General features: G+C 72.7%; 41 protein-coding genes and 1 pseudogene (1 of these 42 running past the window's edge). 17 read left to right on the forward strand and 25 right to left on the reverse strand.

Annotated elements, in window-relative coordinates:
- Positions 1 to 169 precede the first annotated feature (169 nt).
- Positions 170 to 1,162: a GlxA family transcriptional regulator gene (locus tag ACZ6JY_RS25160; RefSeq protein WP_469199060.1), complete on the forward strand. Its 993-nt coding sequence runs from the start codon at positions 170 to 172 to the stop codon at positions 1,160 to 1,162.
- Between the two features lie 109 nt (positions 1,163 to 1,271).
- Positions 1,272 to 1,895 (forward strand): isochorismatase family protein, encoded by a 624-nt coding sequence (locus ACZ6JY_RS25165; RefSeq protein WP_469199062.1) that lies wholly within the window; start codon positions 1,272 to 1,274, stop codon positions 1,893 to 1,895.
- A 19-nt stretch (positions 1,896 to 1,914) separates the two neighbouring features.
- Here the strand turns inward: ACZ6JY_RS25165 and ACZ6JY_RS25170 are convergent, their stop codons facing one another.
- The 3 genes from ACZ6JY_RS25170 to ACZ6JY_RS25180 are packed head-to-tail and all read right to left on the reverse strand — an operon-like array spanning position 1,915 to position 4,573.
- A complete protein-coding gene (locus tag ACZ6JY_RS25170; RefSeq protein ID WP_469199064.1) occupies positions 1,915 to 2,667 on the reverse strand; it encodes an SDR family oxidoreductase in 753 nt (250 codons plus the stop codon).
- On the reverse strand, positions 2,664 to 3,884 hold the full coding sequence (locus tag ACZ6JY_RS25175) for an acyl-CoA dehydrogenase family protein (RefSeq protein ID WP_469199066.1): 1,221 nt from the start codon (positions 3,882 to 3,884) through the stop codon (positions 2,664 to 2,666). The genes ACZ6JY_RS25170 and ACZ6JY_RS25175 overlap by 4 nt, the downstream gene beginning before the upstream one ends.
- 20 nt (positions 3,885 to 3,904) lie before the next feature.
- Complete coding sequence (locus ACZ6JY_RS25180; protein WP_469199068.1) at positions 3,905 to 4,573, reverse strand: HAD family hydrolase; 669 nt, start codon at positions 4,571 to 4,573, stop codon at positions 3,905 to 3,907.
- Positions 4,574 to 4,758: 185 nt separating this feature from the next.
- On the opposite strand from ACZ6JY_RS25180, the gene ACZ6JY_RS25185 reads away from it, so the two are divergent.
- A complete protein-coding gene (locus tag ACZ6JY_RS25185) occupies positions 4,759 to 5,700 on the forward strand; it encodes an alpha/beta fold hydrolase (protein WP_469199070.1) in 942 nt (313 codons plus the stop codon).
- A gap of 49 nt (positions 5,701 to 5,749) precedes the next feature.
- Complete coding sequence (locus ACZ6JY_RS25190) at positions 5,750 to 6,415, forward strand: TetR/AcrR family transcriptional regulator (protein WP_469199072.1); 666 nt, start codon at positions 5,750 to 5,752, stop codon at positions 6,413 to 6,415.
- A gap of 6 nt (positions 6,416 to 6,421) precedes the next feature.
- On the opposite strand, the gene ACZ6JY_RS25195 is transcribed toward ACZ6JY_RS25190, so the two are convergent.
- The 3 genes and pseudogenes from ACZ6JY_RS25195 to ACZ6JY_RS25205 all read right to left on the reverse strand — a co-directional run.
- The gene (locus ACZ6JY_RS25195) at positions 6,422 to 7,378 is read right to left on the reverse strand and encodes a LysR family transcriptional regulator (RefSeq protein WP_469199074.1); all 957 of its coding nucleotides are present in this window, start codon (positions 7,376 to 7,378) and stop codon (positions 6,422 to 6,424) included.
- Positions 7,379 to 7,428: 50 nt separating this feature from the next.
- The gene (locus ACZ6JY_RS25200; RefSeq protein WP_469199076.1) at positions 7,429 to 8,304 is read right to left on the reverse strand and encodes an LLM class flavin-dependent oxidoreductase; all 876 of its coding nucleotides are present in this window, start codon (positions 8,302 to 8,304) and stop codon (positions 7,429 to 7,431) included.
- 65 nt (positions 8,305 to 8,369) lie between these two features.
- Positions 8,370 to 8,595, reverse strand: a pseudogene (locus tag ACZ6JY_RS25205) (CGNR zinc finger domain-containing protein); the annotation flags it as partial.
- On the opposite strand from ACZ6JY_RS25205, the gene ACZ6JY_RS25210 reads away from it, so the two are divergent.
- The 4 genes from ACZ6JY_RS25210 to menC all read left to right on the forward strand — a co-directional run bounded on the left by ACZ6JY_RS25210 (position 8,498) and on the right by menC (position 12,257).
- Positions 8,498 to 8,974: a GNAT family N-acetyltransferase gene (locus tag ACZ6JY_RS25210; RefSeq protein ID WP_469199078.1), complete on the forward strand. Its 477-nt coding sequence runs from the start codon at positions 8,498 to 8,500 to the stop codon at positions 8,972 to 8,974. The pseudogene ACZ6JY_RS25205 and the gene ACZ6JY_RS25210 sit on opposite strands and share 98 nt — an antisense overlap.
- 175 nt (positions 8,975 to 9,149) lie before the next feature.
- On the forward strand, positions 9,150 to 10,241 hold the full coding sequence (locus ACZ6JY_RS25215) for a M20 family metallopeptidase (RefSeq protein ID WP_469199419.1): 1,092 nt from the start codon (positions 9,150 to 9,152) through the stop codon (positions 10,239 to 10,241).
- Between the two features lie 40 nt (positions 10,242 to 10,281).
- Entirely contained in the window at positions 10,282 to 11,067 is a 786-nt protein-coding gene (locus tag ACZ6JY_RS25220) for a GNAT family N-acetyltransferase (protein ID WP_469199080.1), read from the forward strand.
- Positions 11,068 to 11,156: 89 nt separating this feature from the next.
- Positions 11,157 to 12,257, forward strand: coding sequence for an o-succinylbenzoate synthase (gene menC / locus ACZ6JY_RS25225; protein WP_469199082.1), 1,101 nt, complete (start codon positions 11,157 to 11,159; stop codon positions 12,255 to 12,257).
- Between the two features lie 72 nt (positions 12,258 to 12,329).
- On the opposite strand, the gene ACZ6JY_RS25230 is transcribed toward menC, so the two are convergent.
- The 6 genes from ACZ6JY_RS25230 to ACZ6JY_RS25255 form a co-directional block, all read right to left on the reverse strand.
- Positions 12,330 to 13,658, reverse strand: a complete 1,329-nt coding sequence (locus tag ACZ6JY_RS25230; protein WP_469199084.1) for an MFS transporter — start codon at positions 13,656 to 13,658, stop codon at positions 12,330 to 12,332.
- Positions 13,655 to 14,287 carry an ArsR/SmtB family transcription factor gene (locus tag ACZ6JY_RS25235; protein WP_469199086.1) on the reverse strand — a complete coding sequence of 211 codons (633 nt, stop codon included), beginning with the start codon at positions 14,285 to 14,287 and terminating at the stop codon, positions 13,655 to 13,657. Before ACZ6JY_RS25235 ends, ACZ6JY_RS25230 begins: the two co-directional genes overlap by 4 nt.
- 95 nt (positions 14,288 to 14,382) lie before the next feature.
- Entirely contained in the window at positions 14,383 to 15,423 is a 1,041-nt protein-coding gene (locus ACZ6JY_RS25240) for an NAD(P)-dependent alcohol dehydrogenase (protein WP_469199421.1), read from the reverse strand.
- A 47-nt stretch (positions 15,424 to 15,470) separates the two neighbouring features.
- Positions 15,471 to 16,259 carry an SDR family NAD(P)-dependent oxidoreductase gene (locus ACZ6JY_RS25245; RefSeq protein WP_469199088.1) on the reverse strand — a complete coding sequence of 263 codons (789 nt, stop codon included), beginning with the start codon at positions 16,257 to 16,259 and terminating at the stop codon, positions 15,471 to 15,473.
- 14 nt (positions 16,260 to 16,273) lie between these two features.
- Positions 16,274 to 16,906 (reverse strand): TetR family transcriptional regulator, encoded by a 633-nt coding sequence (locus ACZ6JY_RS25250; protein WP_469199090.1) that lies wholly within the window; start codon positions 16,904 to 16,906, stop codon positions 16,274 to 16,276.
- Between the two features lie 95 nt (positions 16,907 to 17,001).
- Positions 17,002 to 18,198 carry a serine hydrolase domain-containing protein gene (locus ACZ6JY_RS25255; RefSeq protein ID WP_469199092.1) on the reverse strand — a complete coding sequence of 399 codons (1,197 nt, stop codon included), beginning with the start codon at positions 18,196 to 18,198 and terminating at the stop codon, positions 17,002 to 17,004.
- 268 nt (positions 18,199 to 18,466) lie between these two features.
- Here ACZ6JY_RS25255 and ACZ6JY_RS25260 point away from each other — a divergent pair, with 268 nt between their 5' ends.
- A complete protein-coding gene (locus ACZ6JY_RS25260; protein ID WP_469199094.1) occupies positions 18,467 to 20,602 on the forward strand; it encodes an FG-GAP repeat domain-containing protein in 2,136 nt (711 codons plus the stop codon).
- Positions 20,603 to 20,610: 8 nt separating this feature from the next.
- Here ACZ6JY_RS25260 and ACZ6JY_RS25265 read toward each other — a convergent pair whose 3' ends face one another.
- From ACZ6JY_RS25265 to ACZ6JY_RS25275, 3 genes are all read right to left on the reverse strand, one after another.
- A complete protein-coding gene (locus ACZ6JY_RS25265) occupies positions 20,611 to 22,032 on the reverse strand; it encodes a M1 family metallopeptidase (RefSeq protein WP_469199096.1) in 1,422 nt (473 codons plus the stop codon).
- 121 nt (positions 22,033 to 22,153) lie between these two features.
- The gene (locus ACZ6JY_RS25270) at positions 22,154 to 23,959 is read right to left on the reverse strand and encodes a coagulation factor 5/8 type domain-containing protein (protein ID WP_469199097.1); all 1,806 of its coding nucleotides are present in this window, start codon (positions 23,957 to 23,959) and stop codon (positions 22,154 to 22,156) included.
- 175 nt (positions 23,960 to 24,134) lie between these two features.
- Complete coding sequence (locus tag ACZ6JY_RS25275; protein ID WP_469199099.1) at positions 24,135 to 25,568, reverse strand: MFS transporter; 1,434 nt, start codon at positions 25,566 to 25,568, stop codon at positions 24,135 to 24,137.
- A 188-nt stretch (positions 25,569 to 25,756) separates the two neighbouring features.
- On the opposite strand from ACZ6JY_RS25275, the gene ACZ6JY_RS25280 reads away from it, so the two are divergent.
- On the forward strand, positions 25,757 to 26,794 hold the full coding sequence (locus ACZ6JY_RS25280) for a LysR family transcriptional regulator (protein WP_469199101.1): 1,038 nt from the start codon (positions 25,757 to 25,759) through the stop codon (positions 26,792 to 26,794).
- Here the strand turns inward: ACZ6JY_RS25280 and ACZ6JY_RS25285 are convergent.
- The gene (locus tag ACZ6JY_RS25285) at positions 26,675 to 27,769 is read right to left on the reverse strand and encodes a carboxylate-amine ligase (protein ID WP_469199103.1); all 1,095 of its coding nucleotides are present in this window, start codon (positions 27,767 to 27,769) and stop codon (positions 26,675 to 26,677) included. The two genes, ACZ6JY_RS25280 and ACZ6JY_RS25285, sit on opposite strands and share 120 nt — an antisense overlap.
- 108 nt (positions 27,770 to 27,877) lie before the next feature.
- Here ACZ6JY_RS25285 and ACZ6JY_RS25290 point away from each other — a divergent pair, with 108 nt between their 5' ends.
- Entirely contained in the window at positions 27,878 to 29,344 is a 1,467-nt protein-coding gene (locus ACZ6JY_RS25290; protein ID WP_469199105.1) for an aminotransferase class I/II-fold pyridoxal phosphate-dependent enzyme, read from the forward strand.
- A gap of 16 nt (positions 29,345 to 29,360) precedes the next feature.
- Here the strand turns inward: ACZ6JY_RS25290 and ACZ6JY_RS25295 are convergent, their stop codons facing one another.
- Positions 29,361 to 30,590, reverse strand: a complete 1,230-nt coding sequence (locus ACZ6JY_RS25295; protein WP_469199423.1) for an amidohydrolase — start codon at positions 30,588 to 30,590, stop codon at positions 29,361 to 29,363.
- Between the two features lie 204 nt (positions 30,591 to 30,794).
- On the opposite strand from ACZ6JY_RS25295, the gene ACZ6JY_RS25300 reads away from it, so the two are divergent.
- Positions 30,795 to 32,006 carry a hypothetical protein gene (locus tag ACZ6JY_RS25300; protein ID WP_469199106.1) on the forward strand — a complete coding sequence of 404 codons (1,212 nt, stop codon included), beginning with the start codon at positions 30,795 to 30,797 and terminating at the stop codon, positions 32,004 to 32,006.
- Positions 32,007 to 32,108: 102 nt separating this feature from the next.
- On the opposite strand, the gene ACZ6JY_RS25305 is transcribed toward ACZ6JY_RS25300, so the two are convergent.
- The 7 genes from ACZ6JY_RS25305 to ACZ6JY_RS25335 all read right to left on the reverse strand — a co-directional run bounded on the left by ACZ6JY_RS25305 (position 32,109) and on the right by ACZ6JY_RS25335 (position 46,779).
- Positions 32,109 to 33,398 carry a cation:proton antiporter gene (locus tag ACZ6JY_RS25305; protein WP_469199107.1) on the reverse strand — a complete coding sequence of 430 codons (1,290 nt, stop codon included), beginning with the start codon at positions 33,396 to 33,398 and terminating at the stop codon, positions 32,109 to 32,111.
- On the reverse strand, positions 33,395 to 34,186 hold the full coding sequence (locus ACZ6JY_RS25310) for a thioesterase II family protein (RefSeq protein ID WP_469199109.1): 792 nt from the start codon (positions 34,184 to 34,186) through the stop codon (positions 33,395 to 33,397). The genes ACZ6JY_RS25305 and ACZ6JY_RS25310 overlap by 4 nt, the downstream gene beginning before the upstream one ends.
- A gap of 14 nt (positions 34,187 to 34,200) precedes the next feature.
- Positions 34,201 to 35,421, reverse strand: coding sequence for a cytochrome P450 (locus tag ACZ6JY_RS25315; protein WP_469199111.1), 1,221 nt, complete (start codon positions 35,419 to 35,421; stop codon positions 34,201 to 34,203).
- The gene (locus ACZ6JY_RS25320; RefSeq protein ID WP_469199113.1) at positions 35,418 to 37,217 is read right to left on the reverse strand and encodes a non-ribosomal peptide synthetase; all 1,800 of its coding nucleotides are present in this window, start codon (positions 37,215 to 37,217) and stop codon (positions 35,418 to 35,420) included. The genes ACZ6JY_RS25315 and ACZ6JY_RS25320 overlap by 4 nt, the downstream gene beginning before the upstream one ends.
- Before the next feature lie 61 nt (positions 37,218 to 37,278).
- Complete coding sequence (locus ACZ6JY_RS25325) at positions 37,279 to 41,220, reverse strand: non-ribosomal peptide synthetase (protein ID WP_469199115.1); 3,942 nt, start codon at positions 41,218 to 41,220, stop codon at positions 37,279 to 37,281.
- A gap of 11 nt (positions 41,221 to 41,231) precedes the next feature.
- Positions 41,232 to 41,990 carry a thioesterase II family protein gene (locus ACZ6JY_RS25330; RefSeq protein WP_469199117.1) on the reverse strand — a complete coding sequence of 253 codons (759 nt, stop codon included), beginning with the start codon at positions 41,988 to 41,990 and terminating at the stop codon, positions 41,232 to 41,234.
- Positions 41,991 to 42,735: 745 nt separating this feature from the next.
- Entirely contained in the window at positions 42,736 to 46,779 is a 4,044-nt protein-coding gene (locus ACZ6JY_RS25335) for an AMP-binding protein (RefSeq protein WP_469199119.1), read from the reverse strand.
- A 461-nt stretch (positions 46,780 to 47,240) separates the two neighbouring features.
- On the opposite strand from ACZ6JY_RS25335, the gene ACZ6JY_RS25340 reads away from it, so the two are divergent.
- The 5 genes from ACZ6JY_RS25340 (at position 47,241) to gntD (ending at position 55,946) form a co-directional block, all read left to right on the forward strand.
- Entirely contained in the window at positions 47,241 to 48,503 is a 1,263-nt protein-coding gene (locus ACZ6JY_RS25340; protein WP_469199121.1) for an MFS transporter, read from the forward strand.
- Between the two features lie 200 nt (positions 48,504 to 48,703).
- On the forward strand, positions 48,704 to 49,066 hold the full coding sequence (locus ACZ6JY_RS25345) for a hypothetical protein (RefSeq protein WP_469199123.1): 363 nt from the start codon (positions 48,704 to 48,706) through the stop codon (positions 49,064 to 49,066).
- Positions 49,067 to 49,176: 110 nt separating this feature from the next.
- Entirely contained in the window at positions 49,177 to 52,923 is a 3,747-nt protein-coding gene (locus ACZ6JY_RS25350) for an amino acid adenylation domain-containing protein (protein ID WP_469199125.1), read from the forward strand.
- Positions 52,920 to 54,152: a cytochrome P450 gene (locus tag ACZ6JY_RS25355; RefSeq protein WP_469199127.1), complete on the forward strand. Its 1,233-nt coding sequence runs from the start codon at positions 52,920 to 52,922 to the stop codon at positions 54,150 to 54,152. Before ACZ6JY_RS25350 ends, ACZ6JY_RS25355 begins: the two co-directional genes overlap by 4 nt.
- A gap of 294 nt (positions 54,153 to 54,446) precedes the next feature.
- Entirely contained in the window at positions 54,447 to 55,946 is a 1,500-nt protein-coding gene (gntD, locus tag ACZ6JY_RS25360) for a guanitoxin biosynthesis L-enduracididine beta-hydroxylase GntD (protein WP_469199129.1), read from the forward strand.
- A gap of 33 nt (positions 55,947 to 55,979) precedes the next feature.
- Here gntD and ACZ6JY_RS25365 read toward each other — a convergent pair whose 3' ends face one another.
- Positions 55,980 to 57,671: the final stretch of a non-ribosomal peptide synthetase gene (locus tag ACZ6JY_RS25365; RefSeq protein ID WP_469199131.1), read on the reverse strand. Its footprint extends 2,268 nt past the window's final position; only the last 1,692 of its 3,960 coding nucleotides appear in the window; the start codon falls outside the window, past its right edge; its stop codon occupies positions 55,980 to 55,982.

Raw genomic sequence — 57,671 nt, forward strand, 5'->3', positions numbered from 1 at the left:
ACCTCCCTCTTCCGGCTCTCGGGGGGAGGAGGTCCTCTTCCCCTTCTATTTCCCCCCCCCCCCCCCCCCCCCCGCTTCCGTGTGCCCGGACACCCGGACCGGCGCCATGTCCGGATGTGACAGGGAATCGTCATTGCGGTCGTCCCGGGGCGCCCGCGAGGATGGCCGCATGCCCACCACACACCGCGTCGTCATCGCGGTCTTCCCCGATGTCGATCTGCTCGACGTCACAGGCCCTGCCGAGGTCTTCTCGCTGGCCAACCGGGAGACCGGGGGCCGCGCCGGCTACGAGGTCCTGCTCGCGGGGCCCGAGGCCGGTGCGGTCCGCACGTCGGCGGGCGTGCGGCTGCTCACCGATCTGGCGTTCGCCGAGACCGGCGGACGGGTCGACACCCTCCTGGTGCCCGGCGCGGTCGACATGACCGACGACGGGCCCGTCGCCCGCATCGACGCCGAGGTCGTGGCGTGGCTGGCGGCGACCGCCCCGCGGACCCGGCGGGTGGCCTCGGTGTGCGTGGGCGCCCACCTGCTCGCCGCGGCCGGGCTCCTGGACGGCAAGACGGCGACCACGCACTGGTCGACCGCCGCCCAGCTCGCCGCCGACCACCCGGCCGTCACGGTCGACCCCGACCCCATCTACGTACGGACGGACCACGGGCGGCTGTGGACCGGGGCCGGGATCAGCGCCTGCCTGGACCTGGCGCTCGCCCTGGTGGCCGAGGACCAAGGCGAGGAGGTCGCCCTCGCGGTGGCCCGGCAGCTCGTGATGTACCTCAAGCGCCAGGGCGGCCAGAGCCAGTTCTCCGTACCGCTCAGCCTCCCCGCGTCGGCCCGCAGGGACATCGACGCGCTCCGGGCCTTCATCGCCGACCACCTCGCGGAGGACCTGTCGGCGGCGGCGCTCGCCGCCCGGATGTGTCTGAGCGAGCGGCACTTCGCGCGGGTCTTCAAACAGGAGACGGGCACCAGCGCCGCCGACTATGTCGAGGCCGCCCGGGTGGAGGCCGCCCGCCGGCTGCTCGAAGGCACCGACCGCTCCCTGGAACAGGTCGCCGCCGCGTCCGGACTCGGCTCGGTCGAGACGCTGCACCGGGCGTTCCGCCGGCAGTTGGCCAGCACACCCGGCGCCTACCGCCGCCGCTTCCGCGTCCGGACCAGCTGACCCCACCGCCGCCCTCTCGACGACTCTCCCTCACGGCGAGCAGCCGCGGGCACTCCCGCGGCCTCACACCTGTGGGCAGACCCGTCTGCCCCTCAACGAAAGGCACCTCATGAGCACCGACCGCCCCTCCACGACCCTGCGTGACGTGATCGGTCTGGACGGCCGGCCGCCCCGCCTCGGCGAGAGCGCCCTGGTCATGATCGACTTCCAGAACACCTACCGCACCGGCGTCATGGCCCTGCCCGGCGCCGACGCGGCGCTCGCGGCGGGCGCCCGGCTGCTCGCACGGGCCCGTGCCGCGGGTACGCCGGTCGTCCACGTCGTCAACGACGGCGGCGAGAACACCCCGTACGACATCCGCGCCCACATCGGGGCCATCATCGACGAGGTGGCCCCGGTGGACGGTGAGACCGTGGTGGTCAAGCAGGTCCCCGACGCCTTCCACGGCACGGATCTGGAGAAGACGCTCAGCGGCCTGGGCTTCGCCCCGGACGGCGGCAAGGACCTCGTACTCGCCGGGTTCATGACGCACATGTGCGTCAACTACACCGCTCAGGGCGCCTTCAACCGCGGCTACCGGCCGACCGTCGTCGCCGAGGCCACCGCCACCCGGCCGCTCGCCGCCCCGGACGGCACGGTCCTGTCCGCCGACGCCCTCCAGAGCGCCGCGCTGACGGCCGTCACCGACCTGTTCGGCACGGTGGTGGCGACCGTCGACGCGCTCCCCGCCTGACCCCGGGGGGCGGCGGCGCTCAGAGGGCGCCGTTGCCCAGCAGTTGTCCTCCGTCGACGACGAGGGTCTCCCCGGTGATCCAGCGCGCCCCGTCGCCGGCGAGGAACGCCACGGCCTCCCCCAGGTCCTCGGGCTCGCCGATGCGGCCGAGCGGGGTGGCCGCGGCGATCCGCGTCTCGTTCTCCTGCCAGAGCGCCTCGGCGAGCCTGGTCCGTACGACGCCGGGCGCGATGGCGTTCACGCGTACCTTCGGGCCGAGTTCCAGCGCGAGCTGCTTGGTGAGGTGGATGAGCGCGGCCTTGGAGACGTGGTAGACGCCGACGTCGTGGGCGACCGAGAGACCGCCGATCGAGGCGGTGTTGACGATCGAGCCGCCGTGCTCGCCCATCCACGCCTTCACCGCGAGCGACGTCCACAGGATCGGCGCCCACAGGTTGACGTCCATGGTCTTGGCGAAACGGGCGTGGTCCTGGTCGATGACCGGGCCGTGGGCGGGGTTCGTACCGGCGTTGTTGACCAGGACGTCGAGCCGTCCGTACGACGCCACGACGTGCTCGACGCAGGCGCGGGCGGCCTCCTCGTCGGTGGCGTGCGCGCCGAAGCCGGTCACGCCGTCGCCGAGCCGGGCCGCCGCCTCCTTTGCCCGCTCCTCGCTGCGCGAGGTGATCACCACCTGCGCGCCGCGGTCCCGCAGGGCCGCGGCCGCCGCCAGGCCGATGCCCCGCGAGGCACCGGTGACCAGGGCGACCTTGCCCTCCAGCGGCCCGCTCACCCGGCGTTCCGCTCGGTCGCGCGGCGGCGCAGCTCCCGCAGGGCGATGCTCCGCTTGTGCACCTCGTCGGGGCCGTCGGCAAGACGCAGGGTGCGCAGGTGCGCGTACATGCTCGCGAGCGGGAAGTCGTCGGAGACTCCCCCGCCACCGTGCACCTGGATCGCGCGGTCGATGACCTTCAGGGCCGCCTGGGGCGCGGCGACCTTGATCGCGGCGATCTCGGTACGGGCCTCCTTGTTGCCGACGGTGTCCATCAGATGCGCGGCCTTGAGCGTGAGCAGCCGGGCCATCTCGATCTCGATGCGGGACTCGGCGATCCAGTCCTGGATGTTGGCCCGGTCGGCGAGGGGCGCGCCGAACGTCGTACGGGACTGGGCGCGGTCGATCATCAGGTCGAGGGCGCGCTCGGCCATGCCGATCGTGCGCATGCAGTGGTGGATGCGGCCGGGGCCGAGCCGGGCCTGGCTGATCATGAAGCCGTCGCCCTCGCCCGCGAGCAGGGCGGTGTGCGGGACGCGTACGTCCTCGAAGAGCACCTCGGCGTGGCCCTCGCGGTCCTGGTAGCCGAAGACGGGCAGGTTGCGCAGGACGGTGACGCCCGGGGTGTCCAGCGGGACGACCATCATGCTCTGCTGCCGGTGGCTCGGCCCTTCCGGGTCGGTCTTGCCCATCACGATGAGCACCCGGCAGTTCTTGTGCAGGGCGTTGGAGGTCCACCACTTGCGGCCGTTGAGGACGTAGTCGTCGCCGTCGCGCACCATGCGCATCTCGATGTTGCGGGCGTCGGAGCTGGCCACGGCGGGTTCGGTCATCGCGAACGCGGAGGCGATCTCACCCGCGAGCAGCGGCTTGAGCCACTTCTCCTTGTGCTCTTCGGTGCCGAAGAGGGTGAGGACCTCCATGTTGCCGGTGTCCGGGGCGTTGCAGTTGGTGGCCTCGGGGGCGAGGTGCGCGCTGCGGCCCATGATCTCGGCGAGCGTGGCGTACTCCAGGTTGGTCAGACCGGGGCCCCACTCCGGGTGCGGGTGGAAGAGGTTCCACAGGCCCTGCTTCTTCGCCTCGGTCTTGAGCTCTTCGAGCACCGGCGGGTGGAAGTGCGGGTCGCCGGACTCCGCCATCTGCGCCTCGTACACCGCCTCGGCCGGGTAGATGTGCTCGTCCATGAAGGCGAGCAGCCGCTCCTGGTACTCCTTGGCCCTGTCACTGACGTCGAACACGGGGTCCTCCCACGGTGCTGTTATCGGCTGTGCCTGTTGCTGTGCCCGTTGCTGTGCCTGTTGCTGTGCGTGCGCGTGGCGCCGAGGAGCCGCGCCAGTTCCGCGGTCGTCGTGGCCGCGTCACGGTGTACCACTCCCGCGATGCCGAGCCGCGCCGCCGCGTCGATGTTCTGCCGCAGATCGTCCACCATGACGGTGGCCTCGGGCGGGGCGCCGAGCCGCTCGCAGGCGATCGCGTACGCCCGGCGCGAGGGCTTGCGCACGCCGATCCGGCCGGAGACCGTGACGGCGTCGAACATCGCGGGCAGGTCGAAGCCCGCGTAGCAGTCGTCGCCCAGGGAGTTGGAGAGCAGTCCGACGCGGTGGCCGTCGGCCCGCAGCCGGGCCACGAGGGCGATCATGCCGTGGTCCGGGCGCAGCCGTGCCTGCAAGCGGCTCACCAGGCCGGGGCCCTCGACCGCCAGGCCGTGCGCCCGCAGCCGGGCCGCGAAGCCGTCCTCGAACTCCCGCTCGCCGATGCGCCCTTCCTCGTGCGCCACGAGCAGCGCGGAGCTTTCGCGGTCCCGCGAGAGGAGCCGCAGCGGTAGCCCCGGGTCGCCGCCCAGCTCCGCGCCGAGCTCGGCGAAGGCGGTGACCACGCTGGTGGTGAGCACGCCGCCGAAGTCGAAGAGCACCGCCCGGTCACTCATCGCCGTCCCCCTGCCCGAGCCGTGGTCCCGCCGTCGTCGCGTCTTACCGCGGACCGTACTTGAATCCGGGTTCATGTTCAATGGTGACCGGACGCCACCCGGCACACCCCGCACCGTCCGCGGCTCCCTGTACATTCGAATCCAACGTCAAGTTCAACACCGGCGAGGCGACAGGAGCCCTGCGCATGACGACACACATTCCGGTCGGCGACTGGCAGCGCGTCGCGACCCGCGAGGTGACCGCGGGTGACATCACGCTGCGGGTGTTCGACCACGGCGAGGCGCGGCCGGGCAGGCCGCCGGTGGTGCTGTGCCACGGCTTTCCGGAGCTGGCGTTCTCCTGGCGCCACCAGCTCTTCGCGCTCGCCGACGCGGGGTACCGGGTCCTCGTCCCCGACATGCGCGGCTACGGGGGCAGCGGGCGTCCCGCCGACGTCGGGGCGTACGACATCCTGACGCTCTGCGGCGACCTGGCGGGGCTCCTCGACGACGTGGGCGCCGACGACGCCGTCTTCGTGGGGCACGACTGGGGCGCCTCCGTGGTGTGGAACATGGCCCTGGAGCGCCCCGAGCGGGTGCGGGCCGTGGCCGGCATGAGCGTGCCGGTCACCCCGCGGGCCCCCGCCCCGCCCCTGCCGATCCTGCGTTCGCGCATGGGCGACGACTTCTACATGGCGTGGTTCCAGGAGCCGGGCGTCGCGGACCGCGCGCTGAGCCGCAACGTGCGCAGGACGATGACCGCGCGGGAGATCTACTCCGACAGGTGGGCCGCCCGCGTGGACGAGGAGGCGGTGGCGCCCCGGTGGCTGAGCGAGGAGGAACTCGCGTACTACGTCGACACGTTCACGGAGACCGGCTTCACCGGCGGGCTCAACTACTACCGCAACCTGGACCGCAACTGGGCGCTCACCGAGCACCACGAGGGCCGCACCATCGACTGCCCCTCACTGTTCGTCACCGGTTCCCAGGACGTCGTCGGGCAGTTCATGCCCGCCAAGGGGCTCGACCGGATACTGACCGACCTGCGCGGACACGTCGTCCTCGACGGCGCGGGCCACTGGATCCAGCAGGAGCGGCCGGAAGAGGTGAACGCCGCGCTCCTCGGCTTCCTCTCCACGGTCGGCTGATAACATCCGCTGCCTCCGGTTACGTACGGTTTCGAACGACAGTGAATGGATGGCGGTGGCTGCCCAGGCCCCGGCCGCGGACGGCGGCCAGAAGCAACCGATCACGCCCCGCAGCGCGCGCGGCGTCAGGACGCGCAACGCGCTGATCGCCGCCGCCCGCGAGGTCTTCGAGCGCGACGGCTACCTGGACGCCCGGATCACGGACATCTCCAAGGCGGCACAGGTCGCCTCCGGGTCCTTCTACACGTACTTCAACAGCAAGGAAGAGATCTTCCGGGCGCTCGTCGAGCAGGTGCAGGAGGAGATGCTGCACCCGCATCTGCGCGAGCGCACCGGGATCACCGATCCCCGCGAGCTGATCGACGCCTCCAACCGTGAGTACCTGCGGGCGTACAAGAAGAACGCGCGGCTCATGGCGCTCTTCGAGCAGGTCGCGCAGGTCGACGAGGAGTTCATGGCGCTGCGCATCGAGCGGGGCAACGCCTTCGCCCGGCGCAACGCCAAGCTCATCCGCACCCTCCAGGAGAACGGCGAGGCCGACACGAGCCTCGACCCGCTGGTCACCGCGCACGCCCTGTCCGTCATGGTGAGCCGCATGGCCTACCTGGTGTTCGTGCTCGGCCAGCGCATTCCGTACGAGCGGCTCGTGACGACGCTGAACAAGATCTGGGAGAACGGTCTCCGGCTCGCGCCCGCGGAGCGGCAGGACGTGTGACCCCCCTCAGTCCTGGGCGCGCACCGACGCCAGCAGGTGATCGCGGACGAGGGCCACGTGCGGGTTCTCCGACGAGCCGGGGCGCTGCACGAGGTAGCCGGTGTTGATGGGCGGGTCGTCGGGGTCGTCGAGCAGGACCAGCGCCCCCGAGGCCAGTTCGTCCAGGCACAGATAGCGGGGCAGCACGCTGAACCCCGCTCCGCCCACCACGGCGGCCTTGACCGCCCGCAGGTCGGGCATGGTGAGCGCCGGCTGGCACACCAGGCGCCTGCCGTAGACGTGCCGCCAGTAGCGCCGGACGATGGGCAGGTCCTCGGCGTAGGCCACCAGGGGCACGCGGTGCAGCACCGCGGGGCCGTCGGCGGCGATCTTTCCCCGGCCGCCGATCCGCGCCGCCCACGAAGCGCCCGCGACCAGCACGAACTCCTCGTCCGCGAGCGGCACGGAGGCGAGCGCGCGCCCGCGAGGCCGGGCCGTGGCGATGACCAGGTCGTGCCGGCCCGAGCGCAGCTCCGCCAGGAGGTCGTCGGTGAGGCCCGTCGTGATCCGCAGCCGCACCCCCTTCTCCACCAGGGGCCCGAGGCCGGGCAGCACGCTGTGGGAGAGGAACTCCGCCGGGCCCGCCACATGGACCGGCTCGGCCTTGCCGTCGCCGCCGTGGCCCGCGACCTCGGCCAGGGCGTCCAGGGGCTCGCCGATGCGGGCGGCCAGCTCGTCGGCGAACGGCGCCGGGGCCGCGCCGCGCGGCGTCCGCGCGAACAGCTCACGGTCGAGCCGGCGCTCCAGGGAACGGATCTGGGCGGTGACGGTGGGCTGCGAGAGACCCAGGAGGTGGGCGGCGGCCGTGAAGGAGCCGGAACGGTAGACCGCGAGGAAGGTCCGGAGCTGGTTCAGGTCCAGCGACGCGGCCCCGGCGGCCACCTCGTCGCCCTGGCCCTGTCTTCCGTTCTCTCCTCTGTGCATGGGGCCGAGCCTATGGTCCGCCCGCCCCGGGGGCGCGGGGTGGGCCCCGGTCAGGGCAGCAGCGGGCCGACCTGGTCGGTGACGAAGCGGACGTAGCCCTCGGGGTCCGGCTCATCGGCGGTGGGCTGGAGGACCACGGTGTCGGCGCCCGCCTCGGCCAGCCGGACGACCGCCTTCACCACGTCCTCGGCGTCGCCCGCCACGCCGAGTCCCGGCACGTCCTCGTTGCCGTCGCGGCGCAGCTCGGCGTCCAGGCGTGCGCGCGCGTCGGGTCCGGTCGCGGCGTGGAGGTAGACCACCACGGGGTGCGCCTGGTCCGTGCGGCCCGCGGCCTCCCGGCCCTCGTCGATGAGCTGCCGTGCCCGGCGCACGCCGTCCGGCGGGGTACTGGCGTCCAGGATGGTGCCGTCCGCGGCCTCTCCGGTGAGCCGCACCGAGCGGGGGCCGCGCGCACCCGCGTAGACGGCGGGCGCCGCGGCGGGCGGCCAGTCGAGGGCGACACCGTCAAGGCGTACGTACCGGCCCTCGGTGGTGACGCGCTCGCCCGCGAGCAACGCCCGCATGGCGTCCAGGTGTTCGCGCAGCAGCGTCAGCGGGGACTCGGCCCGCGCGCCCACCTGCCCCATCCAGTCCTGTACGCCATGACCCACCCCGAGCATGACCCGGCCGGGGAAGAGCCGGTGCAGGGTGGCCGCCTCCATCGTGGCCAGCGCCACGTTGCGCAGGGGTACGGGAAGCAGGCCGACCCCCACGCGCAGCCGCTCGGACCAGGCGAGCGCCGCGGCGGCACTGGCGATCCCGCTCTCCAGGAAGCAGTCCTCCCAGAGCCACAGCTCCGCGAGGCCCGCCGCCTCGGCCTCGCGCACCATGTCGCGCAGCCGCTCGGGCGGGAGTTGGGGACGGAACACCATGCCGAGAGTCGTCATCCCGCCTTCCTATCGCGGTGGCCGCGGACGATCAACCGCGTTTTCCGGCAGGCCGGCCGCCACGGTTACGGCGACGGGGTGCGCGCCCGGTGACGACGGACCGCGTCACGGTTGGCGCACCGGTGGGAGCAGTAGCGCTGCCGCCCGGTGCGGGAGGTGTCGGAGCCTCGGGTGGGCGGTGGACTCGGCGAGCATGCGGTTGGCGAGGGCGGCACGCTCCTGCTCCTCGGTGGCGTCGACGACCTTCTCCCACGCGTCGAGCACGGCCCCGACGTGGTCCAAGTCCGCGGCGGCGACTACTTCAGCCCCCGGCGACCGGCGTCACGACCTCGCCGCCGTCCTGGCGGCGAAGCTGGCCTGCGAGAACGCGCGCATCCTGGTCGTGGACGGCGATCAGGGCCTCGCCGCCTGCGCCATCGGAACCGTCGAGGAGTGGTTTCCCGGACCGCACAACCGCAACGGCCGCGTCGGCCATGTGATCGGCGTGGTCACCGACCCCGCGTACCGGCGGCGCGGCCACAGCCGCGCCATCATGCGCACCCTGCTCGACTGGTTCCGCGAACAGGGCGCCTCCCGGGTGGACCTGTACGCATCGGCCGACGGCGAGCCGCTCTACCGCGGTCTCGGCTTCGTCGACCACCCCGATCCGGCGCTGTACTGGCGCCCGTGACGGCATGGACCCGTGCACCGCGGTTGGTCCATAGGGACGAACCGAGCCGCTCACCTTGGTCCGGCACGACGAACCGTTGATCATCGGTCTCCCTTAGCATCGCCAGCATGCTTTCGAATGGGAGGTCCCTGTGAGTGACACACCGACGGCCACACCCGCCGACCAGCTCTCCGCGATGGTCGCGGACCTGCGGGAACTGGTGGTCTGCGAGTCCTTCTCCGCGGACCTGGACGCCGTGGCGCACAGCGCCGACATCGTGGCCGCGCAGGGCGCCCGGCACCTCGGCGCACCGCCCGAGCGGATCGTCGTGGACGGGGTCACCCACCTGCGGTGGACGTTCGGCACACCGAAGGTCCTGCTCCTCGGCCACCACGACACCGTGTGGCCCATGGGTTCGCTCGTCACCCATCCGTGGTCGCTCCAGGACGGCGTCGCACGCGGCCCCGGCATCTTCGACATGAAGGCCGGGCTCGTGCAGATGTTCCACGCGCTGGGTTCGCTGCCCTCCCTGGAGGGGGTGTGCGTGCTGGTGACCGGGGACGAGGAGGTCGGCTCGGACACGTCACTGGCGCTCATCGAGGAGACGGCGCGGCAGTGCGTGGCGACCTTCGTCCTGGAGGCCTCCGCGGACGGTGGCGCGGTCAAGACCGGCCGCAAGGGGACGTCCGCCTACGAACTGGTGGTGCACGGCAAGGCGGCCCACTCCGGTCTCGAACCCGACAAGGGGATCAACGCGGCGATCGGGGCCGCGCACGTCACCCTCGCCCTGGAGGAGCTGGCCGCCGAGGTCAACACCGGGGCGCCCGAGGACTGGCGGACCACCGTGACGCCGACCATGTCCTGGGCGGGCTCGACGACCAACACGGTGCCGGCCGAGGCCACCGTCTGCGTCGACGTACGCGTACCCACCCTGGACGCGCAGAAGTCGGTGGACGCCGCGATACGGCAACTGAAGGTGCCGGTTCCCGGGGCGCGTCTCGAGGTGCGCGGCGGGCCCAACAGGCCGCCGCTCGAAGCCGCCTCGTCCGCCGGCCTGTTCGAGCGGGCGAGCGCGATCGCCGCGCGTCAGGGCATCGGGCCGCTGCGCTCCGCCGCGGTCGGCGGGGCGTCCGACGGCAACTTCACCGCCGGGTTCGGCTGCCCGACGCTGGACGGCCTCGGTGCCGTGGGCGGCGGGGCGCACGCCGACCACGAGCACGTGATCGTCGCCGAGATGGTGCCCCGGGCACGGCTCCTGGCGGCCCTGGTCGAGGAGGTGGCCCGGTGAGCGCGCCCACCGTCCGGGGCCGGACCGAGGGGGTGGCCCGGTGAGTGACCTCTCCGTACGAGAACTGCACGATCTGCCCGATCTGGAGGCGGTCAACGCCCTCTTCGAGCGCATCTGGGGCTCGGGCCCCGGCGGCTCGCCCATGGGCGTCGAGCAGATGCGGGCGCTGTCGCACGCCGGCAACTACGTCGCGGGCGCGTACGCCGACGGCCGCCTGGTCGGCGCGGCCGTCGCCTTCTTCGCGGCTCCGGCAGGCCAGGCACTGCACTCGCACGTCACCGGCGCGCTGCCCGGCCACGCGGCGGGCCTCGCCCTGAAGCGGCACCAGCGCGAGTGGGCGCTGGCCCGCGGCCTCTCCAGGATCACCTGGACCTACGACCCGCTGGTGCGTCGCAACGCCCACTTCAACCTCACCAAGCTGGGCGCGCGCCCGGTGGAGTACCTCACCAGCTTCTACGGCCCCATGGACGACGCGATCAACGGCGGCGACGACACCGACCGCGCCCTGTGCGCCTGGGAGCTGTCCGACCCCGCGGTGGTCGCCGCCGCGGCCTCGGCCCCGCTCCCCGTGACCGTCCCCGCCGGCACGGTGACCGCCCTCGCGGCGCGGGACGGGCTGCCGGTCGTCGGCCGGCTCGACGCCCCCGCCCTGCTGGTCGGCGTCCCGCCCGATATCGAGGCGCTGCGCCGCGCCGACCCGGGGGCCGCCAAGGCGTGGCGGCTCGCGCTGCGCGAGGTGCTCGGCGGGCTGCTCGCCACGGGGGCCGCGGTCACCGGCTTCCACGACCGCTCCTCGTACGTGGTCGTCCGCGACACCACGGTCTGAGGCGCGCCGCCACGGCGCGCCTCCCCCTGCCCTTGCCGTACCCCTCTCCCTCCTCCCTCCTCCCGCCTCCCTTCTCAGGAGCCCGCACCATGAAGATCACCGGAATCGAACTGCGCCGGATCGCGATGCCCCTGCGGGCGCCGTTCCGTACCTCCTTCGGCGTGGAGACCGCGCGCGACGTCCTGCTCGTGCGCGTGGTCACGCCCGACAGCGAGGGCTGGGGCGAGTGCGTCGCCATGTCGGAGCCGCGCTACTGCTCCGAGTACGTCGACGGGGCGGCCGAAGTGCTGCGCCGCTTCCTCATCCCCGCCCTGCCCGCCGCGGCGGACGCGCACGCGGTGAAGCGCGCGCTGAAGCCCTTCAAGGGGCACAAGATGGCCAAGGCCGCCCTGGAGACGGCCGTGCTCGACGCGCAGTTGCGCGCCACGGGGCAGTCGTTCGGCGCCTACCTCGGCGCCGAGCGCGAGCGGGTGCCGTGCGGGGTGTCAGTCGGCATCATGGACTCGGTCCCGCAACTCCTCGACTCGGTGGGCGGGTTCATCGACGAGGGGTACGTCCGCATCAAGCTCAAGATCGAGCCGGGCTGGGACGTGGCGCCGGTGCGCGCGGTGCGCGAGCGGTTCGGTGACGATCTGCTGCTCCAGGTGGACGCCAACGCCGCCTACACCCTGGCCGACACCAGGCAGCTCGCCAAGCTGGACGACTTCGACCTGCTGCTCATCGAGCAGCCGCTGGCCGACGACGACCTCGTCCAGCACGCGGCGCTCGCGAAGCGGCTGCGTACGCCGGTCTGCCTGGACGAGTCGATCGAGTCCGCCGAGGACGCCGCCGCGGCGATCACGCTGGGCGCCGCCTCCATCATCAACGTCAAGCCGGGCCGCGTCGGCGGCTACCTGGAGGCCAAGGCCATCCACGACGTCTGTGTGGCCCACGGCGTCCCCGTGTGGTGCGGGGGGATGCTGGAGACCGGCCTCGGCCGCGCCGCCAACGTCGCCCTCGCCGCGCTGCCCGGCTTCACCCTCCCCGGCGACACCTCGGGGTCGAGCCGGTACTTCGCCACGGACGTGACCGAGCCGTTCGAACTCGCCGACGGTCACCTCGACGTGCCCACCGGGGCAGGGCTCGGCGTGGAGCCCCTCGACGAGATACTGGAGCGGGTGACGACGGCCAAGGAGTGGATCCAGCTGTAGGCACCGGCCCGGCACCGGACCCGCTCCGGCCCGAGCGCACCGGCCCGTGGCACCCCTCGGCCAGGCTTCGGCCTACCGGCTGCTCCCCGCGTCGGCCGGCAGCGGCCCCGGCTCCGGCTCCGTCGTAGGTGCGGCGCGGCGGGTCCAGAGCAGTGCGCCCACCGTGAGCGTGGCCACCCCGACCAGCCACGGCAGCGGGCCCGCGGGGAGCGCTCCGACGGCCAGGCCCGCGAGGGCGCAGGTCAGTTGGAGGGCGAGGGACTGAACCGACAGGGCCGTGGCGCGTACCGTCGGGGGCACTCGGCGGTGCAGCAGGTCGTTCTCGTTGGGGCCCGCCGCGCCGAGGCCCAGGTAGACCAGGGCGAAACCGGTCACCGCGAGGAGCATGGGCGCCGGGCCAGTGAAGGACGCCGTGGCGGCGAGCAGCAGCAGTCCGGCCGCGCCCGCCGCCATGCTCCACAGGACCGCGCGCCCGCCGTCCCCCGCGAGCCTGGCGGTGCGCGGCGCGAGGTGGCTGCCGAGCGCCGAGCAGAGGAACCCGGCGCAGGCGAGGCCCGCGAAGAGCACCGCGCCCGTCTCCGTGTCGCCGGTCAGGGCGGCGGCCCGGCCCGGCGTGAGCAGTTCGACCGCGGCGAGGGCGCCGCCCGCGGCCGCCGCGCTGAGCAGGACTCGGCGTACGAGTGTGTCGCCGCCGCCCAGTCGGAGGCCGGTCACGATGGTGGTGGGAACGCCGCGCAGCACCTCACGCAGGGTGGTGGGTTTCCTGGGCGGCTCGGGCAGCGCCGTCAGGACGTACACCACGAAGACGATGTCGAGGGCCGCGGCGAGCAAGGCGGGGACGGCGAGCGGGATCACCAGGCCGGAGGTGGTGCGCTCCAGCCATGCGCCGGGGTCGGGGCCGAGGCCGAGCAGCCAGGGCAGCGCGCCGCCCACCAGGGTGCCGACGGCGAGTGCTCCGGCGGTGGCCGCGCCGGCGCGGGCCAGGCCGGTGCGCAGGTCGGCGTCCGGGCCTGCGGAGGCGTGCACGGTGTCGACGTACCAGGCCTCGGCGGGGCCGCTGGACAGGGCGCGGCCCGCGCCCTTGACCGCCATGCCGAGCGCCAGTGCACCGGCGGTGGTGCCGAGTCCGCCCAGGGTGAAGGCGACCAGGTCGAGGAGGCCCGCGGCGACGAGGACGGCCCGGCGGCCCAGGACGTCGGAGAGCCCGCCCGTGGGGAGTTCGAGCACGGCGGCGGTCAGCGAGTGCGCGGCGAAGAAGCCCGAGATGGCGGCGAGGCTCATGCCGCGCTCGGTGAAGAGCAGCAGTTGCGGGGCGATGGCGAGGCCGAGCGGCAGCCAGAACAGGACGCTGACCGTGACGTAGCGGCGCCGCGCGGTGCGTATGTCCAGCGGTTTGGTCACCGTGAGCTCTCGGCGTCCGGCCCGGTGGCCCGGTCCTGCGCGCGGGGCGCCAGGGGCAGCCCCGCCGTGAAAACCACCGTCTGGAGGGCGCTCGGGTCCGACGCGTCGCGGGCGGTGAGCTCTGCGAGCTTCGCCTCGAACGTCTGCCACAGCTCGGTCAGGGACTCCGGGGTGAGGCGCGGCATGAGGTCGCTGATGCCCGCGGGCTCCAGCCACGGCTGATCGATCCGCCCGGCGGCGACGTCGCCCTCGTGGCGCTCGACCGTCTCCATGAGGTGCTGGATCTGGCGCCTGCGCATCACGCCGACGAAGTCACCGCTGCCGGGTGACTCCTCCATCGCCTGGTTGCTCCACGAGGTGACCTCGTGGACGGACCGCCAGCGGCGCTCCCTGCCGTCGCGCTGCTCCGCCTCGGCGACGAACGCGTACTTCGCCAGGACCCGCAGGTGGTAGCTGGTGGAGGCGGACGACTCACCGGTCACCGCCGCCAGCTCGGTCGCGGTGGCGGGTCCGTCGAAGCGCAGCAGACCGAGGAGCCTGATGCGGAGCGGATGCGTGAGCGCCTTGAGCGCCGCCGCGTCGCTCTCGGGGTCGAGTACGCGCCTCTTGTCGTCGCCGGGAGGAGTCATGGCGGGAGCGTACGGCGAACCACCCCGTTCGCAAAAGAAGTTTTGCAGAATTTCTTTTGCGGAGGGGGTGTGCGGATGGGTGGGAGTCCCGGGCGTCAGCCGTTCGGCAGGATCACCGCACGGCCGTTGACGCGTCCCGCGTGCAGGTTCTCGTACGCTTCCGGGGTGTCGTCCAGGGTGTAGGTCTCGACGTGGACGTCGATCGCGCCCGCGCGGGCCAGGTCGAGGACTTCGACCAGTTCCGCCCTGCTGCCCCAGTACGGGGAGCGGACGGCCACGTCGTACGCGGTCGTGCCGAAGCCGACGGACGCGGCTCCGCCGCCGATGCCGACGATGGAGACGTCCGCCTCGACGCCGGCGCAGGCGGCCGCCGTGGCGGCGGTGGGCGGCGCGCCGACGAAGTCGAACACCGCCTGGGCGCCGAGGCCGCCGGTCAGTTCACGCACCCGGCCCGCCGCGTGCTCGTCGGAAAGTACGGTCTCGTGGGCGCCGACCTCGCGGGCGAGACGCAGCTTCTCCTCGGTCACGTCCAGGGCGATCACCCGCGCCGGGGTCAGCGCGCGCAGGAGCTGGATGGCGACGTGGCCGAGGCCGCCGGTGCCGATGACCACGGCGGTGCTGCCGGGGGTCAGTTTCGGCAGGGCGGTCTTGATCGCGTGGTACGGGGTCAGTCCCGCGTCGGTGAGCGGCACGGCGGTCACCGGGTCGAGGTCGCCCAGGGGCACCAGGTGCCGCGGGTCGTCCACGATCATGTACTCGGCGATGGCGCCGGGCGCCCCGAGGCCGGGCGGGCGGATGCCGAGCTCGGCGGCGCGCGTGCAGTAGTTCTCCTTGCCCTGCGCGCACAGCAGACAGCTTCCGCAGCCCCAGGGCCCGTACACGGCGACGGAGTCCCCGAGTTCGAAGCCGGTGACTCCTTCGCCCAGGGCCGCGACCGTGCCCGCGCCCTCGTGGCCGAGGGTCAGCGGCAGCGGGAAGGCCAGCGCCTCGGCCGGCATGCTCATCACCGCGATGTCGGAGTGGCAGACGCCCGCCGCGGTGACCTTCAGGAGCACCTGGCCCGGCCCCGGCTCGGGGCGCGGGACGGTGACCACCTCGGGGGCGGCGCCGACGCTGCGGTACTGCACCGCCTTCATCTCTGTACGCATCTCTGTATGCCTCTCTGTACGCATCTCCGTATGCATCAGCGCGCCGCGTATCCGCCGTCGACCAGGTGGTAGCTGCCGTTGACGAACGACGCGCGGTCGGAGAGCAGGAACAGCGTCAGTTCGGCGACCTCTTCGGCCGTGCCGAGGCGGCCCTGCGGGTGCAGCGCGACGAGCTGCTCGCGCTGGGCGGTGTCGCCCTTGAGCAGCGGGGTGTCGATGAACCCGGGGGCGACCGCGTTGACCCGTACGCCCCGCGACGCGTACTCCACGGCGGCGGTCTTGGTGAGGCCGACGACCGCGTGCTTGGCGGCGGCGTAGGCGGGCGAGCCCGCGAAGCCGTTGGTGCCGAGGATGGAGGACATGTTGACGACGGCGCCGCCGCCCGCGGCGATGAGGTGCGGCAGCTCGTACCGCAGGGAGTAGAAGACGCCGTTGAGGTTGGTGTCGATGACTCGCTGCCAGTCCTCGACGGCGTACTCGCCGGTCGGGGCGGAGGCACCGGCGATCCCCGCGTTGTTCACGGCCAGGTGCAGCGCGCCGTACGTCCGGACGGCGGACTCGACGGCCTCGCGCACCGACTCGGGGTCGGTGACGTCGACCTTCACCGCGGTGGCCCGGCCGCCGGACGCGGTCAGCTCGCGGGCGACGTCCCGCGCGCCCGCTTCGTTGAAGTCGGCGACGACGACCGAGGCTCCCGCCCCGGCGAGGCGGCGGGCGACTTCGAGGCCGATGCCGGAGGCGGCTCCGGTGACGAGGGCGGTCCTGCCCGCGAACTCCGCCGGTGCGGCCGTGCCGGTGCTGGTGCTGGTGCTGGTGTTGCTCATGGTGGTGCCTGGTTTCAGTCGGTGGTGCTGGGTGCGGGTTCGGCGGCCAGCGCCGCGAACGCCGAGTCGATGAGGAGCGGGAGCGGGTCGCTCCCGCCCGGCGCGATCCAGAAGCGGACGGCCGTGGCGAACGCGCCGACCGCCAGCGAGACGGCGAGCGCGGGGCGCAGGTCGCGCTCGGCGTCCATGCCGAGGCGCCGTGCCACGATCAGCACGGATTCGGCCTCGGCCTCGTCCTGGACCCGCAGGTAGGCGGGGAGCAGCGAGGGCTCCGTGTGGAGCAGCCGCAGCAGGTCGCCCGAGCGGGGCAGCCGGTGCCAGGCGGTCGGTTCGCCGTCGAGCCAGGTCCGCAGGGCCCGGTAGTAGGCGGTGAGGGGGCTCTCGTCGACGGGCCGTGCGGCGAGCGCGGCGTTGATCCGTGCGAAGTCGGCGCGCAGGGCCTCGACCAGGGCGTCCTCCTTGCCGGAGAAGTACCGGGAGAAGGTGCGGCGGGAGACGTCGGCGCGTTCGCTGATCATCTCGACGGTGACCTGGTCGAGCCCGTGGGCGAGGGCCAGGTCCACGGCCGCGTCGGCCATGGCCTCCCGGCTCTCCTGCACCTTGCGGGTCCTGCGGCCCTCACTGCTGCGGCCCTCGTTGCTGCTCATGCCATCGACTGTACTCCTCGAACTGTCCCAACGGGACACATGACCCGTCGGGACAGTTCAAGGCCGGCCCGCCCGTCACGGTCCGTGGCCGGCGGTCACCCGAGGCTCTGCGGCAGCTTCGCGCCCTTCGGAGCGGGCGCCCCGCAGAACTCCGCCTCGATCACGTTGACGTACAGCGACGCGTCCGGCAGCCAGTCGCCGTTGACGTTGAACGTCAGCTCATGCTTGCCGTCGCGCGTGGCGACCATCGCGGAGAGCGAGCCGTTCGTACGGCCGCTCTTGCCCACCACCTTCACGCCGCAGGACAGCTCGGCGAACTCGACGCCGAGGCCGAATCCCGTGCCGTCGCCCGACGGGACCTCGTCGAGCATCTCCTTCAGCTGCGCGCGGGGCAGCAACCTGCCGCGGAGCAGGGCTCGTTGGAAGCGGTTGAGGTCGCCGGCGGTGGAGATGACGTCGCCGGACGCGCCGAGCCAGGTCATGTTCTGTTCGGTGGCGTCGATGACGGGCGCGTCGGGGGCGTCCTGGTGCAGCCGCGAGTAGCCGACCGGGTGCGGTTCCGGCATCCGGGGGTCTGCGCCGGGGAACGAGGTGCCGCGCAGCTTCAGCGGGCGGATGATGCGGCGGGTGACCTCGCGTTCGTAACCGCGGCCCGTCGCCTTCTCGATGACCATCCCGGCGATCACGAAGTTGGTGTTGGAGTACAGCGGCTTCTTCTCCGGGTCGGGGTGCGGCGGCTGTTTCAGGGCCAGCGCCACCAGTTCCTCGGGGGCGTGGTCGTCGTAGCGGTGGTCCGGGAAGCCGGGGCCCGCGGCGTCGTGCAGGAACTGCGGGTCGTCGGTGTGGTTGGCGATGCCGCTGGTGTGGTTGAGGAGCTGCCGCAGGGTGATCGCGGCGCCGTCGTAGCCGTTGCCCCGCACCAGGCCCGGCAGCCACTTCTCCACCGTGTCGTCCAGGTCGAGTCTCCCCTCCGCGTCGAGCTGGAGCAGGACCGTCGCGATGAACGTCTTGGTGATGCTGGCCCCGCGGAAGTGGTCACCGGCCGAACGCTCGCGCCCCGTGGCGGTGTCGGCGTGCCCGGCGGCCTCGAACCACGTCCCCCCGCCGTCACGGACCATGGCGGCCACTCCGGGCAGGCCCCCCTTCCCGACCAGGTCGTCCAGCGCCCTCGCGGTGGCCTCGTGCCCCGGCCCCCGGTCCGCGGCACGCGCCACCGGGGTGAGCGTCGCCGCCCCCAGGGCCCCCGTCACGGCCAGTGCGAACAGAGCGGTACATGCGGCTCGTTGCTTCATTGCGCGTCGCCTCCAAGTCACCGAGGGGCCGGTGTTGCCCCCGCGGTGCGAGTGACGCCGGACTCCGGGTGTGAGTTGCCCATGGGCTGCCACCGCTCCGCTCCCCCACCCGGTGCCCGTCGCCACGGAAGGCACGATCTTGGCTGATATACGCTTCTGCTACTTTCCCGGCAGGGTGCCGGGAGGGACTTCAAGCCCGGGGGGGCTCATCCGTATGACCAGGCAATCTCGCGCGCTCCTGAGAAGCACGCTTCCGAAGAGTCTGCTGGTGTCGGCACTCGCGCTCGGCGTCATCGCGCCGTACGCGCAGGCGGCGCCCACGGCGGCCGCGGCCGTTCCGGCCGGAATCGGCCCGTGGACGGCGCCGAAGGAACTGGCCGGAGTCACCGGCGTCGTCGACCTGAAGTCGGCCCGTGACGGCAGCGTTGCCGGACTCTTCACGCGGGACGGCAAGACCGTCCTGTCGGTGCGCCCCGCGGGCAGCACCACCTGGGGCGCGGCCACACCCGCACCGGCAGCCACCCTCCAGCGCACCGACGACGGCGCCGTCTCGCTGCTCTGGTGGGAAGGCACGGCGGACGGCGGGACCGGCACGCTCAAGATGTCGCGCCTCGCAGCGGACGGCGGCGACTTCGCGCCCGCCGAGACCGTCACCACCGGCACGCTCGCCGGTGACTGGATCCACTACGGCGCCCAGGTCACCACGCTCGCGGCCAACGCCGACGGCCACCAGGCCGTCGCGTGGATGGACGGGGAGCACCGCCTGACCGTCGTGGAGAGGTCGGGCCCCGGCGGCACGTGGTCGGCGCCGAAGACCCTCGACCAACTGCCCGACCCGATCGTCCGCGACGACAACGTCTACCAGTACGACCTGTACGACATGCGCGTCGCTGTCGACCCCGCCGGCACGGTCGGCGTGCTCTGGGGCGGCAACAGCCACTACACGGGCGACGGCGTCGACCCGGACCCGACGGCGTACAAGTGGCACTACAAGTACCTGGAGAAGCAGACGGGCGCCGGTTCCGCGTGGACCGAGCCGCGCGACGTGCCGCAGCTCGGCGAGAAGCCCGGACAGGTCGCGCTGGCCGCCCACCCGCAGGGCGGCTTCCACTTCCTGGCGAACGGCGCTTACGCGCGCAAGGCCGCCGGGGCCACCGAGTGGGGCCCGGCGGAGCAGACCGGCATCGGCGCCCAGTCGTACGCGCCCGCCGAGCTCCACACGGCCGCCAACGGCGACGTCACGGCGGTCGGCATGCAGGGCTCCGGCGCCCCGGGGGTCGCCGCCCGCCTCGCCTCGCGCGACAGTTGGGGCGCGGCGCGCAAGCTGGCGTCGAACGTCGCGTCGGGTTCGCTGAGCTCCGCGGCGACCGCGGGCGGCGCGGTCGTCGTCACGTACACGCAGAAGCGCTTCGAGCTCGGCGACACCCTGCGCCAGGACTTCGTCGCGCAGACCGTCGAGGGCGGCGACGTGGCGAAGCCGCGCACGCTCAACGCGCAGACCAAGGACACCGCGAGCACGGGTCGCGTGGCCGTCGACGGCGAGGGCCGCCCGGTGGCGGTGTGGACGCAGTCGGCCGGCGACGGCGGCACGCGCGCCTCGTACACCGCGACCACGGGCACCCGCACCACGCCCCAGTGGCACGACTACGCCGACGACACCCGGGGGGACATCGTCGGCCTGTCGTTCAGCGACTCGATGAAGCTCTACACCGGGGACACCACCAACCCGACGGAGACCTTCTACGCGTCGCCGTGGAAGGACACGACGCGGGCCGTGCCGTTCGGCGACTTCGACGGCGACCGCTGCAACGACCTGATCGTGCGGCTGCCGGAGGGCGAGGTCCGGCTGTATACCCCGGTGTGCGGGGGCGGGCTGCCCGCGCCCGACTCGGAGTACAAGCGGCTCGCCCGCGACTGGAGCAAGTACGACACGCTGTTCGCGAGCGGTGACCAGACCGGCGACGGCCGCCCCGACCTGCTGGCCCGCGACAAGGCCACCGGAGACGTCTACCGCTACACCCACGACGGCTCGGGCGGCTTCGAGGCGCGCGTGAAGATCCGCTCCGCCTGGACGGGCTACAAGAAGGTCATCGGCGCCGGAGACCTCAACGGCGACGGCCTCGGCGACGTGCTGGCGCTCGACGGGTCCGGGGTGCTGTGGCGCTACGACGGCCTGCCCACCGGCAAGCTGAGGGACCGCGTCCGCGTCTTCAAGGACTGGGGGTCCTCGTACAAGGACGTCATCGGCGCGGGTGACGTCGACGGCGACGGCAAGCAGGACCTGCTCTCGCGCGACACGTCCGACCGCATGTGGCTCAACGCGGGCGACGGAGACGGCACCCTTCAGAACCGGGCCGCCTTCGGTGACGCGAACTACTGGAAGCAGTGGGCGTCCATCGGCTGAGCCTTCGCTCAGTCGGGCTTCCCCGGCTCGTAGAGCCACGTGTCGAACACATCGGAAAGGTCGGTCCCTGATTCTCCCTCACAGAGGGAGATGAAGTCCTCGGTGTCCGCGTTCTTGTGGCGGTACTGCCGCGTCCATTTCCGGACGACGTCGAAGAAGGCCTCGTCCCCGAGCTTCTCGCGCACCTTGTGCAGCGCCATGGCGCCCCGGCCGTACACCGGCGGGTCGGAGGTGCGCGGGCCGCTCGGCGGGGCGGCCGGGGGGAAGTCCCAGATGCCCTCGCTCTCGGGGTGGCTGCCGTCGGCGAAGGCGTCGAAGATCTCGTCGGCGGTGTCGCCGCCGTGGTCCTCCTGCCAGAGCCACTCCGCGTACGTGGCGAAGCCCTCGTTCAGCCACATGTCCTTCCACTCGCGCGGGGTGACCGAGTTGCCGAACCACTGGTGGGCCAGTTCGTGCACCAGCAGTGTGTCCTCGGGCGCCTCATCGAAGTAGGGCCGTGTCTGGGTCTCCAGGGCGTAGCCGAGACCGGGCAGGTGGTCCACGGTGGCTCCCACCGAGGAGAAGGGGTAGGGCCCGAAGCGCTCCTCGGCCCAGTCGGTGACCTCGGACACCAGGTCCTCGACGCCCTCGGCGTCCTCGGCCTCGTCGGGGTCGACGGCGACGTGGACGGGGATGCCTTCGGAGGTCCTGCCCTTGTACAGGTCGAAGTAGCCGACGGTCACGTTGGCCAGGTAGGCGGCCATGGGTTCCTCGGTGCGCCAGTGGCTCGTGACGCGCTCGCCCTCGTCCTCCACCTTGCGCAGCTCACCGTTGCTCACCACGTCGTACGGGTCGCCGTCGTCGTCCTTGGGCACCGAGACCGTGATGTCGTAGGTGGCCTTGTCGGAGGGGTGGTGGTTGCCGGGGAACCACGTCATGGAGCCGGTCGGTTCGCCCAGCGCGGTCGAGCCGTCGTCCGTCTCGATCCAGCCCTCCACACCCCCGTCGGCGTCCTCGATCATCTTCGGCGTCCCGTCGTACGTGACGGTCGTCCTGAAGGTCGCGCCGTCCCGCACGGTCTTCGCGGGCGTCAGCACCAGCTCGTTCTTCACGCGCGTGAAGCGGGCCTTCGCGCCGTCCACCTCGGCGCCGCGCACCTTCAGGCCCGCGAGGTCGAGGTCGAAGCGGCTCAGGTCCTGGGTGGCGCGGGCGGTGATGACCGCGGTGGCCTTCAGGTGGTTGGTCTCGGGGTCGTAGTCGAGGGTCAGGCCGTAGTGCGCGACGTCGTAGCCGCCGTTGCCGAGGTCCGGGAAGAGGGCGTCTCCCGCTCCGCGGGCGCCCGCGGAACCCGCGGCGCCCGTCGGGGCGCCGTCACCGGGGCCCGTGCACGCGGCTCCCGTCACCAGGACGAGCGCCGCGCACCACGCGTACGGCCGTATGAGTCGGCTCATGATGTCTCCCCCTGTGCGGCACGGCCATACGATCATGGACCATACGGGGGCAGTCGCGCCAATCAGGGCGTATCGCCCATCGTTCCACCGGACCCTGTACGACGCGGCGGCGTCGGGTCGGTCAGGGGTACGAGACCACCGTGGACGGCACCGTCGAGGTGCCCGAGGTGGGGCCGCCGGTGTTGTTGATGACGTGCTCGTACTGGCCGTGGCCGCTCAGCGAGACCACGGAGAGGTGGTGGAACTTCACGCCAGGGGTGTTGGGCGCGGAGAAGCCGTGGTCCTGGCGGATGGTCGGGTCCACGTTGTAGTAGCAGTAGCTGCCGAGGCCCCAGGCCTCGTGGGTGGTCACGGATGAGGCCACCTTGTAGGCCGCGAAGCCCTTGGTGTCGCCGTCCTGCACCGCCGCCTGGTTGGGCGCGTCGTAGGCCTTCTCGTTCTGGAAGAAGATGGTGCGGCCCCGCCGGCCGAACCAGTGCACGTCGTACTTGTTGAAGTGCTCGACGAAGAGGCCCGTGGCCAGGACGTCGTCGCCGTTGACACGGAAGCCGTAGTCGCTGCGGTTGGTCTCCCAGCCGACCCCTTCGCCGTGGTCGGCGCGCCAGATCCAGGTGTGGTCGACGACGGTGTGACGGCTGTTGATCACCATGGCGGTGGTGGCCTTGCCCGCGCCCGCGCCGCCGACGCGCACGAACACGTCCTGCACGGTGGTGGGGTTGGCCGCGTGGTCGGCCGATGAGCCTGATGGGCCCACCTCCAGGAGCACGGGCGAGTTGACACTGCCGGCGTCGACGAGGAATCCGGCGAGGCGGACTCCGTCGACGTCGGCCACCTTCATGGCGACGACTCCGTTGTCGGGTATGAGCGTGGCGTACCCGAGGCCGAGGACGACGGTGTTGGCGCGCCGCACCTGGACCGTCTGGTCGAGGTGGTAGATGCCGGGTGTCAGGAGCAGGTGCAGCCCCTGGTCGAGGGCGGCGTTGAGGGTGGCGGCGCTGACGCCGGGCCTGGCGACGTAGAACTGGCCGAGCGGCAGCGAGGTGCCACGCGGGGTGCCGTTGCCCCAGGTCGTGCCGCGGGCGTTGGTCCTCTTCTCGGGCAGGAACACCCGGTAGTCGCCGCCGTCGAGGTACAGGAACGGCTTCTCGCGCGAGATGGGCGTGGTGTCCAGGGTGGTGTACGGGGGGTTGGGGAAGCTCTGCCCGGGTGCGCCCTGCACGCCCGAGAACACCATGTTCCAGACGGCGTTGGTCCAGCCGCCCACCGAACTGTCGCGGGTGTACCACTGCTGCTGCGAGTAGGGGCCGACCTCGCCGTCGATGCGGCTGTCGGCGATGTAGCCGCCGCTGGCCCAGCCGTAGCCCGCGGGTGCGAGGTTGAGGTTGCCTTTGACGTGCATGCGCCGGAAGGGCGCGGCCTGGGCGACGGCCCAGCGGTTGGTGCCGTTCACCGGCTTGAGCGCGAGGTTCTCGGCCGAGCGCCAGAAGTTCTGTGTGGCGTTGCCGTTGAACCACCCCGCGTCCACGGTCACGTCGCCGTTGATGGTGGTGTCGTCCGGTGAGAGGCCGAGGCCCATGATCGAGGTGTAGAAACCGAGTTGGGCGTTGAGTCCGTTGTACGTGCCGGGCTTGAACAGCAGGGCGTAGCGGCCCGTGCCGAACTGCGCCGACTCCTGCTGTCTGAAGATTTCGTCCAGTCTGCCCTGGATGCCGGCCGTGGCGGGGTCGAACACGATCACGTTCGGCCCGAGGTCTCCGCCGCCGGGCAGGGCGGCGGGCCGGCGTCGGCCGCCGCGGGCGGAGGCGGTTGTCGACGTGGCGAGCAGGGCCGGTACGGCGGCTGTCGCGGCGGCGGCCCCGAGGACGGTCCGGCGGGTGAGGGGGCGTTGGGGGGTGCCTGGCGCATCGGTGGGGGGTTGGGCAGGCATGGGCGACTCTCCTTGGTCGGAGTTCAGGAGTTGAACGATCAAGGTGCGTGGGAGCGCTCTCTCGCCGGTGGATGTTGCTCGGGAGTGAAAGGAACGTCAAGACCCGCAACCAGAGTCGTTCATGTTTTTAATGTGGAGTCCGGTACGGGTCGGTGCGGCGGGTGTCTGTCGCCCGTCAGCGGGAGACGGGGAGTTCGACGGCCGTACGGTCATCGGCGGCCGGCTCACCCGGGGCGGTCACCGGGCCGTCGGTGCGCGAACGCACCCCGAAGGCAGCGACGAGCACGGCGAGCAAGGCCGCGGCGAGCGGCACCCACAGGGCCGCGCGGTAGCCGTCGAGGAGCGCGGCCGGTGCATTCGACGTGGTGGCCGCGACGTTGACGGCCGTGGCCGCCGAGAGGCCGAGCGCCGCGCCGAACTGGAAGGACGTGTAGAGGAGTCCACCGGCCAGACCTTGTTCCTCCTCCTTGACGCCCTCGGTGGCGACGATCGTGAGGGGGCCGTAGGCGAGTGAGAAGGAGATGCCGACGAGCAGCAGGCTGGGGATCATCGCCAGGTAGGTCCAGTCGGCGCCGACCGGCAGGAAGAGGGCGTACGACAGGGAGGCGGTGAGCAGGCCGGCGAGGATCAGGCGTGCGTTGCCGAAGCGGGTCACCAGCCTGGGTACGAGGACAGGCGAGAGGATCGCGTCGACGCCGATGACGATCATCGCGAAGCTGGTCTGCGTGCTGGACCAGCCGCGCAGTTCCTGGAGGTAGAGGACGACCAGGAACTGGAAGCCGAAGAAGCCCGCGGCGAGCAGGAGTCCGGCGAGGTTGGCTCTGACCAGCGCGCCGCTGCGGAAGATGCCGAGGCGGACCAAGGGGTTGGCGGAGCGGGCTTCGACGGCGAGGAAGGCGAGCAGTGACGCGAGGCCCGCTCCCAGGGTGAGCAGGGTCTGGGTGAGGCCGGTGTGGGAGGCACGCTCCACGCCCAGGACGATCAGCACGATCGCGGCGGTGACGGTGAGGCCGCCCGCCAGGTCGAACTTCCGGCCGGTGCGGGCCGGTCGCGGCGACTTGGGTACGAAGGCGAGCGCGGCGAACAGGATCAGGGCGGAGAACACCACCGGGGCGAAGAAGACCCAGCGCCAGCCGACCGAGGTGAGCAGACCGCCGGCGACCAGGCCGATCGAGAAACCGCCGGCCGCGGTGCCCGAGTAGAAGAGCAGCGCCTTGTTGCGCTGCGGGCCCTCCTCGAAGCTCGTGGTGATGATGGACAGGCCCGCCGGGGTCATGAAGGCGGCCGCGACTCCGGTGACGAACCGGGCCACGATCAGCATCCAGCCCTCGGTGGCGAATCCGCCCAGTCCGGAGAAGAGCAGAAAGACCGAGAGCCAGAGGACGAACATCTGCCGGCGCCCGAAGAGGTCGGCGGCGCGTCCGCCGAGCAGCATGAAGCCGCCGTATCCCAGGACGTATGCGCTCATCACCCACTGGAGGGATCCGGTGGACAGGCCCAGGTCGGCGCGGATGGACGGCAGGGCCACGTTGAGCATGGCCACATCGATGCCCTCCAGGAAGATCGCGCCGCACAGGACGAGCAGTACGCGCCAGTCCCGGGTGCTCATGGCTCCTGCCGGTTTCCGGGGATTCGTGCTCAGCGAAGTCATGGCGGTTCCTCGGTGGAGGTAAGGGAGTTGGGGCCGCCTTCCGGCGGCTCCTTCACCTTCGGCCAGAGTGACCGGGCGGAACAACGGCGATGATCGCAACGTTCGTTCAGTCAGGCTTACCGATCCGCTCTACCTGGGGGACCTCGATGGAACGCGACGAACTGGAGTGCTTTCTCCTGCTCGCGGAGGAGTTGCACTTCGGTCGTACCGCCGAGAAGATGCGGCTCTCCCGGGCCCGGGTGAGCCAGCTGGTGCAGCGGCTCGAACGCCGGGTCGGCGCCCCGCTGTTCATCCGCACCAGCCGCCGGGTCGCCCTCACCTCACTCGGCCGGCAGCTGCGCGCGGACCTCGCACCGCACCACCGCGGCATCGCGGACGCGCTCACACGGGCCGCCGCCACCGCGCGCGGGATCGACACGGTGCTGCACGTCGGCTTCGCCAACCCGCTGACCGGCGAGATCGTCATGAAGGCGACGGAGGCGTTGCGGGTCAGCCATCCCGGGCTCGCCGTGGAGATCTGCGAGGTGCCGCTCACCGATCCGTACGGCAGTCTGCGCAAGGGGGACTTCGACGTCCAGCTCCAGGAACTCCCCGTACGCGAGGACGATCTGGGCGGCGGGCCGGTGATGCTCGCCGAGGAGCGGGTCCTCGTGATCGGCTCGGCGCACCCGCTCTCCGCGCGGCGGTCGGTGTCCCTGGAGGACCTGGCCGACGTCACCCTGCTCACCCTCGACGGCGAGCTGCCGGACTACTGGCTGGAGCACCACGTCCCCACCCGCACACCGGCCGGCCGGCCGATCGCCCGCGGTCCCGGCGTGACCAACATGCAGGAAGCCCTGATGCTGGTCACGGGCGGCAGGGGCGCGCTGCTCGCCCCCGCGCACACGGCGACGTACTACGCGCGCCCCGGTGTCGCCTACGTCCCCTTCACCGACGCGGAACCGGTCAGCTACGGCCTGGTGTGGCGGACCGGGCAGGGCACAGGGCCGGTCGAGGCCTTCGCCAGGACCGCCCGCGAGGTGGCGCGGGAGATGACGCGGGGGAATCCGCCCGGGCGCCCGGGGTCAGGTGGCGACCGTCTCGCCGGTGATCAGCTCGGTGAGTCCCGGCAGACCGCCCTCGGCGAGGGCGCGGCGCTGGCGGTCGGCGGGGGTGCCCTCCTGGAGCAGCCGGTGCACCAGTGAGGTCACCTCCCGGGTGTCCCCCGCCTCGTCGAGGGCCGGGGTGAGGTGGTCGAGCAGCATGCACAGCACGTCGCCCGCCTTGCGCGCCCGGCCGCTCGGGTCGACGAGCTGACCGCTCAGGCCGTGCCGCGCGGCGTGCCAGTTCATGGCCTGGAGCAGTTCGTGCGGGCACTCCGGGAAGGGGGCGCCGGCCCGCTGCTCGCGCAGGGCGGTGGCGACGAGCGCCCGGACGAGCCCGGCGAACATGACCGCCGCGTCGGCGCGGAGCTGCACGTCGGCGCAGCGCACCTCGATCGTGGGGTACCGCTCGGAGAGGCGGGCCTGCCAGTAGAGCTGGCCGGTGTCGGTGATGATGCCGGTGTCCATGAGTGACTTGATGCGGTTGTCGTGGTCGGCGAGCGAGGTGAAGTGGGGTGGCGGGCCGCTGACGGCCCAGCGGCCGAACATCACCGTGCGCCAGCTCGCCCAGCCGGTGTCCTTGCCGTCCCAGACGGGTGAGTTCGCGGACATGGCGACCAGGACCGGCAGCCAGGTCCGGACTCGGCTCAGGACGGCGACGCCGGTCTCCTTGTCCGGCACGGCCGCGTGCACATGCATGCCGTTGACGAGATGTTCGGCCACGAGCTGCGGGGCGTGGGTGCGCAGGGCCAGGTAACGGGCGTTCCGGGTCACCGGTACGGGCGCCTCCGCCCGGTACGGCGCGACCCCGCTGGCGGCGATGCGGCAGCCGTTCTTCTCGGCGGCCGTGCCGAGCGCGTGCCGCAGCCTCAGCAGATGGCCGCCGACCTCGTCCAGGTCGGTGCAGATGGGCGTGGCCACCTCCACCTGAGCCTGGAGCAGCTCGGACTGGACCTCGCCGTCCTCGGCGATGGGCCCCAGTCCGGCCGCCGCCCGCACCTGGTCCGCGAGTGGTACCGGCAGGAAGGTTTCCGGATCGAGCAGGAAGTACTCTTCCTCGACCCCAATCGTGATCATGCGTTCCGGGTACCCACGGAACAAAGTGATTAATCGGACATTTTCAGCCGGTCTGCCGTTCGGGAAAGCGGGGTTTTTGCCCCGATTATCCGGGGAACCCGGTGTGCCATGGACCACTCACAGGCACCCGTGCTCGACGCGCTGGCCGCGTACCACACGGAAGGACAGACCCCGTTCACCCCACCCGGCCACAAGCAGGGGCGCGGCACCGACCCCCGCGTGCGCGCGGTCCTCGGGGACGCCGTGTTCCGCTCCGACGTCCTCGCCACCAGCGGCCTGGACGACCGCACCTCCTCCAAGGGCGTGCTCAGCCGGGCCCAGGAGCTGATGGCCGACGCCGTGGGCGCCGAGCACACCTTCTTCTCGACCTGCGGCAGCTCCCTGTCGGTCAAGGCCGCCATGCTGTCCGTGGCGGGACCGCACGAGAAACTGGTCGTGGGGCGTGACGCGCACAAGTCCGTGGTCTCGGGCCTCGTCCTCGCGGGCATCGTGCCGATCTGGGTGGACCCCCAGTGGGACGCCGAGCGCCATCTCGCCCACCCGCCGTCCGCCGACGCCTTCCGCGCCGCCCTGGCCGAACACCCCGACGCCCGTGGCGCCCTGGTCACCACGCCGACGCCGTACGGCACGTGCTCCGACCTCTCCGCCATCGCCGAGACCTGCCACGAGCACGGCGTGCCGCTCATCGTCGACGAGGCGTGGGGCGCCCATCTGCCGTTCCACCCCGACCTGCCGACCTGGGCCATGGACGCCGGCGCGGACGTGTGCGTCACCTCCGTGCACAAGATGGGCTCCGGACTCGAACAGGGCTCGGTCTTCCACCTCCAGGGCGACCTGATCCAGCCCGAGGTCCTCAAGAACCGCGAGGACCTCCTGGGCACGACCAGCCCCTCCGTGCTCATGTACGCGGCGCTCGACGGCTGGCGCCGCCAGATGGTGGAGCACGGCCGCTCGCTGTACGACGACGCCCTCGCCCTGGCCGGGACCGTGCGGGCCCGGCTCGGCGACATCGCGGGCATGCACGTCCACGGCCGCGAGGACTTCTGCGGGCCCGGCCGCGCGCACGACCTCGACCCGCTCCAGATCATCGTGGACGTCACCGCTCTGGGCACCACGGGCTACCGGATCGCCGACTGGATCCGCGAGCACCACCACATCAACCTGCACCTGTCCGACCACCGGCGCGCCAGCGCCCAGCTCACCCACGCGGACGACGCCGACAGCACGGAGAAACTGATCAACGCGCTCCGCGACGTCGCGGACCACGCCGGTGAACTGCGGCCCGCGCCCCAGGTGGACGTCCCCGCCCCGGCCACCCTCCGCCTGGAGCAGGTCATGCTGCCGCGCGACGCCTTCTTCGGGCGCGTCGAGCAGGTGCCGTGGGAGAAGGCCGCCGGCCGCGTCACCGCCGAGATGCTCACGCCCTACCCGCCCGGCATCCCGGCCGCGCTCCCCGGCGAGAAGCTCAACCACGAGGTCCTGCGGTATCTGCGCGAGGGCGTGGACGCCGGGATGGTCGTGCCGGACGCGGCCGACACCGAGGTCAAGACGGTGCGGGTGTCGGTGGAGGACTGACGCCGGGCACGGCTCCTCACATCCCCCGGGCCGCCTTCTCCCGGAAGGCGGCCCAGGCCCGCTCCCTCACGTCGGTACGGAGCAGCACGTCCGCGGCGGTGCACGCGAGCGCCTCCGCCGCCGCCAGCATCACCGCACGGCCGCGCGGACCGGCCGCCGCCCGGGCGAACTCGGGTGTGTGGTCGGAACCCTCGGAGCCCATGATGGCGACGAACGGGTGAATCGCGGGCACCCGGGTGCTGACGTCGCCGATGTCCGACGAGCCCAGATGGACGCCCGGCGTGGGCTGCGACAAGGCGATGCCGGCCCGCTCCAGGTGGCGCGCGAACGTCCCGGAGAGCACGTCGTTGTCACGGAAGTGCTCGTACCTGCCGCCCACGTCGGTCACCTCCGCCTTCGTACGGGTCGCCAGGGCCACGCCCCGCGCGCACGAACGCACCTCCTCCACCAGCTCAGCCAGCGCGGTGCTCGTACCCCCGCGCAGCCCGAAGAGCCCCTCCGCGTACTCGGGGACGATGTTCGTGGCCCGGCCGCCGTCCGTCACGATGCCCTGGACGTGGGAGCCCGGGGGCAGCCGCCTGTCCAGTACGCCGAGCGTGTTGAAGAGCTGGATCAGCGCGCCGAGCGCGTCGATGCCCTCCGTGGGACTACCGGTGGGGTGGGCGGCCCTCCCGTGGAATCCCACCCTGAGCTGCGCGCTGGCCGTCAGCGGTGCCCACGCCCAGTCGTGGACCCCCGGATGGAACATCAGCGCCGCGTCGACCCCGTCGAACAGCCCCGCCGCCACCTCGGCCACCTTGCCGCCGCCGCTCTCCTCCGCGGGCGTGCCGACGGCCAGCAGGGTCCCGTCGATCTCGCCGAGCGCGGCCCGCGCGGCCAGTGCCGCACCGAGACCGGCCGAGGCGATGAGATTGTGCCCGCACGCGTGGCCGAGCAGCGGCAGGGCGTCGTACTCCATCAGCAGGGCCACGCGGGGGGCTTGGCCCAAAGCCGGCCCTGTGCCTGTGCCTGGGCCCGCGCCTGTGCCTGTGCCTGTGCCTGTGCGGGCGACGAAGGCGGTGGGCAGCCCGGCGGGGCCGCGCTCCACCTCGAAGCCCTCCCGTTCGAGTTCAGCGGCGAGGAGTCCTGCCGCCCCGTGCTCCTCGTAGGCCGTCTCCGGATCGCGGTGCAGCGCGAGGCTCACGTCCCAGAGCCGGTCGGCCCTGGCGCCGACCTCCTGCCTGATACGGGCGTACACGGGCTCCATGGCCGCTGCCACATCGGCGGTGGATGACACGTCGGGCTCCTCGGGTCGGGGCGGTCGTCGCTGCGCACCCACACGTGTTCCCCGAAGCGGCGCGGTACGTACCCCCGGGCGCCTCCTCCAGTGGCGAGGCGCAGGAAGCGTGCATACAACGGGATGACGCTGATACGCGGGGCGAGGACGCCCCGCTGAAATGGAGTCGCGAAGATGGCCGCTGAGTCTTTCCCTGCCGCGCCGGAGACTTCGGGGACCGGTGAGCCCCTGGTCTCGACGCCGGTCCACCGGGGCACCGCGCAGCTCGGCGCCCCGCCTCCGCCGCCTGTCCGGCCCGCACCGTGGCCGCAGGTGACGGAGTTCGGCACGGCCGGCGCCCCGCCGGACCACGCGCCGCACCACACCCCCGACATCGACATCGGCATCACCCAGGAGCCTGCGGTACCCGCCCGTCCCCCGGAGGCGCCCGCCGTACCGCCGGTCGAGGCGGCCCCCGATGCCGACGGCGACGCGGTGGACGAGCTCATACGTTTCGCCGTGGCGTCGCGGCCCCTGGACGACGTCGCCGACCTGGTCACCCGCCTGGAGCAGACACCTGAGGGCGCGCCGACCGCCGCGACGGTCCTCCGGCTCGCCGCCGTCGCCCGCTCCGTGGACGACGTCAGCCGGCTGGTGGAGCTGCTCGGCCCGCCGGAGCACACCGCCGACCGCATGGACGAGGCCATCCGGCACGCCGCGCAGGAGCGGCCCATCCCGGAGGTGACCCGCCTCGTCCAGCTGCTCTCGCGTCCCCCGCACGACCCGCGCAGCAGTGCCGAAGCGGTGCACGCCGCCGCCACGAGCAGGTCCGTCGAGGACCTGATGCAGCTCATCGGCAGCCTGGGCGAGCACGCTCCCGCGCCGACGCCGTCCGTGGCGGCCCCTCCCCCCGCGCCCGTGGCCCCGCCCCCGGAGCCCGCACGCCCCGCGCCCGGCATGGCCGCGGGGGTCCTCTACCCGCAGAAGAGGCGGAACGGCACCACGCCCCTGGTGTGGATGCGCCGCGCGGCCGGCGTGCTGTTGCTGCTCTGCGCGGTGGCGCATCTCCCGATGGACTGGTCGCGGGGGCCCGCCTCCGGCCTCTCCGCGGCGATCGGTGTCTTCATCGTCTGCGCCGTGGCCGGCGTCGCGCTCTGTCTGAGCCGCTCGCTGTACGCGGCCGTGGCCGGCACCCTGGTGGCCGGTGCGCTGGCCGTCGCGCACCTGGTCGACGACCGGCTCGTCTCCGGCCCGCTCGCCCAGGTGCTGCGGCCCGAGGGCGTACCGACACCGCTCCCCGTGCTCTCCGCGGTGGTCGCCGCGCTGGCCGCCCTGGTGATCGTGGCCCTGACGGCCGCGGGCCTCCGGATGTCGGCCGCCGTCCGCTGTCCGGGGCCGCGCCTCTGAACCCCCGCCACGGCTGCCCCGGCCACGGGCGACGGCTCCCCCGAGTCGCGGCTCCGGGCCGGGGCAGCGGCGTGGGTACGGCCCTGCTGCTCAGGAGGGACGTCAACTTCCCTTCGCCGCGTGTTTCTCCAGCAGGCCGGCCGGCGCCGGATCGCCGGCGTCCCCCTTGCCGATCCGGCGCGTCAGGACCAGGAGCGGCTGGGTGAGCAGGGTGGTGGCGATCGCCATCAGCACCAGCACGGTGTACAGCGGGCCGCTCAACAGACCGGCCTCGAAGCCCGCGTTGAGGGCGATCAGCTCGGTGAGGCCACGGGTGCTGAGCAGCACCCCGATGGTCAGCGAGGTACGGCTGTCGAGGCGGCAGGCGCGGGCCGCCAGCGCGCCGGACCCCACCTTGGCCACCACCGCGAGCACAGTGACACCGATGAGGACGGCGACCGCCGTTCCGTCCAGCGCCCCGACGGAGACGCTGCGGCCCGACACCACGAAGAAGAAGGGCAGGAGGAGCGAACCGATCCCGTCGAGGCAGCGCACGAGGTCGGGGTCGAGCGTGCCGTCCGGCTCCCGCGGCGTGACGACTCCGGCCAGCAGCGCGCCGAAGATGACGTGCAGCCCGAGGGCGCTCGTCACCCACGCGGCAGCGAAGGCGAATCCGACCAGCACGGCGAGCCGCCCCTGGGTGGACACGCCGGGGGACCTCATCACGCGGCGCAGCAGCAGACGCACCGGCCAGGCCATCACGGCCACGGCCACCAGGAGCAGCACGATCCGCAGCGGGACGGACATGCCGGACTCGTCGTCGCTGCCCATGAGCGTGGCGATCAGGATCATCCAGCCCACGACGTCGATCACTCCGGCGGCCGAGACGGCGATCACCCCGGGCACCGTGCCCGCGAGACCGTTCTCGCGGACCACGACGATCAGCACCGGCACGGCGGTGATCGACAGCGCCACGGCCAGGAAGAGGATGGAGCTCGCCGTCATCTCGTGGGGCAGCCCGAGCTTTTCGAGGGTTCCGTGGAAGAGCACGGCGGCGCCCGCGCCCATCACCATCGGGACCGCGAGGGCCGCAACGGCGATGGTCAGGGTGGCCCGGGAGCGGCCGCGCAGCAGCCGCAGGTCCAGTTCGTAGCCGACGAAGTACAGGAACAGCACCAGGGCGACCTGACTCAGTCCCGTCAGCATCGGAGTGATCTCCGCCGGGAAGAGCGTCTTCGTCACTCCGGGCGGCAGCTGGCCGAGCAGGCTCGGGCCGAGGGCGATGCCCGCGATCAACTGGCCGACGATGGAGGGCTGGCCGAGCTTGCGCGCCAGCATGCCCGCTCCGTTGGCGACCACCAGGATGACCGCGGTGGCGCCCACGAGGTGGGTGATGGTCAGATCCGGGCTCACAGTTCTCCTCCGGTCGCTGGTGCTGGGGAGTACGCGGACTCGGCCGCCCTGTCCATCAGTTCCTGAAGAGCCGACGCGGCCCCGGAGTGCTCGAAGAGGTAGAAGTGGCTGCCGGGGAAGGCTCGCGTCGTGACGCCGTCCGGACCGCACTCCGCCCAGCCGTCCAGGTCCTCGGGGGCCAGCGTCCCGTCCTCGGTGCCGTACCAGACCTCGTAGGGCACGCCGCCGTGATCGCCCGCGCCTCTGGTGTAGGTGTCGGCCAGGTGGAGGTCGTGTCCGAGTACGTCGACGAAGTGCTCGACGAGTTCGGCGTCCTCGAACAGTTCGGGCGGGCAGCCGCCGAACCGGCGCAGGTCGGCGAGGACCGAGTCGCGGGTACGGGTGACGAACGGGGCCTCGGGCATGGTCGCGAGGCCCGCCGCGGACTGCGGCGAACGGGCGGCCGACACCACGACGGTGCGCACCAGCGCGCGCTGCCCGGCGGGCAGCGCGCCGACCAGCCGGTGGGCGAGCAGGGCGCCCATACTGTGGGCGAAGACCACGCACGGCCGGTCGAGGGCGGCCCGGAAGTCGGGGGTGAGGCGGTCCACCGCGTCCTCGAAGTCCTTGGGTCTGAGGGCGGCCTCGCCCTCGTCACGGCCGGGAAGCTCGAAGAGAAGCGCCTCGTGTCCGGGCCGCAGGCTCTGGACGAAGGGCAGATAGGCGGTGGCGGAGCCACCGGCGTGGTGGAAGGCGAGCAGCCGTGCTGGGGCGTCGGGGTCTCCCAGTCGCAGGAACGCGTTGGTCATACGCGTCGGTCCCTTCAGTTCCGGCCGTGGAAGCTGATCGGCAGGCTGGTGGTTCCGTTGATGAAGTTGGATCTGAGCCGCTGGACCGGCCCGGCCAGGGCGGCGGTCGCCGGCAGGTCGGCGACCTTGCGGAAGAGGATGGACAGCTCGGTCTGCGCGAGCATCGCCCCGATGCAGCGGTGCAGGCCCGTCCCGTAGGACAGGTGACGGTTCGGCGTACGGGCGAGATCGAAGGTGCCGGGGTCGGTGAACTGCTTGGCGTCGCGGTTCGCCGAGACGTTCCACAGGGTGACGACGTCGCCGCCGCGGATGGTCCTGCCGCCGACCTCCACGTCCCGCAGCGCGCCGCGGCGGACGTACAGATTGGTGGAGCTCCATCGAAGGATCTCATTGACGGCGCTGTCCAACAGGCGCGGTTGGACACGGAGTCGGTCGTACTGTTCGGGATGGCCGATGAGCGCCTCCAGGCCGGAGCAGGCCGTGTACGACGAGGTTTCGTTGCCGCCGACCGCGATGTTCATGCAGTTGTAGAGGATCTCGTCCTCGGTCCAGGCGCGGCCGTTCATCTCCGCCCCGAGCAGCCGGCTGATGAGATCGGGGCCGGGGTTCTTGCGGCGGTCCCGGACGATCTCGGCGAAGAACTCGAAGATGTCGGCCTGCGTCATGGCGAGGACCAGGCGCTCGTCCTCCGTCGGGTCGGCGAAGTGCGGGTCGCGGAAGCCGATCATGCGGCGCGTGAGGGCGATGAGTTCGTGCGCGTCCTTGTGCGAGACGCCGGTCATGGCCATCACGGCGCCCGCGGGGAGTTCGGTCGCCACGTCGGTGGAGAAGTCGCAGCCGCCTTCGGCGAGAGCGCGGTCGAGGGCCGCCTCCACCAGCGTGGTGACCTGCTCCGCGACCTTGCGGATCATGTCCTGGCTGAACGCCCAGTGCAGTTGCCGGCGGATCATCCGGTGCCGGGGCAGGTCGGTGGCGACCATCATGAGCCCGGCCGAGGGGTCCTTCTCGCTGCGGAACGACCCTCCGAGCATCGGACCGCTCTCCGAGCTGAAGCCGGTGTGGTCGAGGTACACCTGTGAGACCTCGTCGTACCCGGTCAGCGCCCAGAAGCCGCCGTCCGGACCGGTCGCGTGCCAGTGCACGGGGTCGTTCTCGCGCAGCCAGGCGAGCGTCTCGTGGTGTTCCCGCCGCATGAAACGGTCCGGATCGGTCAGGTCTATGACGGGCCGGGTCATGTGCGCACCAGTTCTTTCCGGTCACGGATGAGGGCGGCCAGGGTCTCCAGGCGGCTGGTGGTCAGCACCTCCCGGGAACTGAGCGTCACCCCCAGCTCCTTGGCGACGCGGCGCAGGAGCCGGAAGGACAGCAGGGAGTTGCCGCCCAGTTCGAAGAAGTCGTCGGCGGCGCCGACCCGTTCGACGGCCAGGAGGTCCTGCCAGATGCCCGCGAGATAGCGCTCCTCCTCGTCGCGCGGGGTCACGTATCCGGCGTCGCGGCGCTGGTGTTCCTCGACGACGGTGCGGAGCCGGTCCAGGTCGCGTTTGCCGTGCGCGGTGGCGGGGATCTCCGGGACGCGGATCAGCGCGCTGGGCACCATGAAGTCGGGCAGCGACGTCTCGGCGTACGTGCGCAGGTCGGTGAGCGAGACGGCGCCGTCGGCGACGACGAGCCCCACCAGGTGGCGGTCCTCCCCCTCGCCCGCCGTGAGGACGGCCGCCTCGCGCACGTCGCCGTGCCGGGCCAGGGTCCGCTCGACCTCGCGGGGTTCGACCCGGTAGCCGCGGATCTTGACCTGGTCGTCGGTGCGGCCCAGGTAGTGCAGGCGGCCGTCGGCGTCGGCGCGTACCAGGTCTCCGGTGGCGTACATCCGGCTGCCGTCGGCGGCGAACGGGTCGGCGGGGAAGCGCTCGGCGGTGAGCTCGGGCTGGTCGAGGTAGCCGGCGGCGACGCCGGGGCCCGCCACGTACAGCTCGCCCGGTTCGCCCGGCGCCGCCTCGGTGCCGTCGGCGTCAAGGACGCGGACGGTGACTCCGTCGAGCGGCCTGCCGATCGGGACGGAGTCCGCGTCCGGCGCGACCTCCCGTATCTCGTGCGCCACACAGGCGGTGGTCGCCTCCGTGGGGCCGTAGAGGTTGAACAGCCGTCCGGAGAACGATCCGGCCAGCAGGTCACGGCACGTCCGCGGCAGGATGACGTCGCCGCCCGTGCACAGGACGCGCAAGGGGGAGAACGCGTCCCTGTCCTCGCGGACCACGTGGTTGACGGCCATCGTCGGCACGAGCATGGCGGTGATCCCGTGCCGGCGGAGTTCGCGCTGGATGTCCCGGCCGACGAGGTCCGGCATGGTCGGCAGGACCACGATCTCGGCGCCGCCCGCCAGGGCGCACCAGGTTTCGTAGTGGAAGGCGTCGAAGGAGAGGCTCGACACATGGCCGACGCGGTCGTCGGGCCCGAGCCGGGGAAGCGCCTTGTTGTCGGCGAACCGGCGCAGGTTGCCGTGCGTCAGGACCACGGCCTTCGGGGTGCCGGACGAGCCCGAGGTGAAGAGCAGGGCCGCGGCATCGCTCTCCTGTACGGCCGGGGCGGCCGGGGCCGCGTCCGCCGGGAGGGCCGGGGAGCCGTCGAGAGCGAGGACCCGCACGCCGGGACCCGCGACGCGCTCCGGGTCGGGCGCGTCGGTGAGGACGAGCGCCGGCCGGCTCCGGGCGATCATCAGGTCCCGGCGCGCGTCGGGGTAGCGGGCGTCGACGGGCACGTAGGCGGCGCCCGCCTTGAGTACGGCGAGCAGGGCGACGAACACCTGGACGCCGCGCTCCAGGTGGTAGACGACGCGGTCGCCGTGCGTGACACCGGCGGCACGAAGCCGTGCCGCCAGCGCGTCGGAGGCCCGGTCGAGGTCCCGGTAGCTCAGCTCGGTCCGGTCGTCCCTGACAGCCGGCCGCTCGCCGTGCCGCAGAACGGTCTCCCGGAACAGCCCGGTCAATGTCGCCCCGGACGCCGACGGGCCGGGGAGGGAAGGGTTGTGTTCCACTGCTCCAGAGTTTCTGACTCGACTGCACCGAGGAGACGGTGCGGCTGGGCGGGCGGGGGTCTCAGAAGTCGTAGTGCGTCACGCCCCAGTCCGGCTCCCCGGCGGATGGTTCAGGGGTCTCGATCGGCTTGGCGGACTCGGCGGTCCTCGTGGCGGTGGAGACGGGTGCCGCCGGGTTCGTCGTCACCTCGCCCACCAAGCTCACGAGCCGGTCGGCGAACTCCTCGGCCTCGTCGGCCGTCACCAGACGGTCGTCGTAGGTGAGGTCCAGACGCAGGTGGTCACCGCGGCGGCTCGCGTACAGCCACAGGTCGCTGCTGGCGGGCAGTTGGTCGGGCAGCACGTCCTCGACGAGGTAGGTCTCCTCGCGCATGCTCGCGTTCTCCCAGCTGACCCCGAGATCAAGGAGCAGGCTGCGGCCCGGCCCGCTGGGCAGCGGAATCCGCTCGGCGAGCACGTCGAAGGGCAGCCGCGAGTGCTCGTACGCCTCGAAGACCTGGTCCTGGACGTGTTCGAGGAGGTCCGCCAGATCCGCTTCAGGGCCGAACCGCAGGCGCAGCGGGACGGCGTTGGCGAGGTAGCCGATCAGCGGGTCGGCGTCGGCGTGCCGGCGCAGGCTCGCGGGAAACCCGAGGACCATGTCGCGGCTGCCGGTGGCGCGGTGGACGAGCGCGGTGAACGCGGTGACGACCACGGCGAACGGGGTGCCTCCGGCGCCGTCCAGGACGGTGACGGGCACGTGGCGGGAGGCGGCGCCGACGCGGCCCCGGCGCGGGCCGCGGCGGGCCGCGTCGACCAGGTCCGGGGACTGCTGTACGTCAAGGAGCCGCTCGCGCCAGAAGTCCTCCTGCTCGCGGGCCTCGGCGCTGTCGAGCCAGGCGCGCTCCTCCGCGATCCAGTCCCGGTAGTCGTACTCCAGCTCCGGCAGGCCCGCGGGTTCCCCGGCGAGCACGCGGTCGTAGGCCGTGAACAGGTCGGTGAGCAGTACCTCGACGCTGGCCCCGTCGTACACCAGGTGGTGGGCGGTGACAGTCAGCAGGTCGCCGCCGCGCGGGCCCCTGAGCAGCCGGACGTCCAGGAGCGGGGGCCGCCGCAGGTCGAACGAGACCTGCCGGGCCTCGCGCAGCGCGTCCGCCACCTCAGGGCCGTGGGGGTCCGCGTCGGGCAGCGCGACGACGGTCAGCGGCGGGCCGTCGGGCAGCCGGTCCACCACGACCAGTTCGGCCGACCGCCCTTCGGCGCGGACGCAGGCGCGCAGCATGGACTGCCGGGCCACGACAGCGGACAGGGCGGTGCGCAGCGCGGCCTCGTCGATGGTCCGCCCGGTGCGGACCAGGTCGGAGATGATGAAGGCGTCGGCCGTGGCCCGCCGTGAGGTGAGCCAGACCCGGTGCTGCGCACGGGACAGCGGGCCCGCCGCCGCGCGGCGCTTGTCCGTTCCCGCGTGCTTCCGGTCCTCCGTTCCCGCGTGGCTTCCGTCCTCCGCCGACCCGGCCGGGTCCGCCGTCCGTGGAGCGGGCGCCGCGGGGGCGTCGGCGACGGCGCGGGCCAGGGCGCGGACGGTCGGCCCGGTGAACACGGTGCTCACGCCGACGCCGAGTTCCTGGGCCATCCGGGCGGCGACCAGGCTGTGCCCGCCGAGGGCGAACAGGTCGGCGTCGAGGTCGGTGACCGGGCGTCCCAGGAGCTTGGACCAGAGCTTGGCCACGCGCTGCTCGGCCGCGGTCCAGGTGCTGTCCGCGTTCGGTGCCGTCGTGTGCGGCCCCGCGGCCCCGGGCACGGGCGGCAGCGCCTGCCGGTCCAGCTTGCCGCTCGGGGAGAGCGGCAGCGCGTCCACCGTGACGAAGGCCTCCGGCACCATGAAGGCGGGCAGCCGTGCGGCGAGGAAGGCGCGCAGGCCGGTGTGGTCGGCGTCGCCCACCACGTAGGCCACGAGCCGTGGTTCGCCGCCCGTGCCGGGAGCCGCGATCACGGCGCCGGCGCGCACTCCGGGGGCGCGTTCCAGCACGGCGGCGATCTCGCCCGGCTCGACCCGGTTGCCCCGGATCTTGACCTGGTCGTCGATGCGGCCCAGGTAGAGGAACGTGCCGTCGGGCAGCAGGCGCGCGAGGTCGCCGGTCCGGTACATGCGGGCGCCGTCGCGTTCGGGATGCGGGACGAAGCGCCGCCGGGTGAGGTCCGGGGCGCCGAGGTAGCCGCGCGCCAGGCCCACGCCGCCGACGCAGAGTTCGCCGGGGGTGCCGAAGGGCACGAGGCGGCCGTCCTCGTCGAGGATGTCGACCCACCGGTCCGGCAGCGGCCGCCCGATGGGGATCTCCTCCTCCCCCGGGGCGAGCCGGTGCAGGGTCGACAGGACGCTGTCCTCGCTGGGGCCGTATTCGTTGAAGAGGGCGCAGTCCGGCAGCAGTTGGGCGTGCCGGTCGGCGAGCGCCTCGGTGATCCGCTCTCCGCCGAGTACGACCTGCCGCACCGACGCCAGCGCCGACCCCGCGTAGTCCAGGAGCAGTTGGTAGAGGCTCGGCACCATCTGGGCGTGGGTGATGCCCTCCCGCCGGATGACCAGAGCGACCTCGTCGGGGTCGAGCAGTTGCTCCCGGGTGATGACGACGAGCGGGGTGCCGGACGCCAGCGCCGTGAAGACGTCGGATATGCCCGCGTCGGCGTGGATCGGGTCCACTTGCAGCACGCGGGACTCGGGACCGAGGCCGTAGTAACCGATCCTGAACTGAACGGTGTTGAGGATGCCGCGGTGTTCCACCATGACGCCCTTGGGGGTGCCGGTGGAGCCGGAGGTGTAGACGACGTAGGCGAGGTCGTCGCGGCCGGCGGAGGGGAAGGCCGGCGCCTGCGGCGTACCGTCGGCCGGGGCGTGGCGCGCGTCGACCACCGGGACGCCGGTCTCGGTGAACGCCGCGGCCGGCGTACCGTCCGTCACGACCGAGACGGCGCCGCTGCCCCGGACCAGGCTCGCCAGCCGGTGCGCGGGCTGTTCGGGGTCCAGGGGCAGGAAGGCGGACCCGGTCTTCAGGATGGCGAGGAGGGTCACCACCATCAGTTCGGAGCGGGCGCAGGCGAAGGCCACCACGAGGTCAGGACCGACCGGTCCGGCGGCGGCCAGCCGGCACGCCAACGCCTGGGCGCGCTCGTCGAGTTCGGCGTACGTGAGGGTCAGCTCTCCGCAGCGTACGGCGGGTGCGTCAGGCCGCAGGGCCACCTGGGCCTCGACCAGTTCGAGCAGGTTGTGGGCGGCCGGGGTGCCGGCCGCGCCGCCGGAGCCGAGCGCGAGCAGCTCCGCGCGCTGTGCGGGCGGCAGGGACCAGGATCGCGCCACGGGGGCGTCGCGGTCCGCCGTCAGGCGCCGCAGCAGGAAGCCGAGGTGGTCGAGCATCCGCAGGGCCGTCCGCTCCCCCAGCGCATCGGTGCGGTAGGCCGCCGAGAGCTCCGGGAGCCCGTCCGGCCCTGGTCCGCCCAGGGTGAGGGCCAGTTCGCCCACCGGGGCCTCGTCGGTCCCGGGTGGTTCCTGCCGTACGACGACGTCGAGGACGGGGTGGCGTCCGGCGCCCCTGGCCCGGCCCAGCGCGTCGAGTGCCGGGGCGAGGGTGTCGGCGTGCCGGACGGCGGCGGCGAACGCGGCCGCCTCCGCGCGCACCAGCTCGGTGAAGGTGCGCCGGCCGTCGACCGCGCCGCGCACCACGAGGGGCGGGGCGGGTGCGTCGGCCATCACGCCGAGCGGCACGTCCCCGTCCCCGCCGAGCCGGGCGAGCAGCACTCGCACGGCGGCGGCCGTCACGACGAGCGGCGGCGCGTCGAGCTCCGTGCCGATGGCGTGCAGGCGTTCGCCGGTCTCTTCGTCCAGGGTGGCCCGTACGACGGCGGTGGCGTCGTCGCGGTCGGGGCCCGGGTGCCGGTCGAGCGGCAGTTCCACCGCGGTGAGGCCCGCCAGGGCCTCCTGCCAGTAGATATCCAGGGGATCGTCGTCGCCGGTCTGCTGTTCGTTGCGCAACTGAGGACCCTTCACAACCGGAGGCCGGACAGATGCTCGGCCAGGTCGCCGAGGAGGAGGGGGAGCGCGTCGTGCAGATAGAAGTGGCCGCCGGGGTAGCGGCGGGTGGTGAAGTCGGCCGCCGTCTCCTTGGACCAGCCGAGGAGTACGCCGGCGGAGACCCGGGGGTCCGCCTCACCGGCGGACGCCGTGATGGAGCAGTCGAGCGGTGGCCGGGGAGTGGGCCGGTAGGCCTCCAGCCAGGCGAGGTCGGAGCGCACGGCGGGCAGCGCGAGCTCCAGCAGTTCCGGGTGGGCCAGCAACGCTTCGGGCATGCCGCCCTGTTCGACCATCCATGCGAGCAGCTCCGCGTCGTCGCAGTGCGACACGGCCCGGCTCGGGGCGGCCAGCGCCGGGGGCGGCGAGCCCGAGACCGCGAGGTGCACGGGGCCCGGTCCCGTACCGCCGAGCCGGTGCGCCAGTTCGTGGGCGAGCAGCGCACCGTTGCTGTGGCCGAACAGGGCGTAGGGCAGGCCCCGGTGGTCGGCCGAGACGGCGTCCGCCACCGCGTCGAGGTCGATGCCGGGCCGCTCGCGGATGCGGTTCTCGCGCCCGGGCAACTGAACCGCGACCACCTCGATCCAGTCGGGCAGGCCGTGCGCCCAGTCCCGGTAGGCGGAGGCGCCGCCGCCGGCGTGCGGCAGGCAGTAGAGCACGAGTCGGGTGTTCGAGCGGTCTTCCGCGCGCATCAGCCAGGGGTTCGCCGGTCGCGCGGATTCCTGTGGGGTCATGGTGTCAGCCACCTCGTCGGTGCGGTTGCCGGTCTGCCGGGCTGGGGCCCGCCGTCGGTGTGCGGCGGGAGGTCGGCGGTGGTGCCACGGGCTCGCGGTTCGCGCGGGCCTGCGGCGCTTGGGGCGACGGCGGTCGGTGGGGCGCCGTTCAGACCGCGGGCAGGCTCCGCTCGGCCCGGCGGTACAGGAGCTCGGCGATCACTCCGCGACGGGCGGTCAGCTCGCCGAGCAGCGCCGCTCGTCGCACCGGTTCGGCATCCGCCTCGTACTCGTATCCGGTGAATTGGGATTCAGGAACGGGCCGCCGTAACGCGTCGGGGCACGGCGGATATTCGGCGCCAGAAGATATGGCCAGGTGTGCCGGCGGTGAAGCAACGGCTGCGCGATCACGGATGAATTCGGATATATTTTCTGCTCGGCCGACACGTATCCCCCACGTAGTCGAAATCGATCACGATCGCGTCAGTTCGCGGCATTTCGCCCGCTCGTGAACACGGACCGGACCGGACAGCAAGAAAGCGGGACCGCGCATTTGCAGATCGGCGCCCCCGGAGGGGTAAGCGCGTCCCTCCACCTCAATACAAGATCCATGTCTACCACAAGGCAAGACCACCTACTCCGATGATTGCCGGTTTTTTGCGGTGCCGGATTCGACCGTACGGAACTCCCCAACTGAAGGCCTGGTCAACCCTGTTGTAATGCGACGTGCATCACACGGAATTCCTGCGCGTGGCCGTGCGCCGACTCACCCGCGAATCACGACGAGCTCACTCAGCAGGGCATGCAACTGCTCGCCGAGCCGCGCCGCGGCGTCGCGGGTGAACAGGTCACCGCGGTGGCCCACCCACACCTCGGTGTCCCCGGCGGAGCCCGCCGGCGGGATCAGGAAACTGAACGCGAGGTCGAAGTCGGACACCTGCTCCTCCGTACGCAGATGACGCACGGTCTCCCCGTCCGCCCCGTCCATCCCGTCCGCCCCCGCCGCCTCGACGGTGCCGGAGATGACGGTCTCCACCAGCACGTCGAAGAGCGGGTTGCGGCCCTGCCGTCGCGGCACGCCGAGGTCGCGCACCAGCCGGTCGAAGGGGTACTCCTCGTGCTCCTGGGCGTCCAGGGCGGTCCGTACGCAGTCCTCGACGAGGCGGGGGAAGCCCGCGGCCGGGTCGTACGGGGTGCGCAGGACGACCGTGTTGGCGAACAGGCCCGCCTCATGGGCGAGTCCGAGCGTCGTGCGACCGGCGGAGACGGTGCCGAGCGCGAGGTCGGTAGCGCCGGTGAGGCGGTGCAGGAGCACCCGTACGGCGGCCGTGCAGACCATGAACGGCGTGGCCCCGCACCGCACCGCAAGGTCCTGGACCCCGCGGCTCACCCGCTCCGCCAGCGTGACCCGGACGAAGCCGCCCGCGTTGGCGCGCTCCGGCCCCGGGACCAGGTCACCGGGGAGGGGCGGAGCGGGCGGCAGGTCCGCCAGTGTCCTGCGCCAGTACGCGGCGTGCTCCTCGCCCCGCGGCCCGGCCAGGCGGGCGTCGAGGCGGGCCGAGTGCGCCAGGTAGCCGGACGTCGGGGGAAGCCGCGGCGCCGTGCCCCGCTCGAAGGCGCGGGCCGCGGCGAGCAGGTCCCGTACGAGGACTCCGTAGGACCAGCCGTCGTTGACCGCGTGGTGGACGTTGAGGAGCAGCACCGGCGGGCGGCCCCTGGTGGTGAGGCAGCGCACCCGGATGAGCGGCCCGGCGGCCAGGTCGAAGCGCCGGCGGGCCTCCTGCGCGCGGGCCTCGGCCAGGGCGTCGTCGAACGCTTCGGGAGCGACCCGCTGGAAGCGGGGCCGCACGCGCATCGCCGGGCGGACGACCTGGAGGAGTTCGCTGGAGCCGTGCTCGCCGGACATCTCGAAGACCGTGCGCAACGCCTCGTGACGGTCCACGACGTACTGGAGGGCGGCTTCGAGCGCGGTGGGGTCAAGCGGCCGGGCCGGCTGGTAGGCCTCGACCATGTTGTACGTACGGATCGTCCCCTCGTCGAGGGAGTCCAGGAGCCAGATGCGGGCCTGGGCGTGGGAGGCGGGCCGGCGCAGGGTCCCGTCGGCGGCGGGCGCGGGAGCGGCGGCGGGTGCCGCCGGGGCGCTGTCGGCCGCCGCGGCACGCAGCGCCCGGGCGAGGGCGCCGGGCGTACGGGCGCTGAAGACCTCACGCACCGGCAGGTCCCTGGCGGCCGGGCCCGCGCACAGCACACCGACCAGTTGGGCGGCGGTGAGGCTGTGTCCGCCCGCCGCGAAGAAGTCCTCGTCCGCCGAGCGCGGCGGGCGGCCGAACACGGTCTCCCAGGCGTCGGCCACCGCGTGCTCGGCCTTGTCCGCGGGCGTCCAGAGCGTGTCGGGTTCCGCTTCGGCGCCCGCGGTCAGGGCCGACCGGTCGATCTTGCCGTGCCGGGTGCGTGGGAGTCCGTCCAGCTGGAGGAGGTGCGCGGGCACCATGTGCGCGGGCAGTTGCCCGGCCAGTGCGGTACGGACGGACTCCGGCGCGACGGCGCGGTCCGCGGTGTACCAGCCGCCGAGGACCACGCCCGAGCCGACGGGCAGGGGCATGACGACCGCCTCGCGGACGCCGTCCAGGGCGATCAGGGCCTGCTCCACCTCGCCGGGCTCGACCCGGTTGCCGTGGAGCTGGATCTGGTCGTCCGTCCGGCCGAGGAAGTCGAGTGTCCCGTCCGTGTTCCAGCGCGCGAGGTCACCGGTGCGGAACGCCCGGCCGACGCCGGGCAGGGGGCAGTCGACGAACCGTGCGGCGGTGGCCTCGGGCGCCCCGAGGTATCCCCCCGCCGCGACCGCCGGTCCGGCCACGTACATCTCCCCCGGCACCCCGGCCGGGGCGAGGCCGCCGTCGGGGGTGAGCAGCAGGACCGCGTAGCCGGGGGTGGGGCGGCCGATGGGGACGGCGGTGAGCGCCGCCGCCTCCTCTCCGGTGCAGGTGAACGTCGTACAGGCGATGGTGGTCTCGCTCGGGCCGTACAGGTTGGCGAAGGTGCCGATGTCCAGGCGGCCCCGGGTGCGGGCGAGCAGGCCGCGGGGGATGGCGTCGCCGCCGAGGAGGAGGTGGGGCAGCTCGATCCCGGCGTCCGGCGGGAGCGCCTCGATCATGCTGGAGAGCAGGCTCGGCACACAGTTCACCATCGTGACGCCGTGCTCGCGCAGCCGGGCCCAGAAGGTCATCGGGTCCAGCTCGTCCGGGGCGCCGACGGCGACGAGCGTGCCGCCCGCACCGAGGGCGAGGAAGATCTGGAAGGTGGTGGCGTCGGAGGAGATGGCCGACAGCAGGGCGCAGCGCAGGTTCTCGTCGACGCCGAGCAGCCCGGCCGACGCGACCACGTGGTGGGCGATCTGGTCGTGCCGCAGGACCACGGGTTTGGGCAGTCCGGTCGAGCCCGAGGTGAAGAAGACGACCGCGTCGTCGTGCGGCCGCGGCTCGGGAAGCCGCCGTGGTTCAGTCAGTGGCCGTGGTTCGGGGCTCCGTCGCGGCTCGGGGCTCGGTCGCGGTTCGGGGCTCGGTTGCGGCTCGGGGCTCCGCCGCAGCTCGGGGCCCCGTCGCGGCTCGGGCCTCGGTTGCGGTTCAGGGCTCCGCCGCAGCTCGGGCCTCGGTTGCGGTTCGGGAAGCGGCCGCGGCTCGGGGCCCCCTCGCGGCTCGGGGCTCGGTTCCTCTGCGGGGGTATTCGTCAACGCCTCGGAGGCGGTGCGCAGTTCGGTTGCCGGGAGCACGGGCAGCCGGTCGTCCGCGGCGGTCGCCTCGCCGATGACCAGGCGGGCCGCGCTGCCGTCGAGCAGCCGCCGGACCCGTGCGGCCGGGTGGCGCGGGTCGACGGGGACGTAGGCGGCGCCCGCCCTGAGCACGGCAAGGACGGCCAGGATGAGGTCGGCGCCGCGGGGCAGGGCGACCGCCACGCGGTCGCCGGGCCGTACGCCGTGGTGCTCCACGAGGTGTTCGGCCGCGCGCAGGGAGCGGGCGGCGAGGTCGGCGTGGGTCCAGGCGAGACCGGGTTCCACCACGGCGGTCCGCCCGGGGTGGCGCTCCGCCGCGGCGCCGACGAGGCCCGGCAGCGTGCGCCGGGCGAAGGACCCGGGCAGCGGCAGACCGCTCCACTGCTCCAGCTCCGCCCGGTGCGCGGGGCTCAGCGGGTCCGTCTCGCCCGCGGTGCGGTGCGGGTCGGCGGCGATGGCGTCGAGGGTGGCGGCGAGGCAGCGGGGCAGGTCGGCGGCGGCGGCCGGGACGCGGCCCGCGGGGCCGCTCACGCTCAGCCGGATTCCGCCGCCGTCCGTCAACCCGCCCCGCACCAGCAGGTCCACCGGGGCGATGAGCCGCGAATCACCCCACGCGACGGCGAGTTGGCCGAGGGCGGCACCGTCGGCCTCGCCCACCGCGTCGAGCCGGGCGGTCAGCGCCTCGCGGTCCTGCCAGGGCAGCGCGGACGCTTCGGCGAGGTCCGCGTACAGGGCCGACAGGAAGTCGCTGATCTTGAGGTCGGGTTCCAGCGCCGTGCGGAGCACCACTTCCCCGGGTGTCGCTCCGGGCAGTGGGCACAGGACCGCGAGGTCCCCGGCGGCGCCGAAGCGGCCCAGCGAGAGGCGGGCGGCGGCGACGAGCAGCAGGTGCAGGCCCGTCGGATCGTCACCGGCGAGGCGGCGCAGCACCGCGGCCCGGGCCGGTGGGAGCTCGGTCTCCGCGGGGGCCGGCACCGTCGGCCCCCCGGTGGGGATCAGCGCCTCGCGGCTCATTCCGCGGAGCGCGGTCAGCCAGTGCACTCGGACAGCCGCTTGTTCAAACAATGATTTCCCCCTCAAAAACCAGAACGGCTGGAGAGGCCGCCCCCTGGGATCCTGTACACCCGGCGGAATAACAGCAGGATGGAGGTCGAGATTTCTAGAGGGGAGCAAAGTGAATTGCCGGAACCGCAATCGGCGGCGAATCACCCGGAAGGCGCATTTCCGCAGCACTTGTCCGGCTGCCAATCCCCCCGTAACAGCGCATAGTTGACGGTGCGTTAGGGAGCGAAGCACGGCACTCACACAGCGTCAATGTGACCCGGGTCACAAGCAATTCGATTGAGGGGCGAGAACGACAGTGGTTAGGTTGTGGACGCTTCTGACGGCCGACTTACCGGTCGAGGCTCGTGCCAAAACATTTTCGGGGGATGTAACGAAGCGCCGGGTCAGCGGCAACGGCCACGCCTTCTCACACTCCCCCCTGGGAAATAAGGAACTGTGTGAGTTCGTTCCAGCTATTCCGTGCGAATCCGGCATTCCGGCGGTACTGGTCCGCCAGATCGGTTTCCCTGGTGGGGGACGGCGTCGCCACCGTCGCCCTGTTGCTGCTCATCACCGGCAGCGGGGCGAGCGCCACCGGAGTCGCGGCGCTCCTGCTGGCTCAGGCGGTGCCGAGATTCTTCGGGCCGGTGGCCGGCGCGCTGCCCGACCGGTTCGAGGTCAAGCGCCTGCTTCTGCTCGCGGAGATCGGCCAGGGCGTCGTCTTCATCGCCATCGCCCTGGTGCCGTCCAACACGGCGCTCCTGGTTCCCCTCGTCGCCCTCGCGTCGTCGCTGTCCACGGTCTTCAACGCCGCCGGACGCACGGTCATGCCGCGCCTGGTCGACTCGGAGCAACTCGTGCCCGCCAACGCCTGGATGGGCACGGCGTTCAACCTCCAGGCGGCGCTCGGCCCGGTCCTCGGCGGCACGATCGCCGCGCTCATCGAGCCCCGCGGCGCGCTGCTGGTCAACGCGGTGACGTTCTTCGTCGGCGCCCTGCTGCTGATCGGCATGCCCCGGATGCAGCCGCTCGGCTCCGGCACGGACGACGGCCCCGGATTCCTCGCGGGGATCGGCGCCGGCATCGCCTTCACCTGGCGGCACCGGATGGCCCGCTCCATCTTCCTGCTGCTGCTCTTCGGCATCATGTTCGCCTCCCTGGACAACGTCGTCCTGGTCTTCCTCGCCCGTGACGTGCTCGACTCCGGCTCGTTCGGCTTCGGTCTGCTCGGCACCGGCTCGGGTGCGGCGATGGTCATCGCCTCGCTCTGGCTGACCCGGTCGACGACGAAGATCTCCGCCGTCACCCTGCTGGCCGGCGGATGGCTCGTCGCGGGACTGGGCATCGCCCTCACCGGTATCGCACCGATCCTCGCCGTGGCCGTGGCGACCCAGGCCCTGATGGGCGTGGGCAACAGCGTCGCGATGATCGGCGAGGAGACGCTGCTGCAAAAGGGCGTGCCCGCCGAGATGTTGGGACGCGTCGGCGGAGCGCTCTCGTCCGCCGCCTTCGCGGGCAGCGCCCTCGCCTACGCCGTCGGCGGGTTCGTCGCCACCGCGCTGGAGCCCCGCGCCTCGCTGATCATCGCCGGTGTGGGCCTCATGGTCGTGACCGTCTTCTGTCTGCCGGGGCTGCGGGCCGACGACCCCAACGACAAGGTCGAGGCGCCGGCCTCCGACGACGACCCGACACGCGGCACGGCCCCTACCCCTTCCGCATGACCGCCGCGCACCTCGGCCGTCCGGCCGGCCCGGGAGTGCGCGCGTCGACCTCCACCCACAGCGGACTGCTCGCCCGGGACCGACCCCTTGATTCCGGTCCGGGCAGCAGTCGCTCGGGCCCGGCGTCTCCCTCCTCGCCGTCAGCGCGCGGTGCCGGACGCGCCGGCCACGGACCGTCACTCGGCCGACAAGGAGCCACGGTGACCATCACGGACACCACATCGCGGACGCGGCTCGTCCTGATACCCGACGAGGCGCACCGGACCGCCGAACCGGCCATGGAGGTGGCCGGAAGGTACCGGGCCGCGGACGACCCGGAGTTCCTCCAGGAGGCGCCGCCAATCGCTGCGCGGCTGCCCGAGCGTGTCCAGCACTTCCAGCGCGCCCGCTGTCTCGACCAGTTGGCGGGGCACTGCGTCATCGGCGGCCATGCGATCGACGATCCGCGCATCGGGCGGACCCCGTCCCACTGGAACCGCAAGACCCGGACGCACCACGAACCCCACGATCTGCGCAAGCCGGCGGATCCGCGCCGCCCCTCGACCCCGCGGCTCATCGGCTGACGCCCGCACGCCGTTCCGGGTCCCGCGACGCCCTTCGCCCGAACAGCCACCGCCCACCGACCGCCGCCCACCGACCGCCCGCCTCGCCCGTACGCCGAAAGGATCCCGCCATGACTTCTGCCGAGCCGACGGCACACGTTCCGGAAGGCTGGACGGTGCCGGGACCCGACGTCCTGATCGCCGCGGCCATCGCCGTGCTCGGCCACTTCGACGGCGACGCCGACCAGCGGCTGACGGTGTGGCAGGACGGTTCGGCCCGTACCATCCGCGTGGCCACCGACGCCTCCGCCGTGTCCGCCACTCTCCTCCACGCCACGCGGACGGCGCTGCGGCGGGCCGAACCGGCGTCGCCCGCCGGGACGGCCCGGCTCCTCGACGTCACCGGCGACGCCCCCGCCCCTGCCGACCTCGACCTGCTGGTCCGTCTCGGGCACGACACCGTGCATGTCACGACCGGGCCCGCCTGGGCACGCACCGCGTCCCCGGAGCGTCTCGCGGACATCCTGCTGCGCGTGGCCCGGCACCTCGCCGACCCGGCCGCCGCCGACACCCCGCTGTCCCGGCTGCCGTTCCTCACCGCCGACGAGCACCGCCGCCTGGTCGTGGAGCTCAACGACACCGCGGGCGAGGTCCCCGAACGTACGGTCGCCCAGGCCATCGCCGATCTCGCCGCCCGGCAGCCGGACGCCCCCGCGGTGATCACCCGCGACCGGACGCTCAGCCGCGGCAGGCTCCAGGCCCTGGCCCGGACCCTGGCGGACCGCCTCGCCGAGGCCGGGGTCCGGCAAGGTGACTCGGTGTACGTCTGCCTCCCCCGCTCCGCCGAACTCGTGGTCGCCTGGACGGCGGCCCTCGGCGCCGGGATCGTGTGCGTACCCGTGGACCCGGCCTATCCGCGGGCCAGGATCGAGCAGATCGTCCGGGGGGACGCCCCGGTCGTCCTCACGGTGGCCTCGACCCATGGCCTGCTCCCGCACGCCCGCCGCATCCCGGTCGACCTGGACGTGCCGGACGAGGCCCCTCTGCCGGACGAGGCCCCTCTGCCGGACGGCGGCGCGTGGCCGGTGGCGGCCACGCCGGACTCGGTGGTCTACGTCATGCACACCTCCGGCTCGACCGGCGTTCCCAAGGGCGTCGCGATCCGTGAGATCGGCCTGCGCAACCTGATGCACGTCTCCGCCCGGCAGTTCGGCCTCGGACCGGGACGGCGCTCGCTGAGCCTGGCGAGCCCCGGCTTCGACGCCAACGTGTGGGAGCTGATCGCCCCGCTGTACGCGGGGGCCGCGGTGGTGCCGTTCGACGACGAGATGATCTCGGCGAAGGGCCTTGCCGAGTGTGTACGGGAGACCGACGCCGATACGTTCTTCCCGTTCTCCCCGCTGCTGATCCGGCTCGACCCCGCGGACTTCCCCGGCATCCGGACCGTCATCACCGCGGGCGAGCTGTTCAGCCAGGACCTCGTCGACCGCTGGCAGCCGGGCCGCGACATGATCTACGCCTTCGGGCCCACCGAGGCCACCGCCCTCCAGTCATGGCACCACTGCCACGCCGACGCCGCCGATCCGGCGCCCTCCATCGGGCGGCCGATGACCAACCTCCGCATGTGGCTGGTGGACCCCTGGGGCGGCCACGCCGCGCCCGGTGCCGTGGGCGAGCTGTACATCGGTGGCCTCGGCGTCGGGGCGGGCTACGTCGGGCTGCCGGAAGCCACGGCCGAGAAGTTCGTCGTGCGGCCCGGCCTTGACGGCGACCGCACGCTGTACCGCACCGGTGACCTCGCGAGTTTCCGCCCGGACGCCGCCATCGACTTCCGCGGCCGCAAGGACAACCAGGTCAAGCTGCGCGGCTTCCGGGTCGAACTCGGCGAGGTGGAGACGGTGCTCGGCACCCTCCCCGGCATCGACACCGCGATCGCCGTGATCCACGAGACCAGCGGGGAACGGGTCCTGGTGGCGCATCTGATCCCGCGGCCCGGCGCCGAGCTGCCGCCCGCCGCGGAGCTGCGGGCGCACCTGGCGGACGCGCTGCCGTACTACATGATCCCGAGCGCCTTCGTGCCGCTCACCGAGGTCCCGTACACGCCCAACGGCAAGATCGACCGTACGGTACTGGCCCTTCGGCCCCTGCCCGGGACGACGACGGCCGAGGCTCCGGAGCCGGTGCCGGAGCCGGAGTCGCAGCCGGTGACCGGCTCGGGCCTCGCGCCGGACCACGGCGTCCTCGCCGAGGTCAGCGCCGCCTTCGCAGCCGTCCTCAACATCCCCGGCATCGGCCCCGACCAGGACTTCTTCGCCTCCGGAGGCCACAGCCTCGGCGTCGCCGAAATCGCCGCGCGCCTCAACGACCACTACCACACCGACATCCGCGCCCGAGACCTCTTCGAGAACCCCACCCCCGCAACTCTCACCACCCGCCTCATCCAACTCCTGCCCACCACCGCCACCCCGGCCGCTGAACCCACCGCGCAGCCGGCCGCCGTGGCGGGCGAGGCAGGTCTGCTGCCGGTGCAGGCGTGGCAGTGGCTGCTCCGGCAGGCCCGTCCTGAGGACGACGCCGCGTACAACGTGCCGACGCTGTTCAGCTGCGGCGGGACCTTCGACGCCGAGCGGCTCCGCGCCGCCCTGGACGCCCTCCGGCTGCGGCACCCGATGCTGCGGGCGACGGTGCACGAGGTGAAGGGCGCCCCTCAAGTCGCGCTCGACGGCCCGCGGCTGCCGCTCGAAGAGGTCGACCTGCGCTCCTCCGCCGACCCGGAGGCGGCATGCGCCGAAGCCGTCCGGGAGCGCGCCAACCGGACGATCGACCTGGCCCGCGGCCCCGCTCTGCGCACCACGCTGTTCCGCCTGCCCGGCGACCGGCAGCGCCTCCTGACGGTCTGCCACCACATAGTGAGCGACGGGCCGGGGATCGACGTCCTCGTACGGGATCTGATGGCCGCGTACGAGGGCGCGGAAGACGCCCTGCCGCCCCTGACCCGCGACCCGCTGGCGGTCGGCGAGGCCGAGTCGCGGCTGCTGGCCGAGGGCGCCTTCGACGAACAGCTCGACCACTGGCGCGAGTTGCTGACGCCGCCGCCGGCCCCCTTGGCGCTGCCCGTGGACCGGCCCCGGCTGCGCCCCGGCGGCACCCGGACGGCCGCCGTCGAGGCCGAGCTCGGCGCCGGGCTCACCGCGTCACTCACCGCAGTCGCCCGGCAGGCGCGCACCGGCCTCGCGGCGCCGCTGGCGGCCGCCGTGGCCGTCGTACTCCAGCGGTCCACCGGCGACGACGACATCTGCCTGGGCACGCCGGTCAATCTGCGGGGCCAGCTCGGCCTGACCGAGCACCTCACCAACGGGGCCAACTCCACGGCGCTCCGCCTGCGGCTGCGGCCCGCCGCCCTGTCGGAGCTGCTCGCCGACGTGGCGGAGCAGATGCACGCGGCGATCGACCACGCGCGCCTGCCCTTCCACCACGTCGTGGACGGCCTGGGGGCGCCGGCCGAACCGCTGCGCAACGCGCTGTTCGACGTGTTCGTGACGTGCTACCGCCAGAGCGAGGCGGGCAGCGCGCCGGGGCCGACGCTGTCCGGGCGGGTGGTGCCGCTGGACTCCGGCCTGTGCGACCTGTCGTTCCAGGGCTGCGAGCACCGCGACGGGCTCACCCTGATCCTCCAGTACGACAGTGACCTCTACAACGAGGACACCGCGCGCCTGCTCCTCGACCGGTGGCGGTTCGCCCTCACCGCCCTGGCCACGCAGCCCGGCGCGCCGTGGCAGCAGGTGGATCTCGGCGAGCCGGTCCCGCGGAGCCCCGCGGCGGCGGAGTTCGGCGGCTTCCGCTTCGACACCGCGAGCAGTGAGGGGACGAACGGATGAGCCTGCCCACCACGCACGAGCGGCCCCGGCCCGCCGATCCGCACAGCGTCAATCTGGCCGATCCGTCCGTGCACGCGGAGTTCGACCTCACCGAGTTCTGGCGCCGCCGGCGCCTGGAGGAGCCCGTCGCCCGGCACGACCACGTACCCGGCCAGGACGGCTTCTGGGTGGTCTCCCGGCACTCCGACGTCATGGAGGCCTACCGGAGGCCGCAGGACTTCGGCTCTGCGGCCGGAAACGTCATGGACACCCTGCTGCACGGCGGCGACTCGTCGTCGGGCCGGATGCTCGCGGTCTCCGACGGCGAACAGCACCGCGGGGTCCGGCGGCTTGTGCAGCGGGGTTTCTCCCCCGAGCTCATGGACCGGCTCGGGGAATCGATCCGCGTGGGAACGCGCAAACTCGTCGCCCGTGCGGTGGAGCGCGGGCGCTGCGACTTCATGAAGGACGTCGCCGCCCACATCCCGATCGCCGCGATCTGCGAACTCCTCGGCGTGCCCGACGCGGACAGCGAATACATCATGAAGCTGGCCAACTCGGCCCTCGGCTCCGACGCCCCTGGGCAGACGGCGCGCGACGCGCAACTGGCCCAGAGCGAAATCCTCGTCTACTTCTCCCAGCACACCCGCAAGCTGCGCGCCGCACCCCGGGACGACTTGCTGAGCATGCTGACGACCAGCGAGCTCGACGGCAGTCCGCTGCGCGACGACGTGATCGTCTTCAACTGCTACAGCCTGGTGCTCGGCGGCGACGAGACCACCCGCCTCGGCATGGTCGGCGGACTGCTCGCCCTGATCGAACACCCCGACCAGTGGGAGCGGTTCAAGAGCGGAGAGACGCCGGTCGAGCTGCTGGTGGAGGAGGTCATGCGGTGGACCACCCCGGCGGTCCACGTCGGCCGGACCGCGCTGCGCGACACCGAGCTCGGCGGGCGGCGGATCGCCGAGGGCGACGTCGTCACCCTGTGGAACACCTCCGCCAACCGGGACGAGCGCGTCTTCGACGACCCCGAGACCTTCGACGGCGCACGCCACCCGAACCGCCACGTCAGCTTCGGTTTCGGTCCGCACTTCTGCGTGGGCGCCCAGCTCGGGCGCGTCGAACTGAGCGCGTTGTTCGAGGCGCTGCGGGCCTCGGTCGGCCGGGCGGAGGTCACCGGTCCTGTGGGGCGCTTCTACTCCAACTTCCTCAGCGGGGTGAGCAGCCTCCCGGTGGAGCTGCACCGCTGAGGGGTGTGTGAATGTTCATAGAGCCGCAATTGAAGGATTACGCGCTGAAACGCCGCATCGCCCGCAGGACGAATGCGGGGCAATAGCCGATTGCCGGTGGAGAGGGGTATCCAAAGCCTTTGCCTTATCTTTTCCCCAGCCCTCCGAGTTCGCAAAAGAGTTCGCAACTCCCTTTCTGGGCAGTCTTGCTGATCAATCATTACTCTGGCATTGTCTCCCGGCAGAGGGGCCGACGGACGGGGTGCAGCGAATGCCGTCGATAAACCCATCCGTCGAAGGGCAGGTCACCTCACCGTGTTCCCCCAGAGCGTCCGCACGCTCCCCGGCCGATACGTGATCAGCCTCTTCGACCAGGACCGACCACCCACCGACGACTGGCTCTTCGCCGTCCGCGGACCCGAGGGCCTGACCGTGGTGCATCCCGTCGATCCGCACCGGGCCGGGCCCGGCCGGGAGACGTGGGCACCCCTCTACAGCGGCGGCACCGCGCACGGCCTCGACGTGCCGGGCATGCTGGCCGGTCTGCTCGCACCGCTGGCGGCGGGCGGCGTGCCCGTCTTCGTCGCCTCCACCCACGACGCCGATCTGGTCCTGGTGCCGGAGCACCGGCTCGATCTCGCCCTCCGGCTGCTCCGCGCCGCCGGACATCAGGTCGACGGGCCGGCCGAGCGGCACCGACCATCCACCCGAAGCAACGAGGAGAGCACTTCGATGAACCTCTCGACTCCCGTAGCCGTGGCCGAGCTCCCGCTGCGCCCGAAGGACGGATCGCCCTGCCTGGAGCTCACCGCCGAGGAGCGGGCGGAGATCAAGGAGCTCGCGGACAGTCTGCTCGACGCGTCCGGGGATGTCCCCCTGGAGAACAGACTTGACCGGATAGCGCTCGCCGCCCACGATGTGCCCGCCAGGATCCGGGCGCAGTTGATCGACTTCCGGCTGACCGGCCGGCCCTACGGCGGCATGGTGCTGTCCAACCTCCCCATCGACGAGGCCCTGGTCGGCCCCACCCCGACGGACTACGCCGTCGAGCCGGACAGCCGGGAGGCGGACCGGGCCACAGCGCTGCTGCTGCTGATCGGTTCCCTCATGGGTGACCCCGTCTCGTACCTCACCCAGCAGCGCGGGCGCATGGCGCTCGACGTCTTCCCGATCAAGGGGCACGAGGACCAGCAGCTCGGGTCCAGTTCCACCACCAACCTGGAGTGGCACAACGAGGACGCGTTCCACCCGCTGCGCGCCGACTGGATCATGCTGATCGGGCTGCGCAACCACGACCACGTCCCCACGACGTTCGCCCCGGTCCAGGAACTCGAACTGGACGAGAAAACCAGGGAGTTGCTGTTCCAGGAGCGCTTCGTCATCCTGCCGGACGAATCGCACACGGCGGCCTTCAACAGCGAGACCACCGGTATGGGCGAGGCGAGCTGGGTCAAGGACGCCTTCGCGAAGATCACCGAGATGAACGAGAGTCCGCGGCGCGCGGCGGTCCTGTCCGGCGACAAGGAGGCCCCGTACGTCCGGATCGACCCCGCCTTCATGCCGAAGGATCTCGACCCGGAGGCGACGAAGGCCCTGGAAGCGGTGATCGCCGCCTTCGACGCGAAGCTGCGCGATGTGATCCTGGGCCCCGGAGACCTCCTCATCGTGGACAACATGCGTGCCGTGCACGGGCGCCGGCCCTTCACCGCGCGGTACGACGGTACCGACCGCTGGCTGCGGCGGATCAACGTACTCGCGGACCTGCGCCGGGCGGCGGGCCGTAGGTACACCGCGCACGGCCGCGCACTCGTCTGACCGCCGACCGCGCCGCGGCGGACCAACGCGGGGTCAGAGGTACGGCGTCAGCTCGCGACCGATGCACGTGAGCGGTCCCGGCCGGGCCATGTCGTGGTGCCCGCCCGGGACCTGGTGGACGGTGATCTCCCCGTCGGCGTACGGGCGCCACGCCGTGGCCATCGGCGCCCCGGCCACCCCCTCGTGCTCCCCCGCCGCGAAGAACAGCAGGTCGCCGTGGAACGGGGCGGGGCGGAAGTCGTCCAGAAGACGCACATGCCGCTCCGCCGCGTCCCGCAGCGCGGACAACTCGTCCGCGCTCAACTCGGCGAGCACCGGGTTGTGCCGGCGCACGGCCCGTACCAGCTCGTCCCCGTGGACGCCGCCCGGCGTGTGCGCGAGGACGGCCGCCGCCGGTTCCGGGCCGCCAAGGAGCAGGGACAGCACATCGGCAGGGGTGACGGGCGCCCGCGGGGCGTCGAGGTCAGTGGGGTAGGCGTCCACCAGGGCCAGCAGAGCGACCTCGTCGCCCTCGTCCTGAAGCCGGGTCGCCATCGCGTGCGCCAGGAGCCCGCCGAAGGACCAGCCGAGCAGCCGGTAGGGACCCGACGGCTGGACCTTGCGCAGCTCGTCGACGTAGTCCGCGGCCAACTCCTCGATGCTGCCCTCGCGGGCCGACGGGTCGAGGACCGCCTTGGTCTGGAGTCCGTACACCGGGTGCCCCGTCGGCAGGTGGGGCAGGAGCCCGGCATAGCACCAGCTCAGCCCCTGCCCCGGGTGGACGCAGAACAGGGGCGGGCCGGAGCCGCCGGTCCGCAGGGCCAGAAGCGGCGCCAGCGCGTCGTCCGTCGGCCGCCCGTCCAGGCGCGCCAGCCGGGAGACGGTCGGCGCGCTCAGCAGGGTCCGCAGCCCGACCTCGATGCCGAGCACCGCCTGGATGCGGCTGACGAGCCGGGCCGCGAGCAGGGAGTGGCCGCCGAGGTCGAAGAAGCTGTCGTCGACGCCCGCGCGGACCCCGAGGACCTCGGTGAACAGATCGCTGAGCACCTGCTCGCGCGGCGATCCCGGCGGGCGCCCGACGGGTCCTGCCGCGCTCTCCGGTACCGGCAGCGCGGCCCGGTCGAGCTTTCCGTTGGCGTTGAGCGGCAGGGCGTCGAGGAGCGCGTACCCGGCGGGCACCATGGCCGCCGGCAGGCGGTCGGCCAGGAACCGCCGCAGCTCCGCGGCGCCTGGCCGGGCGCCGTCGCGCGGGACGGCGTACGCGGCGAGACCGCGGCCGCCGGTCACGTCGTCGCGTACGACCACGGCGGCCCGCGCGACACCGGGGTGGCCTGCGAGGACCGCCTCGACCTCGCCGGGTTCGACCCGGATGCCGCGTATCTTCACCTGGTCGTCGGTGCGCCCGACGAACTCCAGATCGCCGTCGGCCCGCCACTTCACCAGGTCGCCCGTCCGGTACATCCGGCTTCCCGGCGGCCCGGAGGGGTCGGCCACGAACCGGCTCGCGGTCAGCGCCGGGCGGCTCAGGTAGCCGCGGGCCAGCCCGCGTCCCGACAGGTACAACTCACCCACGACGCCCACCGGGACGGGCCGCAGCCCGCCGTCCAGGACGCGGGCGCGCGTGCCGGGCAGCGGCCGTCCGATCGGCGGCGTGACCGGCCACGCGCCGACTTCCGCGTGCAGGGCGTGGGACGACGTCACCACATGGGTCTCGGCGGGCCCGTAGTTGTTGTACAGCCGCCTCCC

This window comes from Streptomyces sp. NPDC046335 (assembly GCF_055587985.1).

Coding starts and splice junctions, on each gene's coding strand:
- ACZ6JY_RS25160 (WP_469199060.1), top strand. CDS start 170: ATGCCCACCACACACCGCGTCGTCATCGCGGTCTTCCCCGATGTCGAT.
- ACZ6JY_RS25165 (WP_469199062.1), top strand. CDS start 1,272: ATGAGCACCGACCGCCCCTCCACGACCCTGCGTGACGTGATCGGTCTG.
- ACZ6JY_RS25180 (WP_469199068.1), bottom strand. CDS start 4,573: ATGAGTGACCGGGCGGTGCTCTTCGACTTCGGCGGCGTGCTCACCACC.
- ACZ6JY_RS25185 (WP_469199070.1), top strand. CDS start 4,759: ATGACGACACACATTCCGGTCGGCGACTGGCAGCGCGTCGCGACCCGC.
- ACZ6JY_RS25190 (WP_469199072.1), top strand. CDS start 5,750: ATGGCGGTGGCTGCCCAGGCCCCGGCCGCGGACGGCGGCCAGAAGCAA.
- ACZ6JY_RS25195 (WP_469199074.1), bottom strand. CDS start 7,378: ATGCACAGAGGAGAGAACGGAAGACAGGGCCAGGGCGACGAGGTGGCC.
- ACZ6JY_RS25200 (WP_469199076.1), bottom strand. CDS start 8,304: ATGACGACTCTCGGCATGGTGTTCCGTCCCCAACTCCCGCCCGAGCGG.
- ACZ6JY_RS25210 (WP_469199078.1), top strand. CDS start 8,498: ATGCGGTTGGCGAGGGCGGCACGCTCCTGCTCCTCGGTGGCGTCGACG.
- ACZ6JY_RS25215 (WP_469199419.1), top strand. CDS start 9,150: ATGGTCGCGGACCTGCGGGAACTGGTGGTCTGCGAGTCCTTCTCCGCG.
- menC (WP_469199082.1), top strand. CDS start 11,157: ATGAAGATCACCGGAATCGAACTGCGCCGGATCGCGATGCCCCTGCGG.
- ACZ6JY_RS25235 (WP_469199086.1), bottom strand. CDS start 14,287: ATGACTCCTCCCGGCGACGACAAGAGGCGCGTACTCGACCCCGAGAGC.
- ACZ6JY_RS25240 (WP_469199421.1), bottom strand. CDS start 15,423: ATGAAGGCGGTGCAGTACCGCAGCGTCGGCGCCGCCCCCGAGGTGGTC.
- ACZ6JY_RS25245 (WP_469199088.1), bottom strand. CDS start 16,259: ATGAGCAACACCAGCACCAGCACCAGCACCGGCACGGCCGCACCGGCG.
- ACZ6JY_RS25250 (WP_469199090.1), bottom strand. CDS start 16,906: ATGAGCAGCAACGAGGGCCGCAGCAGTGAGGGCCGCAGGACCCGCAAG.
- ACZ6JY_RS25255 (WP_469199092.1), bottom strand. CDS start 18,198: ATGAAGCAACGAGCCGCATGTACCGCTCTGTTCGCACTGGCCGTGACG.
- ACZ6JY_RS25265 (WP_469199096.1), bottom strand. CDS start 22,032: ATGAGCCGACTCATACGGCCGTACGCGTGGTGCGCGGCGCTCGTCCTG.
- ACZ6JY_RS25270 (WP_469199097.1), bottom strand. CDS start 23,959: ATGCCTGCCCAACCCCCCACCGATGCGCCAGGCACCCCCCAACGCCCC.
- ACZ6JY_RS25275 (WP_469199099.1), bottom strand. CDS start 25,568: ATGAGCACCCGGGACTGGCGCGTACTGCTCGTCCTGTGCGGCGCGATC.
- ACZ6JY_RS25280 (WP_469199101.1), top strand. CDS start 25,757: ATGGAACGCGACGAACTGGAGTGCTTTCTCCTGCTCGCGGAGGAGTTG.
- ACZ6JY_RS25285 (WP_469199103.1), bottom strand. CDS start 27,769: ATGATCACGATTGGGGTCGAGGAAGAGTACTTCCTGCTCGATCCGGAA.
- ACZ6JY_RS25290 (WP_469199105.1), top strand. CDS start 27,878: ATGGACCACTCACAGGCACCCGTGCTCGACGCGCTGGCCGCGTACCAC.
- ACZ6JY_RS25295 (WP_469199423.1), bottom strand. CDS start 30,590: ATGGAGCCCGTGTACGCCCGTATCAGGCAGGAGGTCGGCGCCAGGGCC.
- ACZ6JY_RS25300 (WP_469199106.1), top strand. CDS start 30,795: ATGGCCGCTGAGTCTTTCCCTGCCGCGCCGGAGACTTCGGGGACCGGT.
- ACZ6JY_RS25310 (WP_469199109.1), bottom strand. CDS start 34,186: ATGACCAACGCGTTCCTGCGACTGGGAGACCCCGACGCCCCAGCACGG.
- ACZ6JY_RS25315 (WP_469199111.1), bottom strand. CDS start 35,421: ATGACCCGGCCCGTCATAGACCTGACCGATCCGGACCGTTTCATGCGG.
- ACZ6JY_RS25330 (WP_469199117.1), bottom strand. CDS start 41,990: ATGACCCCACAGGAATCCGCGCGACCGGCGAACCCCTGGCTGATGCGC.
- ACZ6JY_RS25350 (WP_469199125.1), top strand. CDS start 49,177: ATGACTTCTGCCGAGCCGACGGCACACGTTCCGGAAGGCTGGACGGTG.
- ACZ6JY_RS25355 (WP_469199127.1), top strand. CDS start 52,920: ATGAGCCTGCCCACCACGCACGAGCGGCCCCGGCCCGCCGATCCGCAC.